Raw genomic sequence first — 54,671 nt, 5'->3', positions numbered from 1 at the left:
CTCACTATTACTATATATTGTTTTCTCGTCTAACCATTGTGGTTTATAGTCTGCAGCATTTGAGGAAATACATACGCTGGAAACCAATAAAAAATTATAAAATTTAATAAAACTAGTTCTCACTATATGTACCTTCAATAAAAATCAAAACTCAGACAAGTTGCTATTTTTATAATTTTTCATCTAATCCTAAAAACAAATATCATACCTAAGTTATTTATTTTGAATAAAATATGTTAGGTTTAAAAATGTAAGACTTACCATTCTTACATTTTTATTCAAAAAGAAAAACTAAATCAGTTTACCTGCTTAAAATATACTTTCTCCCCTTCGGAACATACTCCATAAAAAACCCCATAAGATTCATTCTTTACAGATGGATTATTCAAATAACTATTACAGTCTAACACTAAATCTTCAGTATTTTTCTTAAAAACTATTTTTTGCTTTTGATAATATGGAGCACCCGTATAATTATCAGCTAAATAATAGATTCCCGATTTAAAATTCTTTGATTCAGCCTGTTTAGTTGCATATCCATTTTTTATAAAATCAATCCCACCCAAGGCTAGGTTAACTTTATCAATATTTAAACTCAACTCACTACTACTATTTTTATCCGCTTTAGCTTCTGCCCATCCAACTTGAACATCTTCACTATAAACATTTTTATAATATAAGGTAAAATTACCATTATTATCTTTTATATAAAATTCATCATATGCAGGATCAAGTCTTTTAAAGAGATAATTATCCATCTTTTTTGTAGGTGTAAAATTCTTACACTTTCCTGACTTTTCACAGATTCGATATGAAAAATAAAGTTTTGTGTTGCTTGATTTAGGCTGATCCGCTTCAGTTGTACATGTATACATTAAACTAATTACAAATAAAAGGAATAATCTGTTTATCATTGCATAGTCTCTATATAGTTTTTCAAAAAATACATCAGTTTAAATAATGTCTAAAACTTCTAGATTTTAAACTCTATGGAAATAAAAAATTAAATGGATTCTATAGCTTCTAGAATTAATATTCTTTATATGAGAATTACAACAACAAGCTAACTAAAAATATTATAAAATAAAATTAATATAGACACTTTTAGTAATAAAAGTGTCTATATTATTTAAATTAAATTTTTATTTATCAGTTATATTTCTTTAATTTTCTCTATATTTATTTCTTAAATCCAACAAACCTTTACTATATATTTCTTCATTCTCAGTACATGAGGCTTGTAAGTTCATATCTAGGTAAGTATAACGATGTAACAATTTTTCTTCATTATTATGCCCTCCCAAAATATTAAAATGTGCGCCTTCATTTGAAAAACATTCAGTTATAATGTTAGGAATTCCGTCTCCAATCAAATCAACTCCTCTAATTTTATTATTTTTATATAGAATCTGTTCCTTACTTAATTCAAAACCATAACCACGAACCAACTCCTTACTTCTTTTATTAATATTATAAAAATAATTAGGCTCATCTGTAACAAAAGCTAATTCTGAAACACAATCACTACTATCTTTTTTCAGTATTGGGTTCACAACATCATATTTAAATTTTTCGTCCTCTTTATAAATAATTACAATATCTTTATTAAGAGGTTTTTCACTTACTATACAACCTTCATCAGAATCTAATAATAAATAAATCTTATTGTCTAACATTTTTTTTATATCTTTACTACCCTGTAATTTCTCTACTGAAGGTAATTTTTTTTGTGGCACCTCTACTTTATGTTGTTCAGTAGGTTTAATATGAGTAGTCTCACTTAAATGTTTATTATCACAAGCACTTAAGCCCAATCCCAATAAACACATACCAATTAATGTTTTGTAAATCACTTTTTACCTACCTGTATCTGACCAATGAGGTGCATCTTTACTACCATACCAAATTACACCATATTTTTTGCCTAATTGCGTTAATGTTGCCCAACTGGTAATTTTTATACTTTCATCATCAATAGTTACAACTTTTCCAACATAATTAGATATTCTCATATCTACTGCTTTTTTCCTATTATGGTTTGAAGAACCTGGTTTACCTACTGGATTCTTGCCTATACCATATTTTTGATACATTGCTTTTGCTGCTTTTATTGCTTCAGTTTTATTTCCTTTATGTGTCCAATCAATATTTACTCCAGGAAACGGAGGTACTTTATCTACAGCAATTTCTCCTCTTGCTATCGCTGTAGAATAATACATTAAATAACTTCTTTCAGATGGACGCCAAGTTGTATTAATTACGACACTGATACCAGCATTTTTCATACCATTAATAAATTTTGAAGCGCTGGTTTTGAAAGGTTCAGCTAAATCACTTAAACTATTACTTTGTAAAAATAAGTTACACCAATCCACTCCGCTAACTTTTAGTTGAGATGAATCTGACTTAGTAACATTAATAGATATTGGTTTCATATCTTTTTGTAATATTACTTGAGTCAATAGGTTAGTATTTTCAAATATTTTTATTGTTTGTCCGGCTTGGCCCTTATGTATTTTTGTACCTAGACCGTTAACACCGCTTATATGAGAGTTTTTATTTCCTTTATACTCAATTATATATTCACAATTACTAACTAATTGCTTAGTTATTTTGTCATAAGTTAAAATTTTAAACTCTATATCACTATTATCTATAACAATAGTTTTAGGATGCCCTTCTGTACTGGTTTTTACTTTTTCATCTCTCTTAGGAGTAGAGTCATGAGTTTCAACTGGCTTATCAATTGGTTGCTTATGTTTTGATGAAGGAGCAGGTTGTTTAGATGTAGGTATTTCTACAACTTTTGTACCTGTCTTTATATTTTTTGATGCTTGCTCAATTGCTGAGGAATCAACATCGATAACACGAAGCGATTTATTTTTATCAACTTTGATAGTTAATAAATTCCGTTCATCTCTTAATTTATAATTCAGTTCGAATCCTGGCATTGCACTAACAGTTATCTTTCCATTACCATCAGTCTTTTTTTGCTTTATCTGATTTCTATATTTTTGTATTAAATTCAAATTTGTTATAGGTTTTTTCGTATCTCTATGTCTGAACAGGATATTAAAAGTATGTAAATTAACCTTTATAGTCTTTTCTCCCATTCCCTCTTGTGCTGTAAAACGAATAATTTCTTGTTTTGAGTCCAACCCACTAATTAAAACTGTAATTTCCTCACCACTTAACGCTACTAAGTTATTTTCAATACCATTAGTACCTACACTATGCTTCTTTTCTGAATTTTTATATTTTAGAAAATAGGAAAAATTTGGTATTACCTTATTTTCACTATCTATGATCTTAATACTAAAATTAACGTTTTTTTGTTTAGTATTATTCTCACCCTTTTCTGCTTTTTTTTCATTATTTACTTCAGCTTTGGTGTCTTTTTTTACAGATTCTTGCTTTTGACTAGGTGATGTCTGTTGGTTATGTATGTCAGTTTGAGATTTTATTCCACTACGACCACTTGCAACCACCAAAACTGCAGAATGATTTTTACCATCAGCAATTAATAGTACTGGCTTTTGATTATTATCAACAATAGGTTCTCCATCAACGGTAATCCTTGCTCCCCAACCATCTTTCACAAGAAATGATCTAATTTTACCTTGATTATCAGTAACTAAATTACTTAACGCTGGCACTACTTTCGTTTTTTTGTACCCAATACTCACACTAGACTTAACAAGCACATTCGCACTTTTATCAACAAATTGGACATAGAAGCGAGATGTGCCCTTATATCTATACCAACGCATATCATCATTTTCTGTTCCTCTTATTTTTACTTCTTCTGTCAAAGGGCTTTTGGCAAAATCTGGAACTAGAGAAGTATATTTTTCTGGATTTTTTTTATGTAAAGCTGCTTGAGCTTTAGGACTATAATATAATACAACTCCATTTGTTATATCTTCTTCCTTTCCTTGATAAATTGGTGATATTGTATCAATAATATCTTGCGTATGATCAGATATATTACCAGAATGCATTTCTGTCACAGCTTTCTTAAAAGGTGGATTTTTATCACTAATAGCGTCAAAATTCTTTTTTAGAATATCACTGACATTTCTTGCATTAATCCACTCTGCAAAACCAATCCTATTTTTTATACAGTGTGCCACAACTTTCCAAGTGGTTGGACTGCATCCTCCAGCTTCTCCTGCCACAGTCCCAACAAACTTTATAAATTCTTCTGAATAACTCATTTACTGTTACTTCCACAAGGATTTTGGATTTTCTTTTTAAATAGAATTTTACCATAATCATTTGCAATTAAATTGAGATCTCCAATATTATCAAAATGAGACATCTCACTAAAATCACTGTAATAATTAAATTTTGATGGAAGAATATTGAATTTCTTTTCACTTAAGTCTATTAAAATTCTTTTATTATTAGTGAACATCTTTTTTGCATATATTTTCTTTTTACGACTATCACTTTCTATAATACATTTAGACTTAATATCAAAACTAATCAACTCCTCAGTATAGTCTTCCTCATGTTTTCCAATAAAGTAATGTCCTACACAAGGTGAACCACATGAACTTACTACATGAAAGATGTCTTCACCAACTTTTTCAATACTTGGTGATTTTATATCGTGTAATAAAATATTTTTTTTACCATTTGATGTTAGAACAACATTACAACTTGTCTCATATTCGTCAGTACATTGTGAAATAAGATTAAAATCTTCTTTTGCATAACTTTTCAGTGGAAATAAAACCAAAAAGAGGCAAACAATATTTTGTTTATTAAACATCAGTCAAACTCCTAATCATTATATGTATGTTCATGATCAATTCCGCATCCACAGCCATCAATCTCCTCACCATCTAGTGATTCAGCTTCCTCTCCAAGCATCAGCTCTTTAATTTCTGTTAAATAAGCTCCTGGGACTAAAGCGAGTTCTACATTATCAACAGAATCGCTGTAAACTCTCGCGCTACTTTCTTGCTCAAACTCATATACAGCTTCAATTTTCTTAGAATGATTAATTAATTTATACTTCATATTTTTTAATATTTTAGTATCAAATATTTGACTTAAATCAAATCTCATACTATACATCCCAGTTGCTGGCATTTTCGGCAACTCAGCATTTACTGTTGCCCCACTCGTAAACAAATGCTGCCCAGCTTTACTTTCAAACTTACCGCCTGTTGTTGAAAACACGCCATTGGCATTAATTTTAAGCTGTGACCCACCTGCTGTTAATACAATTTCTTTTGGACTCGTAAGCTCGATTTTTTCTTCAGTAGAAATCAGCTTAATGACCTTCTTGGCAATTGCTTCAATAGCATCGTCTTGTGCTTGTAGTTCGAGTTTTCCTTTTGCTGCATAAGCACGCAAACCTTTTTGCGCAGCGAACAAACTAATTTTATCTTGTGCATGCCCAATAATATTTTTCTGTGCACTCAAATTAATTGAACCGCTGGCACTTTCGGCAATATCTTGCGAAGCTTGCAAAATAATATTTTCAGGTGTCGTCAAAGCAATACCATTTGGTGATGCTAATAACATCAGGGCTTGTCTAAAGATTTTGCCTTGTTCTTGCTGTTTAGTATCAGAACTACTTTCTAAACCTTGGGTATAGCCTTCCATAAAGCCTTGTAAAGAACTCAATGCTTTAGAAGGTGATACTTCCAATTTACTGCCTTTACTAAAAGTGCCACATACACTCATCATGTCGAAGTCTTTAGTCTCAACATTGGCTAAGACCTTTCCAACCTCTTGAATGCTTTCAAATGGATTTTTATGAATACGATCTTTTATGCTGGCAAGCTTACCTTTAACGATGTCGGCACCATGCTCTTCAACGTTTTCGATGAACGCTTTTAAATTTTCTACCGCATCTTTGGCATCGCTAAAGAAAGCATTAAATTCATCTACAACGCCTTTTGCGTTTCCGCCTAGAGCACCAATATCTCGAATAAAGCCACCACAGTCTTTTAAAGCGTGGATAGGATCGTTATTAATCCCTTCTTTAAATAGATTTACCGTACTATCTAATGCTTGACCTGTGGTTTTTAGCTCAAGTGACTGGATGAATTTAGGTAAGCGATTAATCACATTCAAAGCATCAGTTTGTTGCTTGGCTGCAACTTCACTGAGCATTTTCATGCTTTCATAGCCTTGTGAAAGTAAAGATTGTGCTTGTGCAGCCTCTAAATGGTCTGCAATCGCTTGCTCTTGTGCATAGGTACTAATGAGCATGCCTTTACCTGCACGCACAGCTCCCCAAGCATCTGTTCTCAACTCAAAACCTTCACCTCGGCCTTGGCTCGTCTCTTGTTCTTTCGGATGGCTTAAATTACCCAAATTCAGCTGTGTTGCTGCATGACTACTTTGGAGTTGAGTACTAATTTGTCCGGTTGTGTCATCAAAGCGTAATTGGTTAAAGCCATTTCCATTGATTTCCTGACTGCGGATCCCGCTCAATTTTTTAGTCGCAGGAAGTTGCCCTTTTACATCGAATTTGGTGGGTGAGCGCTGCGCTTCATGGATGCGCCCAGTCACAAATGGACGGTCGATATTGCCATCAAAGAAGTCAATGACAACCACTTCACCAATACGCGGCAAGAAACGTGCACCATAGCCTTCTCCTGCCCAAGGAGTCAGTACATCCACCCAAGCCGAGTCGGTATCATTGTCATTGCTACCTGCACCACCATCATGGCCATGATCATCACTACGGGTAAATAGAAAACGTACTTTAATGCGCCCCCACTCATCGACATGAATGGTTTCTCCTTGTGGTCCCACGACTTTCGCTCTTTGCGGGTAGGCAATTGGTCGATGCTGCTCTGGATTATATTCAGGTGCAGTTTTGATTTGACGGCGTATTAGAGTCAGTTCATTACCTTGACGCTCTATATCATCGTAGCCGTGTTGATCCCAACGACTTTGGGTTAATAACTGGCTAACTTGCTGATGTAAATCTTTAGGTAAGTTATTTTGGTTATAGAAGTTTTTAGCAATAATCAGGAACTCTTGATCTGCCCCTTCATGCTGATCAATTTCAGGGTGTTCACGTAGATTAAACCAATAGCCGACTTGGCTATCGCGGACACTACTATAGGCTTTAAAGTATTTAGCCCGACTCGCATGCATGTCGGTGAAGTGCTGATTTAATTTTTCTAACTGACTACTACCCGAAGCGGTTGCCTGATCTTCCCCTTTTAAATCTTGCATCCAAGCAGGGCTTACGTGCCATGCTTGTTCAAGACTTAAAGTGGCTGAGTCGAAGTTATCCGAATGTGTATGCGTGGTAACAACCGAACCATTACCCTCTTCTTGTGCAAGGGCATCCGGTTGCCAGCGCTGCACATGTACCGCTGTTGGTTGCAAACTTCGCACTGCAACAAAACCAGTAATACTATCTTGATATTCGGTTGCGCTACTTCTGTGATAGCGAATATTACGACGCTCTAAAGCCTGATACTGGCTATTATCATCAATGAGTCTAAGTTTTTGAGCTTGTATTGGCGCAGTAAAATGCGGAACAAAAAGCTCTGACTCATCAATGAGCCAACTAATGCCTTCACTTCGCCATAAGCGCGTAAGAAAGTCATAGTCAGACTCATTGTGCTGCATGGTGAAAGGTCGAATATCATAGTTTTGACTCAACCCACCCAAGTCTAGACTTAAACTCGCAGCAAACAGTGGACTTTTTTCTTGCCACTCTTTAAATAGAACTTCGGTAATTTCTACGATACTTTTATTCATAAAAACACGACTATTACGGCGTTTGTGCCATAAATTTGTCGCGTCTTCTATAGTTAGCTTATAAAGCGTTAAAGCACCATCACTTTGTCCATAACTGGCTTCAGTCACAATACCTGTTGTTCGGAACAATTGGCCCGAATCTGTGACCTGATCAACAGCGACTTGAACGCCAATAAATTGCTTCAATGCAATTTGGGCATTGGTTGAAAGGCAGATCAACTCTGCCATTAGGCCACCATTCAGCTGATGTTGGCCTTCTATACGTTGTAAGAATATTTGGTTATTGAGTAGTTCATTAGAAAACTGTACATGGATAGCACGTTTCTGGGCATTTAGCCCTATTTTTTCCAAGACACTAAATATATTAAAAAGCATTTTTTTATAATCATAAGGATATATAAACGGCTGCACTTTATAAAAAACAGAACTATCTGTCTACAAAATTATGCGTTATTTTTATCAATTTTTCTTATATTCTCACTTATTCTAATGTGATTAAAAAAAGCCCAACTTAAGTTGAGCTTTTTTTAATCGTGTTAAACTCACTTTTTAGCAGTCTTAAATACTGGATAAAAACGGAATAACTGCCATAAACAGACCAGCAAAAGCAAAACGAAATAAACCAATGACCACATTGGTAAAGACTGGCCTAAAAAAGTCCAGTCAATTGCCGCACATTCACCTGAACCAGAAAGCACTTCTTGTAAAACTGCTTTCATCGGTAAAGCATCGATTAAATAATTTAAACCCGGTCCACAGCTTGGTACTTGGTCTGCTGGTAAATGCTGTATCCAAACATGACGGCCTGCCACGCCGACTGACCATAAAATTGCAATACCTGCTAAAAATGCATAGAAGCGTTTAATCGCATTGGAAACTGGGTTATGCAAAAATGCAATGAGCGCCACAAATCCCATTGCCATTAAGCCAACACGTTGAAAAATACAGAGCGGACATGGCTCTAACCCTTTTACATGTTCCAAATATAACGCAAAAGACATGCCGACAATGCTTGCCAGTACAAGCAGTCCACTCACCAAACGGTAACTTAATCGCATGTAAAACCTCGTTTTTATCTATATTGTTCAAGATACTGATCAAAGCTGATCTGACTATCTTGCTCAAGTTGTTCTTGCTGCTGTAAAGATTGTGCAGCCAATTGTTCAAAATATTGTAAAGTCTCTGCACTGATTTCATGCTTTTCATAACTTTCAGCATGCATCTGTGCCATATGACTGCCAAAGCTCCAGGTTCCACCATGCTTTAACGTGTCATCAATCACATGTGCAGATAATGTTTCATCTACTTCATCAATGCGTTCTTGCATTACGGTCAAAGCCGAGCTGTACAGATTTGTTGCATAGGTCTGATCAAGTAATTTGGCACAAGCCTGCATGTTCGAAATATGCTGACGTGCCCAGTCCTCAATATGGTAAGACCCGTTTAAATCAGTAATGGTTGCGTTTGGCGCTCGGCCACGGTTAACCACTTCTGTCTGGTTTTTCTCAATCAAATCTTGCTCAGGACATAGCAACTCAGGACTATCACTGAGTAAGCAATAAAGCGCCAGTGCCTCAAGGAAACCAGCCGTTGTTTCATTTACACCAATTGGTGAATATGGATTTACATCTACTGCACGAAGTTCAACATAACCCACTCCTCGATTTTGCAAGGCTTGAGATGGTGTTTCACCCGCATGCGGCACCTGTTTTGGACGCACGAGACTGTAATACTCATTCTCGATTTGTAAAACATGGTCATTAATTTGCAACGGTTCACCAGAGGCATCATTTAACCCTAAACGGCTAAATGGCGGGTAAGGAGAATGTACGGCTTTTTGTAAACCAGCCAGATAACCAGATAGGTTGTTGTAGTGAATGCCTAAACTTTTTTGTGCCGAGTTTTGGTAACCTAAACGTCCCATACGCAGGGCTGTAGCATACGGTAAATAGTATGACCCTTTGATTAAAGGCAACAAATGATGTTCATGTCCAGTCAAGAAACAACGACAAACCGAAGGACTCGCTCCGACTAAGAACATTACCAGTGGCGTTAAGCGAATAAAGTTACGGATAAGCCCAAAATAACGATGACTACGATAATCTTGCAGACTGAGTGCTTTTAATTTTTCGTCAGTTTCATGTGCCTGCAAGGCAGTAAAAAGCGAATCTGGAAAAGATAAATTATAGTGTACGCCCGAAATAGTCTGCATACGGCGACCATAACGAATACCCAATCCACGACGATAAAGTGTCTTGAAACGGCCAATATTAGAAGTACCGTATTGCGCTAGACGAATACGCTCCTCATTGTCATCTAGCATACATGGCATAGACAACGGCCAGAGTTTTTCACCATTTTCTAAATGACGGTGTACAACCGCATGAATATCGGTGAGCTCATGCAAGGCATCACCAATCGTTGGCTGTGGTGAAGTAATAAACTCCATTAACGCTTCTGAATAGTCAGTTGTAATTTTTGGATGTGTTAAAGCTGAACCTAATGCTTTTGGATGTAACTCTTGTGATAAGAACCCATTACTTTGCATACGTAGGCTTTCACGTTCTATTCCACGTAACATGCCTTGTAGTAGCGACGAATCCACCCAAGCAGGAATAACTGATTGAGATGGTGTAGTGGGTTGACTCATGCATTTGCTCGCTTATAAAAGATCACTATATACAAAATCGTGACATGATATGGATGTTGATATGATCACATCATTTCAGTTTGGCAATTTTTATCACAATCTTGTTATTTAAGACACGAAAGAATTGTGATTTTATTGAAGAATAATTGCTAAAGAGTTGTCAATATCATGAACGATCAAGACATTTTAAACTTCTGGTTTTCACCTGAACACCGTTCACTTTGGTTTGCAAAAAGTGATGAATTTGACACAAAAATTCGTGATCAATTTGCAGACATTCATCGTCAGGCAACTCGAGCAGAACTTTGGTCTTGGCGAAAAACGGCAGAAGGTCGTCTTGCAGAGATTATTGTGCTAGATCAGTTTTCTCGCAACATTTATCGTGATCAACCCGAATCTTTTGCTTACGACAGCCTCGCTTTAGCTTTGTCACAAGAAGCAATTAGTTTGCAACTCGATGCACAGCTTAACCCTGAACAGCGCTCGTTTTTATACATGCCGTTTATGCATAGTGAATCAAAGCTGATTCATGAATTTGCCTTAAAATTATTTCAACGCCTCAGCAATGAAATTAATTTAAGCTTTGAGAAAAAACATAAAGTGATTATTGATCGCTTTGGACGTTATCCTCACCGCAATGCCATCCTCGGACGTGTTTCAACACCAGAGGAAACCGAATTTTTATTAGAACCGAACAGCAGTTTTTAAGACCGCTTTATTTTTTAATGCTGAGTTATCCATTCTTCCATGCTCAGCTGGGAGTTCACCATGAAATATCTCTCTCTTTGTTTAGCTTTAGGCACTGCCTTAACTTTAAGTGCTTGTTCAACCCTACCGAGCAAACCCAAAACCTTCAATCAGCTTGGCCAGTTTTCAGCCTATCCGTTAAATGCACAAACGTTCAGAATCAGCTTCCAAGCTGACTCAAACATGAGCTATGGAACAGCTGAAGAAATTACCTTGGTGAAAGCAGCACAAACGACCGTACAAAAAGGCTTCCGCTTTTTTAAAGTGCAAAATGACCCAAGCAATCAAAGCCAAAAACCACCTCGTCAGGCCGTGGTTTACCCATCTGCGCCGAGTTTTTATCCGTATGGTTATGGTCGCCGTTATCCGGGCTTCTGGCATGATCCGTTCTATGATTTCCCACAAGTGGTCAATATCGACCCTGTTCAAGTGTCGTATACTATTGAATGTTATCGGGATCAAAAGCAGGCTCCGCAGGACGCTTTTGATGCAACGTTAATTCTCAAATCTATCGGACAAAAATATGGTTTAAGCCCGACAGGAGAATTGCTGCCACCGCCTGAGCCGCCAGTAAAACAAAAATGAATAGGATGACCGTATGAATATGGCAGAAGAAGTACACCATGCACCCAATCTGAAGCGCAGCAAATACTTTGCAACGCTGGCACTTATTATTGTGGTAGTGCTGTGGATTGGGTTATTGATTGCCAATCGCTTTCTGCCAGAGTACACCAACTTAATTCATATTTTAATGTTAGGCGCGGAAGCTGGCGTAGTGGGTGGACTCGCAGACTGGTATGCAATTACCGTTCTGTTTCGAAACCCATTTGGCAAGCTTCCTATCCCAAAATTTTTGCGGGATCATACCGAAATTATTCCACGCAATAAGGCTCGTATTGCAGAGTCAATGGGCCGATTTGTGCAGGAAAATTTTCTGTCACCTCAAGTAGTAGAACGAAGCTTAGAAAAAACTGACCTAAGCCTTGCCATTGGGCAATGGCTAGCCAGCCCACAAAACAACACACAAGTAGTGCAGCTCATTCAGCAAACTGTCCCGAAAATTTTTGAATTTGTTAGCCAAGAGCAAATTGCTAATTTTGTGCAAAACAACAGTGTGCAATGGGTGCGTAACACTCAAGTCAATAAACTCGCCAGTGAAATGCTACGCGCGGTCTTGGAAAATGATTTCCACCAAGATGTATTGCAACGTGGTCTCGATATTGCGCATGAGTGGGTCGTACAAAACCCGGATAAAACCCGTGAGTTAACCCGAAAAATGTTTAAAGCACTAGGTGTCTGGTCTCTTGCAAAAGGTGCAAGCTGGATTGGTATTGATGTTCAACAACGCACCATCGATTCACTGGTTGAAAAAGTAGAGTCGATGCTGGCCGACCACGAACACCCATGGCGACAGGAAATTGAAACAGTTGCTCATTCACTTATGCTCGAATTAGCAAATCCTGACAGTGTTGCCAGTCAACGTCTCAATAGCGGTAAGGATGCACTGCTAGATAGTCCACAAGTTTTAAATTTCATTAGTGGTGCTGTCACCATTTTATGTGATGCCATTAAAGCAGATCTAATGAAAGAAGACTCTGGCATTGCAATGAACCTGAGAGCTGCCATTCAGCAATTGGGTGAAAATCTTGTCCAAAATGTAAAAGTACGCGAAGTTCTCAACACAGAAATGACAGGACTTGCCATGAACTTTACGGATCAATATAGCCATAAAATCATACGCTATGTGAGTGAGCGCATTCATGAATGGGACTCACGTGAAATGATTGGAAAAATTGAAAATGAAGTCGGTGGCGACTTACACATGATTCGAGTAAATGGCGTTGTAGTTGGTGCATTTATCGGTTTAACTCTAGGTGTAATCCGCGCAGCGATTGAATCGATTTTATAACCTTAATAATTTCTTTAAGAGAACAACATGCTACAGCTTCAGTCAAAATTGCCCGCACAAGGGGTGACTATTTTTAGTACGATGACGGCAATGGCACAGCGCTTGGGTGCACTTAACCTTTCACAAGGTTTCCCAGACTTTCCAGCCCCTCCTGCTTTGCTCGAAGCCCTCTCACAGGCAACTTTGGCTGGGCATAATCAATATCCTCCTGGTGACGGCATTCTCGCATTACGTGAACAGCTTGCTTTACAATTTCAGCAGCGTGACCAACTTCAACTTGACCCTGTAACCCAGATCACGATTACACCTGGCGCAACCATAGCAATTTTCTGTGCCATACAAGCCTGTATCAACACAGGTGATGAAGTCATTATTTTTGACCCGAGTTATGACAGCTATGGGCCTTCTGTTCAGTTAGCAGGTGGTAAAGCTGTTCGCATTGCCCTGCAAGCACCTGACTTTAAGGTGAACTGGCAACAAGTTAAAGATTTGATTAATGACAAAACCCGTATGATTGTGGTGAATACTCCCCATAATCCAACAGGTACCATCTGGGAAAAACAAGACTGGTTAGAACTCATTGAACTAATTCAAGATAAAAATATTGTGGTTTTATCCGATGAGGTCTATGAACATTTGGTTTTTGATGGTCAGCAACACTTTAGTGCATTGCATTTTCCAGAGCTCAGAGAACGTAGTTTTGTGATTGGTTCTTTTGGTAAAACCTTCCATGTCACAGGCTGGAAAACGGGTTACTGCGTTGCTTCACCTGAATTAATGCGTTTATTCCGCCAGATTTATCAATATGCGAATTTCTGTGGCACGACCCCTTGTCAGATTGCGCTAGCGCAATATATGCAGCAACATCCAGAACATATTCAGGAACTTTCGCAGTTTTATCAAACTAAGCGAGATCGATTTAATCAGGCAATTCGCAATAGCCGTTTTTTACTTAAGCCATCTCAAGGTACTTATTTCCAAAACTTGGATTACAGTCAAATTAGACCCGACTTAAAAGATGTTGAAATGTGCCAGTTTCTTGCCGAGCAACATAAAATTGTGGCTATTCCTGTTTCGGTTTTCTACCAGCAAGCACCAGAGTCTTTACGCCTCATTCGTTTCTGCTTTGCTAAAAATGATGAAACATTGCAAAAAGCAGGAGAAATCTTGAATGAATGTTAATAAATTTAGAAACTTAGCCTAGCAAAACACTACAAGAAATCTTATCTAAATATGCTAAGTTGAATATCCGCCCCGCTCATCAAAGAGATGGGCGATGGAGAACACATGCCACCAAGACAGTCATTAATTCATCAGCAAAATCTATGGAAAACATTTTTTGTTTTCTTATTGCCGCTTATTGCAACCAATATTTTGCAAAATCTGTCTGGCACCATTAACACCATCTTTGTTGGACAAATGATGGGAGTCGATGCAATTGCCGCAGTTTCTGTATATTTCCCTATTTTATTCTTGCTCCTTGCTTTTATTATCGGAATTTCAACAGGCACCACAGTGTTAGTAGGGCAAGCATGGGGCGCACAGAATTTTGAAAAAGTACAAAGTGTAGTGGGTTCTACCCTGTTTATGACCATTATTGGCGGAATCATTACCGCGATTATTGGTGTATTTTTTGCCCACAATATTTTAGAGCTTTTAGGCACCGACCCAAAGGTCATGCATCTCTCTTTGCCTTATGTACAATGGATGTTAGCGGGTAGTCCGCTTCTATTTGTCTATATTATCTATACCTCAATTTTACGTGGTGTGGGTGACAGTACTACACCTTTACTGGCATTGGCATTAACCAGTGTAATTGGCGTAATTATTACCCCAATTTTGCTTAAAGGTTATTTTGGCTTTCCTGCTCTCGGCATTATTGCACCCGCTATAGCATCAATTATTAGTTATATTGCTATCCTAATTTTTCTTGCGATTTACCTAAACAAGAAAAAGCATCCGCTTCGACCGAACCGCCAGCTTTTGCAACATATCCGTCACAACCCAGAATTGAGCAAAATCATTTTACGTTTAGGTGTGCCAACAGGTATTCAAATGATTACGACTTCTATGGCGGGACTCGTGATTGTAGGTTTAGTTAACCGCTTTGGAGCGCATGCGACAGCTGCGTATGGTGCCGTAAACCAAGTACTCAACTATATTCAGTTCCCTGCTTTATCAATCTCAATTGCGGCTTCAATTTTTGCAGCACAAGCCATTGGTGCAGGTAAATCAGACCTACTTGCACGTGTTACACGCACGGCTTTAGGTATGAACTTTTTATTTACAGGTGCCCTAATTGCACTGGGCTATCTCTTTTCAAAATATTTGATGGCTTTATTTATTACCGACCCAACCGTGGTGGTATTAGGGCAGCAGCTTTTATTTATTGTACTTTGGGCAATTTTATTCTTTGGTGCAGGCGCTATTTTTGCATCAATTATGCGTGCCAGCGGAACCGTGACAGCCCCAATGTTACTTAATATCTCGGCTATTTTGTTTATTGAAATTCCATGTGCTTACTGGTTTAGCTCAATATGGGGACTTAAAGGAATCTGGTTTGCCTATGCCTTGGCATTTGTCAGCCTCTGTATTGTTCAAGGCTTGTATTACCAGTTTATTTGGAAGAAAAAGAAGATCAAAGTCCTGATTTAAAAAGCTTGAACCTTATAAAAAAAGCCATCAATTGATGGCTTTTTTTAATTTAAATCTTATTTCATCCATTTCGTCACAATGGTTGAAGCACGTTGGTATCCTGTCGGGAACAAACGTTGGAATGCATCCAGAATTTTTGCGTCACTACCAATCAATAACCGGCGTTTATTTTTCAAAACTGCGTCTAAGATTTGACGAGCCGCCTCTTCTGGTGGGGTACGCAGTAACTTGTCAAAGTTTTGAATTGATTTAGTCGGGTCCATACCTAAGCTGCTTAAGCTGTCACTCATTTTTGCAGCTTTCGCAATATTGGTACGAATACCGCCTGGGTGTACGCATAACGAGCTTACACCACATTTTTCAATATCTAGCTCTTGGCGTAACGATTCGGTAAAACCACGTACCGCAAATTTAGTCGCGTTATAGCCAGACTGGGTTGGCTGAGCTGTTAAACCAAATAAGCTGGAAATATTGATAATGTGACCATCTTGAGTTTGCTTAATAAACGGTAAAAATTCTTTGGTCCCGTAAACCACGCCCCAAAAGTTAATTCCAACAATCCACTCTAAATCTTCGTAGGTTGCGCCTTCTACAGTTGAACCTAAAGCAACCCCAGCATTGTTAAAAATGAGATTAACAGAGCCATGATCTTGCACGGTTTCCTGTGCCCACTGCTTTACTGCTTCGCGGTCAGAAACGTCTAACTTTTTGGTTGTTACAGTAATATTACTGTAGGGTTTTAATAGCTCAACAGTTTTCTCTAAACCCTTTTCATTAATGTCACTTAACGAAAGATGGCAGCCTTGTTTCGCCAAGAGAATTGCTAATTGTTGCCCAATGCCAGAACCTGCGCCCGTGATTGCAGCGACTTTGTTTTTAAAATTTTTCATTGTCCATCCTTTGTTTTTCGATTTGCACAATCGGTTCATTGCATGTGCACTTTAGACTCTTTTAATATAATTTTGACAATATTCATTGTCAATATAGTACACTGTAATTTCAGATAGATTGGCACAATTCTGCTGACCGCTTTATCATAGGCCTCATATTTGCCGAAAAACCGATAAATCAGGAAACCATTTATTTATGGCGACAAACGACTCAACCAGTAAAAAGAAAACAAAAACTGTGAGTAAAGAACGTCAGTTCAAAGGGTTATCTCTTTCCGAGCGTAAAGAAGCACGCCGTGAAAAACTCATTGAAGCGGGTATTGCGACTTATGGAACCCTTGGCTTTTTTTCAGTGACGGTAAAGGATGTCTGCCAAGAAGCAAAACTCACCGAACGCTATTTTTATGAATCTTTTAAAAAGAGTGAGGATTTATTCCAAACCATCTTTTTAAAAATGATTGAAGAGTTACAGCAAAACTTAATGCAAGCTGTGATTAAAGCTGCGCCAGATCCAGAAAAAATGGTCGATGCAGGCTTAAGAGCACTGCTGACGACTTTAAAAGAAGATCCTCGTTTAGCTCGTATCGTCTACGTTGATGCAGTTCTGGTTCAGGAATTACATAATCAAGCCACCATTCAAGAAACCCTTGCTCAGTTTGACCGTATGATCCAAGCGTTCGTTATGCTGACCATGCCGCAAATACAGCATAAGGAAAATGAGCTCTCTTTAATTGCAACAGGACTAAACGGATACGTCACACAAATTGCGATTCGATGGGTGATGGGTGGCTTTGAGCAGTCTCTCGAGCAAGTTTTGACAGCCTGCCGTATTGTTTTCTTGTCTTTATTGGCACAAGTTTCAAAATAATATTAAAGTTTTTTGACACTACTTTAAGTCCAAAAACGTAGCTGAAAGCAAATTGGTAACACCTTGAATGGCTTTAAGAAAATTTATGCCACCCTGTCATCATTCGGTCATGTGCTTGCCGTATTTTTGTCACAAATTATTGCTAAATTCGATTTTATAGACTTTTCTGCAATGAAATTGTCATAATTAATCTTTGTAATAAGCCTGTCATAACTACAAAACGGTTCACCGTTAAAATCTACAAGGTATTACGCTGTGAAAGATGACTATATTTTAATTGTCGATGATGAGCTTCCTATTCGTGAAATGATCCATACTTCTTTGGATATGGCAGGCTTTCAATGTTTACAGGCTGAAGATGCCAAACAGGCTCATCAAATTATCGTCGACCAACGTCCAGCACTTATCTTGCTTGATTGGATGTTACCTGGAGGCGTAAGTGGTGTGGATTTATGCCGCCGCTTAAAACGTGATGAAAATCTAGCAGAAATTCCAGTCATTATGCTCACCGCTCGCGGAGAAGAAGACCACAAAGTACAAGGTCTAGACGCTGGCGCAGACGACTATATGACTAAGCCATTTTCAACCCGTGAACTGGTTTCTCGTATTAAAGCTGTTTTACGCCGCGCAAATGCATTAAGCGGTGAAAAAACAATTGATGCCAATGGTTTAATTCTTGATCCTGTAAGCCAACGCGTGAGCTTTGGTAACAGCATTTTAGATATGGGACCAACTGAATATCGCTTACTTGCATTTTTTATGACCCATCCGGAACGTGCATATACACGTGCCCAGTTGCTCGATCAAGTATGGGGCGGTAATGTATACATTGAAGATCGTACCATCGATGTACATATCCGTCGTTTGCGTAAAGTGTTAGAACCTTTTGGTGTTGACCGATTTGTTCAAACCGTACGTGGTACAGGTTATCGTTTCTCTACACGTGCAGATTTAGCCGCAGGTTAACCAAAATTTATGTATGAACCCTACCCCGTTCCTGAACAGGTACGTGAACAAAAGCTTTCCCGTTACAGTAGTTTGTGGACGTTTGCTAAACAAGACTTACGACTTTTATTATTTTTCCTGATTATTGCAGGTTTAGTCGGTTTAGGGGTTGGGTATTTCTGGAGCTGTATTTTTATCGCCTTCGTGGTGTTTTTTGCACTCCAGTTGCGTTCTTTATATTTGGTGAATGACTGGATTGCCAATAATCCTTACGATGTTCCTCCCAACCTAAGTGGTATTTGGGGGGCATTATTATTTAATGTGTATCGTGCTCAGCGTCAGGAACGTATTGTTCAAGCCGAAATGGTGGGGCTGATTGACCGTGCTCAATCCTCTTTGGTTGCCCTTGCTGAAGCAGTAGTACTCATTGATGATCAACATCAAATTGAATGGTGGAACCCAGCCGCAGAGCGTTTATTGGGAATCAGTCCACTCGACCGTGGTCGCAATTTATTAACCATTTTGCGCCAGCCGACTTTTATTGAATATTTTAACAATATTGATCAAGCACCGGATGGGATAAAACTCCATTCGAGTCTTGATGATGACCGTTATGTGCAGGTCAAACTCACACGGTTCGGTGGAGAAAGTCGCTTACTCGTAGCTTACGACGTAACGCGTATGCACAACCTTGAGCAAATGCGTAAAGACTTCGTCGATAATATTTCACATGAGCTTCGTACACCGTTAACTGTACTCAGTGGCTATATCGAAACATTTACCGACCAAGAAGATATTAGCCCACGCTGGAAACGCGCATTTGATCAGATGCAGTCTCAAACTAAGCGTATGAATGCGTTGGTCAATGATTTACTGCTGTTATCAAATTTAGAAAATAATAAGAAAATTGCAAAAAATCAGATTATTGAAATGCCGAGTTTAATGAATCAACTGTTTGATGATGCTCAGGCCTACAATGCCGATTATGGACACACACTCAATTTACATATTGATAGCCACTGTGACCTGATTGGTTCAGACATGGAAATTGCCAGCGCGTTTAGTAATTTAATTACCAATGCTATTAAATACACACCCAAAGGTGGAACCATTACCATTGGCTGGCATGATGATGGTGAACATGCTTACTTTAGCGTGCAAGATACCGGTATCGGGATTAACCCGAAACATTTACCGCGTCTGACCGAACGCTTTTATCGCGTAGATAGTGACCGTAGTCGCCAAACAGGTGGAACGGGTTTAGGCCTTGCGATTGTAAAACATGTACTGATGCAGCACGGTGCTTATTTAGACGTGCAATCTAAAGAAAATGAAGGATCAACCTTTACCGCAGTTTTTCCAAAAGAAAGACTCTATAACATGACCTAAAGTTGCCTTCTCACATATAAAAAGCCGACTCTTAAATAGTCGGCTTTTTTGTCACATTTCAGCCTATTTATTTAAAATTAGAGCAATAAGATTTAGTCTGATTTTTCTCTATGACATTTAAAAAATTGGTGGAAAAAGTGTTGCTCTGGCGTAATGCATCGCGATGATCTCCACCATCAATTGTTTGATAAATGGTTGGTTTTTTTGATTTGCATAGCTGTTGGTAATAAGCGTATGTCCCTCTAGGGTCAACCAAATGATCTTTAGAACCCTGAACAATCATTAATGGTACAGTCGGTAGCATATTTTCAATAGACTGCTGTTTTAGATAAGCCAAAAGAGGTTTTAAATCTGCATCAGCTTTAAATATGCTAGAAGGAGATTTTTTCAAATCAGATTGAAGTTCAGATAAACAGCGGCTGCGTGCTTGCGTTAGCACAGTATTCATTTCGGCACTAACTAAATTTTCAGGGACAATGCTTGGTTCTGCTGCTTGCGCTCCTAATAACACAATCGGGAAGAAAGCTGCCACACTAGGTTCTGGGTTTGGATTAGTTTTTACATATTCTGCAATGCCTTCATATTGATAGCCCCCTGGCGCAAGCGCAATCGCTCCTTTTAAATCCAGTTCAGGCGCATCTTTTTGCCCATAAGCCGCCACGGCAATAGCAGCAGCTCCGCCTTGGCTATGGCCCATCACTAGCCATTGTTTATTAAAATCTTTTGGCTTAAGCAAATGTAATGCTCGTACGGCATCGACAACCGTATGCAGTTGACTCTTGGCATTCATATAGGGATGTGCACCTAATGTGCCTAAGCCCTGATAATCAGGTGCAACAACCGCATAGCCGCGTGCGAGCCAAGAATCTAAAGCTTTGGAAGCAACTTCTTGATAAGAATGAACAGGACCACCTACATAGTCACCAGAAGGTGCACAGGTGTCAGCAACTCCGGTCGTACCATGTGCCCAAGCCAGTATAGGCCAGCCGTTTTTTGGAGGCGTTCCTTTTGGTAATAAAATAAATGCTGAGGCAACGATAGGCTCGTCATTCACACCTCGACTACGATAAGTGATCAACAAACGCTGATCGGCATGAGGAAATAAACTCGTTACATCTTGCTGTTCTATAGACAATATTGAACCCGGTTTTTCACTCACTATTTGCTTACTCAAATCGGTAATTGGAGCAGCCATAGCAGAACCAGACGTCAAACAAATACTGCTAAATAAAATTTTAAAAAAGGAATTACTTTTTCTAATCAAGGGATTACTCCTCTATTATTTACATTGCATCTATTTAAATAATCAATTTATAAAATATAAATTACCATAAAATTATCTATAATTTATATTCAATCTAAAAACACATTAAAACAGATTTACTGAAATTTAATAAAACTATATTTTAAAAATATGTAATATAAATACAGTTGCAAAAATTAATCCCGTTTAAATAATAAAAAATATATGCTGATATTTTCCTAATTACTACAGCGATTAAAATGTCAAAACAATATAAATTTATACCGTACCTAATTTGCCTTATTTTCGGTTCTGTATCTATCCATAGCTTTGCAGACGTACAAGTGTATGGTCCTGGTGGTCCAGCACCCGCAATCAAAGAAGCCGCCAAACAATTCACCAATAAAACCGGCATAGCAGTCCATGTGACTTCTGGACCTACTTCTCAATGGTCGGAAAAAGCGAAACAAGATGCCGATGTTATCTATAGCGGTTCCGAAGCCATGATGTCTGATTTTGAAAATGCTTTTTCTGAGCAAATTATAAAAGACTCGGTAGAGCCTTTATATTTACGTCCCGCAGCTATTTTAGTGAGAAAGGGAAACCCTAAGAATATTAAAGGTTTTAAAGACCTCGCTAAACCCGGCGTTAAGGTTTTAGTTACGCATGGCGCAGGTCAAGTCGGTATGTGGGAAGATATTGCTGGCAGAACTGGAAATATTCAATTAACCAAATCTTTTCGAAAAAATATTGCCACCTATGCAGCCAACACAGGAATTGCCAAGAAAAACTGGGAAGAAAATAGCAGCTATGATGCTTGGTTAGTCTTTAATATTTGGGGAGTCAGTAACCCAGACATTGGACAAATTATACCGATTGAACCAGAGCTAGTTATTTATCGAGATACAGGTGTAGCCTTAACCAAGCATAGTTTAAAAAACACTGAAGCTAAACGTTTTGTGAATTTTCTATCGTCTCAACAAGGCAATGCTATTTTCAAAAAATATGGTTGGACTAAATAATGAAGAAGGGAGTCAGACTTCCTTTTTTGCTTTTTAAAAGTATTAACTCTGCCTAAGCTAAAATATATTCTTTGAGATTGAATATACGCCTACGGCATATAAAGTACCCAGTATTAAACAAAAGGCTGAGCTGATATACCAAAATAAATCACTATTCCCAACAAATTTTGATTTTAACCATGGAAAAGCAAAACCACGAATAAGAAACACGGCTGCAACAAGTGACAAAATAATTTCGGTAAAAGGTAATAACTGTAGTCCTTTTGCTGCAAAGAAGGCATACATAGAACATACTGTTAGAATAATCCCCACAGCTATAGCTGTAAAATTCGGATACCAATGCCCCCTTTCGACCATCTGAACAATACTTTTCCCAGCTCCTAAAAACCGAAAACCATTTGCTCCCCAAAACACACAAATAAAATGAAGTAACGCGGCCATGAAAGTCAAAGCCGAAGCAAAATATAAACTAATGATAGGAGCTGGGGACATTTTATTCTCTTAGTGAATCTTTATAATGAGTTAAAAATTAATTTACTGGTAAACATTATATTTAAAAATATAGTTAATTATAGGAATGTAAATAAAAAAGAGAGCAAATGCTCTCTTTTTAAATCTTATTTCTGGGTTAGATCGTATGGCCCATACGTTCGCCCATGACAACAACAGACTCGGCTTTAAAACGTTTTTCCCACTCGATTTTATCTTTTTCAAATAAAATAATTGCGGTAGAACCTAAATAAAAACGGCCAAGCTCAGCACCTTTCTCTAACTTCAACTGATGATGCTGTAATTCGATACGACCCGACGGTTTTACTTTACCTGTTGCTACAGTTTCAATACCTGCAACAATCATAGCGCCCACTAAAACAACAGCCATACGACCAAGTTCAGTATCAAACAAGCAAACCATACGCTCATTACGGGCAAATAAACCCGGTACATTTTCAGCAGTGACCTGGTTTACTGAAAATAACTCACCTGGTACATATAAAGTTTCAGTTAATGTACCTGAAAATGGCATATGAACACGGTGATAATCGCGTGGAGACAAATAAACCGTTGCAAACTCGCCTTCTTGGAAAGGTTGAGCAAGTTGTGGGTCACCAATTAATTTTTCTACAGAGAAGCTTTGGCCTTTTGCCTGAAAAACTTCGCCAGCAGTGATTTTACCAATTTGAGAAATTGCACCATCTGCTGGTGAAACAATACTGTCTGCATTTTCATCAACTAGACGTACGCCATCTTTCAATGCACGAGTAAAGAAATCATTAAAAGATTTATATTTGAGTGCATTGCCTTGTTCAGCAATTGATAAATCAATGCCGTATTTGGTTTTAAATGCATGAATAACCGCAGCTTTTAACACTGGATTTTCACTTGCAGCAACTTTACCCACCACACGGCTTAACTGATGCTGAGGAACAAGATTTTGTGCCTTAATAAATAATTCTTTTTTTAAGCGAGATGTAAAACTCAAGACGGCGATTCTCCAGTAATGATAGGACTATCGAGGCGATTGCCCCATTCACTCCACGCACCATCATAGGCTTTTGCTTCCCAACCCAAAAGTCTAGCCAAAATATAGGCCAAACCAGAACGGTGATGTGACTGGCAGTATACGACTACAGGTTGTTTTAAATCGAACCCAAGTTGTTCAAGACGCTGCCGCGTGCGTTCAAGCGGATGCAATTTTAGATGATTTTGACGATTAAGTGCAGTACTCCATTCAAAATGGAGTGCATTTGGAATGTGACCACCGCGTCGTGCTGCTAAACGGACACCACTGTACTCATCAATCGTTCTACAATCCCACAATTGAATGCTTTCTTGTTCAACCTGTTTGCGTAGTTCTTCATAGTTCACCCGGAACTGAGCAGCATGTGATAAATCAATCTGAATTAAGTTATCAACTCTAGGTAGTTCTTCAACCTCAGCTGTGGTGGGTAAACCTGCACCTAACCATGCATGAATGCCGCCATTAATTAAACTGGTGCGGGTAAACCCTAAGCAATGCAAATTCCAAATTAAACGCCCCGCCCATGCACCACCTTCATCGTCATAGACCACCACATGGTGATTTGGCGAAATATTCAATTTTTCAATGAGCGCTTGTAAACCTGCTTCATCTGGCAAAATACCAGTGGCTTCTTCATGCTGAGCCACCAACCATTTAGGTTGTAAGTGAATGGCATGTGGAATATGGAGTTGTTCATAAACCGAGGCGCGGCTCAAATCTACAATACGGATATATTCATTGCCTAAATAAGGCACTAACTCTTCTGCTTCTATTAATAAATTGAGTTTAAAATCAGGGAGTGTCATCGTCATGGTTACTTTTTATACCAGCTTAATTTTATCTTAGCATAAGCTTATATCTATCAAACTCTGATTTTCTGCTACCGTTTAGCAAAAAATCAGATATACACATTCTTAAGCGTTAAGTGCCTGCCAAGCTGTAAAACTACATTTTAATTAAACAGCTTCTTCAAACTCTTCAATTTGGAAAACCTGACGTAAATAAGCCAAGAACGTATCATTGTCGGTCATAGTTTTTCCTGGGCTATCCGAAATTTTGGCAACCGACTGACCATTACACTCAACCAGTTTCAACACAATATTGAGCGGTGTTTGCCCCATATCGTTGGTCAAATTGGTTCCAATACCAAAACTCACCTGAAAACGGTCTTTGAAGTATTGGTGCAATTCCCATGCTTTTGGCAAATTGAGACCATCACTAAAGGTCAACATTTTAGTTTTGGTATCAATTTTTAATTTACGGTAGTGCGCGTAGGCTTTATCGCCCCACTCATATGGGTCACCACTGTCATGACGTAAGCCATCAAACAGTTTTGCGAAATACAGGTCAAAATCTCTGAGGAAAGCGTCCATACCAACAACGTCGGTCAAAGCGATTCCCAAGTCTCCACGATATTCTTGAACCCATGTTTCTAAAGCAGCTTTTTGAAAGTCACGTAAGCGCACATCAAGGGCCTGAAACGCTTGTAGAAATTCATGCGCCATGGTTCCAATTGGCGTGATATTTAATTCTTTAGCAAGCAAAACATTACTCGTTCCACGGAACACATTTGGAACAGTTTTATGAAATGCAGCCACTACATGTTTTTGCCATTCGAAGCTGTAGCGGCGGCGTGTACCAAAATCAGAAACTAAAAATGGAGGGTCATTCGGCTGTTGCGATTTTTCATATTGCTGAATCAATTCAAGCTTGACTTTTAAACGGCGTTCACCTTCAGCCCAAACTTGATCTGTTTTAATCCGGCTAAAATATAATTCGTTTACAATAGCTAAGACAAAAATCTCGAACATCATGGCCTGAACCATTGGCCCTTCAATACGAATATCTAGTCGGCCTTCGGCATCAATACTGGCCTGAATAAAACGTCGTTTAAGCTGGAATAATTCTAGATAATCGACAAAGTCGCTTTTAATAAATCGTAGTTTTCTTAAATATTGTAGTTCGTCTTCTTTATATTTGAGATTACATAAATGGTCGAGCTGCTCGTTTAAATCATCCAAAATATCCACTAATGGATAAACAGTATCTTCTAAATTTCTGCAACGAAAATGGTAAACGCTATGTGTTTGCGGGAATTTATGCAAAACCACTTGTAGCATTGTAAATTTGTACAAGTCTGTATCAAGTAAAGAATGGATAATTGGAGACATAGTCAATGATTATTCGCTTGCTTCTTAGCATTAAAGCATATTTTTATAGATGAATTATGAGCTTTTATACCATTGTTGCAACTCCATGAAATTTCCTTTTAAAAATCATTTAAATTAATTTCTGCTAAACTGCATCAATTCAAATAATTGCAGAAACTCTCTCTAACAATGCGCGCTTTAATACAACGAGTTCTTGAAGCTAAAGTGGTTGTAGACGGTGAAACGACCGGTGAAATCCAGAATGGCTTATTGGTTTTTTTAGGAATTGGCCGAGACGATACTTTAGCCATAGGCCAGAAGCTTATCGATAAGATTTTAAAATATCGTATTTTTGATGATGAGCAAGGCAAGATGGGCTGGAACGTATCTCAGGCAAATGGCGGAATCCTGCTTGTTTCTCAGTTCACGCTCATGGCTCAAACCCAAAAAGGTTTACGTCCAGACTTTGGGCCAGCTATGCCACCTAGCGATGCAAAAGCACTCTATGAACAGTTAGTTGAATATACCCGTTCACAATTTGAAAATGTTCAAACAGGTATTTTTGCTGCTGACATGAAAGTACATCTCATTAATGATGGGCCAGTCACTTTCAATTTAGAAGTTGAAGCTTAAATATAAAAAAACTCCCAATCGGGAGTTTTTTATTAGATCTTAGCGACCAGTTTTTTCTTTAATAAAAGCACGTGCTTGGCGTACTTTATCTTTTACTGGTTTTGGTAGTCTTGGTGGAATGAGTTTAGCTGCTTGGTTAAACCAAACGAGCAAGCTGAAATCGCCTTCCATTTTAATGCTACCGTCTTGCATACCCGTCATAAATGCAGTTGGGTCACCTTTAAGTAAAGTTTTTACACCTTGTTCGCTATCTGCAAATTGCAAAATAAAGTCAGCTTTTTCAGGTGAGCCAGCGACTGTATCGATGTGACCATTGTTAATAATAATTTGGCGAGCAACACCTAAATCAGTACCAATTTGAATGCGGAATGCGCGGTCATGCACTAGCTCAATAAACTTAGGACTTGTACGTGCCAACTGTTTCATACGCAGTGCCAAACCTGCTACCAATAAATCTAACGGGTCTGTACTGACATCAACAAGTGGTAACTTGACTACAGGTATAGAAGAAAGTTTCATGAACATTCACGCCTATTGTATTTTTATGAAAACCTTGGGGCAAAACTCAGCAAGGGCTCCCCATTGCCTGTTTTGTGCATCGACTGATGATATTCTAATTGGCAACGCAATCTATATATGAAACGTCAACAGACCAGCCTATCGTAGCATAACTGGCTATTTTTTAATAAATGCTTTGTATAATAAAAATCATGTTTTCGTAAATAAAAAAGGCATGCTGTGCATACCTTTTTACCGTTAGATAACAATTTAATTATCGGCTAGAACATTGCTGCTGATCATCTTCATATACTGGCGTATGTTCTATATATTGGCGATTTGCCAAAGCCTTCTGTGCCTGTTTATCCTCACGTAATAAAACAAATGTGACCATTACCATCGCTAGACTTAGTGCAGTTAAATAACTATATGTGACTGGCATTTCAAAAGTGACTTGAACTCCAAAACGGACCACTTCCAATAGCCCCCAAAAAAACATCCCTGCAAGCATAAAACCAAGCCAACGACGGTAAGGAGAAAAGAAAACAGCAACAAGCGCGACAGCAATTAAGCTGAATCCGGCGATAGCGGCAAAATTCGCTGTTACCATAGAAACCTCCGTCTTAATGAAAACGTCTAAAAACATTCGGTCTGAACACCAGACCTCATTCCAAAAACAACTTTAATTCATGATTTGTGTTGAAGCTTAGAAAGCATTATGGATGTTTTTTTTTAGAAAAAAAGACCTGTTATTTGTCGATGCGACATACTTTGTCGCAACATTCTTTTGTCATTACATTTTTGTAAATTTGAAAAAGTTCTACGGCCTATATGGCATCAATTCTGGCGTGTCATTACAAAAAACTATGCTGTTTTTTTGCCTGAAAATAAGTTTTTTTCAGTTTTTTTTATTGCCTTTTTTCTGTGCACAATTCTGTCATAACTTGCTTGTTTTTATGACTATTCTGCATAAAAAAAGCGCTACTCTTGAGCAGCGCTTAATGATTGTTCAGTATTATTTAAGCACGGTTTAAATCTTTGTCATGCATACCGAGTAAATACAGCACACCATCTAAACCAACGCTTGAAATCGCTTGATTCGCATTTTGGCGAACAAGCGGTTTAGCACGATACGCTACGCCAAGTCCTGCAATCGCAAGCATGGGTAAATCATTTGCGCCATCACCGACAGCCATTGCCTGCTCTAATGAAATATCGAGTTTGTTGGCAAGCTCACGTAATAGTTCAGCTTTACGTGCGCCATCAACAATTACACCTTTTACTTCACCTGTCACAACGCCATCTTGTACGTCTAGAACGTTGGCATGAACTTCATCAATGCCTAGTTTGCCTTGTAAATATTCAGCAAAATATTGGAAACCGCCTGATAAAATTGCAGTTTTATATCCAAGTGCTTTTAACGTTGAAATGAGGCGTTCTGCACCTTCGGTAATGGTTAAACGCTCAGCAATTTTAGGTAAAACAGCAGCATCAAGCCCTTTTAATAATGCAACACGGGCACGGAAGCTTTGCTGGAAATCAAGTTCACCTTGCATTGCTCTTTCAGTAATTTCAGCAACTTGTGCGCCTACCCCTGCTTCAATCGCCAATTCATCAATCACTTCTTGCTCAATTAAGGTTGAGTCCATATCGAAGCACACTAAACGGCGGTTACGTCGATATGCGTTGTCTTCTTGAACAGCGACATCAATATTTAATTCGCTTGAAAGAAGTAAACAAGCAGCACGCATTGCTTGTGCATCTAGAGTTGGACCACTGCTTAAACCAAACTGTACGCAAGCACGACGAGGCAATGTACTATCTTTTTCAAGGTCTACACGGCCAGATAAACGCGTTATCGTTTCGATGTTAAAGCCTTGTGTAGACACAATTTGTGTAACTGCTTGTAAATGTGCAGCAGTCAGTTCTGGCGCCAAAGCCGTGACGATATAACGGGTTCGTCCACCTTCGCTTACCCATTGATCGTATTCTGCGCCCGAGATTGGTTTAAAGCGCACTGTTAAGCCAATATCATGTGCTAAAATCAAAATCTCTTTCATTGCCAACGCTGTCGCAGTTTCATTATCTGAAGCGACCACGATGCCCAATGTCAGTTGATTATGAATAACGGCCTGACCTACATCCAGTATTTGCAATGAATGTACGGATAGTACTTGCATTAATCGGGTAAACTGGTTTGGTTGGTCCGGTCCTAAAAAGGATATAAGAATGATTTCTCGCATGAATTGACTCTAGTCTGAGTGACAACTATTGTAAGAATCATAATCGAATTTCAATATAATTGCCTTGGAAGTTTAACTTGATTGCGCCTAGACAAGGGCTATTTGCTAGCCTACTGATCATTAGTTTTGCATTGCATACCTTTTTATTGGTGATTGCAACGACACACCAGCTCAATGAAAACCGTGCGAGTCAAGGTCAGCTCATGACCAGTCAACTCGTAGCAGACAGCTTATCTGAGCTTGAGCCTGCCAATACGGTATCTTTGGCGCTTATTGCCAATCGCTATGCGACCAATCCAAGTGTGGCATCTATCCGTATTCTTGATGCCAATAAACAAGTCTTGGCAACAAGCGGCATGTCAAAAACTCGCGAAGGTGAAATTTTTGTTCGTGATGCTCTTCAAAACGAGAAGAAAGTCGGTTCTATTGAAATTACGCTTATTCAACCAAGTATTGGGGAAATTCTTCGTACCCAATGGCTTGCGATTTTAGCTTCACTGTTTTTACATGTTTTATTATGGCTTGCTTACCGTGCCATCGCTCGTCCAACCCGTAGCGAATACTTAGCCCGTATTAACGAAGAAAATCGTTTAAAACATGAAATTCAAGAGTTAACTCAAGCTCTCGCGCTTGAAAAACAAAATACAGTAACCTTGGTGGCACAAGCTCAGCAGCAAGCTAAAGCGAAACCACTGGTTCGCCCACAACCAGAAAAAAGCACAGAAGCTACAGACCAAGATACCTTGGCACTTAATATTCAGTTTTATGACCCTAAACAGTTATTAAGTAGCGTTAACCAGTCTGTTTCTGTTCCTTATTTTAAACTTTGTCAGCTCTTCTTAAATAAAAGTATCGAGCTATGCACAAAGCATTATCATTTAAAGGCGACTGATATTGAGGTGGTAGATGAGTTTCATGCAGAAGGCGCAACACTCGCAATCTCAACTTCACATCCGCACGCTGTAGAATGCTTACTTATGGTAGGTACAGTTTTCCAATTACTGTCAGACGTTTTATATAAACGTTACCGTGAAGATAAACGTTTTGCGCTGCAAACCCGAAGTGCCGTATGTCATGCCGTAGAAGCAATGCAAATTGATGCGAAAGAAGCTGCCCAGCGTTTAGCACAACATCTACATGCAAAAGAGTCTGCGCTTTATCTTGAAAATGATCAGCTTAAAGCTATTCAAGACAGCTATCAGCTTGTTGCAATGCCAAACCCAAGTAATATCATGACTCGTCATGCATTTATGATTAATGGCATGAACGCTGAATGTGCAGAGCTTGCACAAAATATTAGAACTGAAATTTTGATGGGTAAAAAATCAATCCCACAAAATGATAGTCCAAGTAGTGCAGCTTCTTAAAAAGTCATTGTGCGCATTTAAACCTAGCCTTTTGGCTAGGTTTTTTTTATTTAAATTCATGGTATTTAGTTTAAATAATTTTATTTTCTTATGATTTATTCAGATAAATAAATCCAGATCTATTATGTTGGGTGGTAAATTTGGATAAATCAGAATCATAGGCAAAATTCTATAAACAGCGTAAACTATGCGAAATTTATTCAATAGAAATTGTCTTACGACAAAAAAAGGTGAAAGCGAATGCCGCTGAGTCGTGTTGAAGATCTTGTCGCCGATATTCGTGCAGGCAAAATGGTTATCTTGATGGATGACGAAGATCGCGAAAATGAAGGTGATCTTGTCATCGCAGCAACGCATGTTCGTCCTGAAGATATTAACTTCATGATTACCCATGCACGTGGTCTAGTGTGCCTGACGTTAAGCCGTGAACGCTGTAAGCAGTTAAATCTTCCACTCATGGTTGACCAGAACGGCGCTCAGCATAGCACTAACTTTACGTTATCTATTGAAGCAGCCGAAGGTATTACCACGGGTATTTCGGCAGCAGAGCGTGCACATACCATTCAAGCTGCTGTTGCAGCGCATGCTAAACCAAGCGATATCGTACAACCGGGTCATATTTTCCCACTCATGGCACAACCAGGTGGTGTATTACACCGCGCAGGTCATACCGAAGCGGGTTGTGATTTGGCACGTTTAGCAGGTCTTGAACCAGCTTCTGTCATTTGTGAAATCATCAATGAAGATGGCACAATGGCACGTCGTGCAGATTTAGAAATTTTTGCTGAGAAGCATGGCCTAAAAATTGGTACAATTGCCGACTTAATTCACTACCGCATGACGAATGAGCAGACTGTAGAACGTTTGGATCAAAAAACGATTCAAACAGAATACGGTTCATTTGAGCTCTATCGCTATCGTGAGATTGGTAACCCGGACATTCATTTGGCTTTGGTTAAAGGCGAGCCTAAAGAAGGTGTTACAACGGTACGTGTACATGGTTTCAGCCCAATTCGTGATTTGCTTAAGCTGAATAAGGCTGACGGCGAACCTGCTTGGAATCTTGACCGCGCACTACAGACGATTGCAGCGAGTGATCGCGGTGTTTTAGTCTGGATCGGACAAGATCATTTGCAAGACTTGGGACCAGCGTTGGATGATTTAAACAAGCCAAAACCGGTGAAATCCAATGCAGCACTTTCACATCAATATCAAACGATTGGTGTAGGTGCTCAAATTTTGCGTGATTTAGGTGTTGAAAAAATGAAGCTTCTTAGCTCACCATTACGTTTCAATGCTTTATCTGGCTTTAATTTAGAAGTAGTGGAATATGTCACTGCTGATCAAATCACAACGAAATAATCGAGGTTGCTATGGCAATTCGCCGTATTGAAGGTTTATTACATCTCGCAAGCGAAGGTCGTTATGCGATTTTAGTGGGTCGTTTCAACAGCTTTGTTGTTGAACACTTATTGGAAGGCGCGATCGACACATTAAAACGTCACGGCGTAAATGAAGATAACATTACTGTTATTCACGCTCCTGGCGCATGGGAACTCCCGATCGTTGCTAAAAAATTAGCTACATCAAACCAGTTTGATGCCATCATTGCCCTTGGTGCAGTGATTCGTGGCAGCACGCCTCACTTTGACTTTGTTGCTGGTGAATGTGCAAAAGGTTTAGGTGTAGTTGCGTTAGAAAGCAGCTTGCCTGTTATCAATGGTGTATTAACTACTGACAGCATCGAGCAAGCAATCGAACGCTCAGGTACAAAAGCAGGAAACAAAGGTAGCGAAGCTGCTTTAACTGCAATTGAAATGGTTAATTTATTAAAGGCAATTTAAAGCATGTCTCAAACACTGCAAGCCGCTTACGCAGCAAAACGCAAAGCACGTCGTTTTGCTGTACAAGGTATTTACGAGTGGCAAATGAGTCACAACCCTGTACATGAAATTGAAGCACGTACCCGTGCTGAAAATGCAATGCACAAGGTAGACTTAAGCTATTATCACGAACTACTTACTCAAGTTATCGCTCAGCACGAAGAGCTTGATGCGTTACTTATTCCGGTACTTGACCGTGAAATTGACGCGCTTGATGGTGTAGAGCTCGCGACTTTACGTTTAGGTGCTTACGAGTTACGTGATCATTTAGAAATTCCATACCGTGTGGTACTTGATGAAGCTATCGAACTCGCTAAGCATTTTGGCGGAGCAGACAGTCATAAATACATCAATGGTGTATTAGACCGCCTAAGTTCGACACTGCGTAGCGCAGAAAAACAACAAGCAAACTAATAGGCTTGGTGTTCTATGGCTGAGTTTTCAATTATTGACCAGTACTTTAATCGGCAGTCAAACTCCGATGTCGCGCTTGGTATTGGTGATGACTCAGCCTTAATTACTCCCCCTCCAAATCAACAACTGGTGATCTGTGCAGATACACTTGTTGCTGGACGTCATTTCCCTCTTGAAACCTCACCTCATGCAATTGGCTGGAAAAGTGTTGCTGTAAATCTTTCAGATATTGCTGCAATGGGTGCCAAACCGCACAGTATTTTACTAGCAATCAGCTTGCCTGAAGTTGACCATAAGTGGCTTGAAGGGTTTAGTCAGGGAATCTATGACTGTTGTAATCAATTTGGTGTTGCCTTAATTGGTGGAGATACCACCCAAGGCCCACATCTCACGATTACCGTTACCGCAATGGGCTGGATAGAAACCGGAAAAGCCGTGTTACGTTCAGGCGCAAAAGTCGGTGATTATGTGTGTGTGAGCGGTCAGGTAGGCGATGCAGCCTACGGTTTACAGCACTTAGGCCATCCGCTGCAACAACGACTCGACTATCCGACACCACGCTGTCAGCTTGGACAAGAGCTAAAAGGCCTTGCCTCTAGCATGATTGATGTGTCAGATGGCTTAGCTCAAGATTTAGGACATATTTTAAAAGCATCCAAGGTTGGAGCTCGACTCATCTTGGAAAAATTACCTGTTGACCCTGTATTGCAACAACTAGAAGAACAACAACGTTGGCAGTATGCGCTTGCAGGTGGTGATGACTACGAATTATGTTTTACAATAACACCGCAAAATTATGAAAAACTTTTGCAAAAACAACTGGACGTTAAGATTACAATGATTGGACAGATCGTTGAACAAACAAAACTAACTTTTGAGCATTTGGGTTCAGATTACCCATTGCAAATTCATGGATACCAACACTTTGCATAAACCGCCGATTCATTTTAAGAACATGTCTTGGTTCAACCGCTGCATCGTTTTCTGTGGGGTTGGTTTTGGATCTGGTCTCGCTCCTAAAGCACCCGGTACTTTTGGCTCTGCTTTTGCCTTACTTTTCATTCCTATCTGGTTATCTCTCGGATTTCACTTAAGTTTAATCGCTATTCTTATCATGTCCTTGGTGGGAATTTATATTTGTGGTCAAACGGCAAAAGTCCTTGATGTTCATGATGATGGACGAATTGTTTGGGATGAATTTGCAGGACAATCAATTACTCTTCTGCCTTTAATATTTTTTAATATAATGTCGTTACAATGGGCACTAATTGGTTTTTGCTTATTCCGCCTGTTTGATGTTTGGAAACCTTGGCCAATCCGTGTTGCCGACCAGAAAGTTGCTGGCGGTTTCGGAATTATGCTGGATGACATCATTGCAGGGCTTTGGGCGGCACTTTGTATCATCATATTTATTACTTTCTGGGGCGTAACGCCATTTAAGTAGGTTTACTCATGTCAACTACCGTCATTATCCTTGCTGCAGGCAAAGGAACGCGAATGCGTTCACAACTACCTAAAGTACTACAGCCTTTAGCTGGTCGCCCGCTACTAGGACATGTTATTAAGACAGCAAAACAACTATTAGCAGAAAATATCATTACCATTTATGGACATGGCGGCGATCACGTAAAACAGACGTTTGCACAAGAAAACATTCAATGGGTTGAGCAAGCAGAACAATTAGGTACAGGTCATGCGGTACAAATGACTTTACCGGTACTTCCTAAAGACGGTATTTCATTAATTTTATACGGTGATGTTCCTTTAGTCCGTCAAACAACGCTAGAGCAACTTGTTGAAGTATCAAGTAAAACCGGTATTGGCATGATTACTTTACATGTCGATAACCCAACAGGTTATGGCCGTATTGTTCGCCAAGACGGAAAAATTCAAGCGATTGTTGAACATAAAGATGCAACTGATGCGCAGCGCCAAATTCAAGAAATCAACACAGGTATTTACTGTGTAAGCAATGCAAAACTTCATGAATGGTTGCCTAAGCTTTCTAATGAAAACGCGCAAGGCGAATACTATTTAACTGACATCGTTGCGATGGCGGTTGCAGATGGCTTAGAAATTGCCTCTATTCAGCCAGAACTAGCTTTTGAAGTTGAAGGGGTGAATGACCGCTTACAACTTGCAGCACTTGAGCGTGATTTTCAGAAACAGCAAGCAAAAGAACTTATGCAACAAGGCGTAACTTTTGCAGACCCTGCCCGTTTCGATTTACGCGGTTCTGTAAAAGTTGGACACGATGTTCGTATTGACGTAAATGTCATTATTGAAGGTGACTGTGAACTCGGTGACTTTGTAGAAATCGGTGCGGGTTGTATTTTGAAAAATACAAAAATTGCCGCAGGAACCAAAGTTCAAGCTTATAGCGTTTTTGATGGTGCGATTGTTGGTGAGAACACCCAAATTGGTCCATTTGCACGCTTACGCCCAGGCGCTAAATTGGCGAACGAAGTCCACATTGGTAACTTTGTTGAAGTCAAAAATACAACCATTGGTCTTGGCAGTAAAGCCAATCATTTCACCTACTTAGGTGATGCCGAGATCGGTGCTGACTCAAATATTGGGGCAGGTACAATTACCTGCAATTATGATGGTGCAAATAAACACAAAACCACTATTGGCGATGCAGTCTTTATCGGTTCTAATAGCTCGCTGGTTGCGCCTGTGACTATTGGAAATGGAGCAACAGTCGGTGCGGGTTCTGTGATTACGAAAGATGTAGCTGAACAAAGTCTCTCCTTTGAACGTGCTCAACAAATTTCTAAGGCAAATTATCAACGTCCCCAAAAGGTTAAAAAATAAGAGGATTGAATTATGTGTGGTATCGTCGGAGGCGTTGCAGAGCGTTGTGTAACCGAGATTTTAATCGAAGGTTTAAAACGTCTTGAATATCGCGGTTATGATTCAGCGGGCGTTGCTGTACTGAATAATGAAGAAGTTTTACGTGAGCGTCGTGTAGGTAAGGTGATTAATCTTGCCGATGCTGTTGCTGAACACCAGCTCACTGGGGTAGTTGGTATTGCTCATACACGTTGGGCAACACATGGTAAACCAACTGAAAATAATGCTCACCCACATATGTCGGGTAAAGTGGCCGTCGTTCACAACGGTATTATCGAAAACTATCAAGAGCTTAAAGATGACCTTCAAGCTTTAGGATATGTATTTACTTCTCAAACAGATACAGAAGTTGTCGCTCACTTAGTTGCAGAAGCACTAAAAAGCACTGACAGCTTACTTGAAGCAGTAGAATCAGTTGTTCCTCAGCTTAAAGGTGCATACGCACTGGGTATTATCCATAGCGATTACCCAGATGAGTTAATCACTGTACGTGAAGGTTCACCACTGGTAATTGGTGTAGGTATTGGTGAAAACTTTATTAGTTCAGACCAACTTGCATTGTTACCTGTAACTAACCGTTTTATGTATTTAGAAGAAGGTGATATTGCTCGCCTGACTCGTACTTCAATTGAAGTATTTGCAAACGGTCAACCTGTTGAACGTCCAGTGAAAGAGCTTGACGCAACAGTAAGCAATGCTTCAAAAGGTGAATACAAACACTACATGCTCAAAGAAATTTATGAGCAACCAGAAGCAATCAAACAAACGATTTCTCAAGCACTTGATGGTAACAGCTTACGCGAAGATTTCTTGCAAGATGCTGAGGCAGATTTCAGCAAAATTCAAAGCGTACAGATTATTGCGTGTGGTACAAGCTACCACTCAGGCATGATCGCGAAGTATTGGTTTGAACAACTGATTGGTGTGCCTTGCCAAGTTGAAATCGCAAGTGAATTCCGTTATCGCACACCCGTGATTGTTGAAAATACGCTTTATATCTGTATTTCTCAATCAGGTGAAACAGCCGATACTTTAGCTGCATTACGTGAAACTCAAAAACGTGCGAAAGCAAACAATATCGATATTCAAACTTTGACTATCTGTAACGTTGCTACGTCTTCAATGGTTCGTGAAACTGATCACCACTTATTGACCCTTGCTGGGCCTGAAATTGGTGTTGCATCAACGAAAGCATTCACGACTCAGCTTGCTGCGCTTATGCTACTCGTTCTAAAAATTGGACAAGTAAAACAGCGTATTAGCAACGTCATGATTGAAGAGATTGCTCGTGAATTGTGGCACAGCCCGAAAGTCATTCTTGATACGCTTAAGCAAGATTCTGAAATTTTACGTTTATCAGAATTGTTCGTTGAAAAACAACACTGCTTATTCTTAGGTCGTGGCACACACTATCCAATCGCTTTGGAAGGTGCATTAAAGCTTAAAGAAATTTCATATATTCACGCAGAAGGTTACGCGGCTGGTGAGTTAAAGCACGGCCCATTGGCACTTGTTGATACTGAAATGCCAATCGTGATTCTTGCGCCAAACGACGAAATGCTTGATAAGCTTAAGTCGAATATGGAAGAAGTTCAGGCGCGTGGCGGTGAATTATTCGTTTTTGCTGATGAAAATAGCGGCGTAGTCGAAAAAGATCGTCAACACGTTGTACAAATTCCAGCAGTAAACGAATGGCTTGCTCCAATCATTTACAGCGTACCAGTTCAGTTGTTGTCTTATCACGTTGCTGTATTACGTGGTACAGACGTTGACCAGCCACGTAACTTGGCTAAGTCAGTAACTGTAGAGTAATAATCAGACACGCTATCTATATGCGTGTTTGAACAATAAAGTTGTAAACCGGATAAACCCAGCCATGCTGATTAAAAAGCAGGCTGGGTTTTTCTATGAGTGAGGAATCAATTTTTATTTCACGCAGTAGACATTTTAAATAATCTTTCTGCTCCTCGGTTTGAGCTTGCTATAGCTTCCATAGCCCAAGCTCGCATTTGTTTCTCGTAATCATTGAGAGCATTTGTAATTTCACCATTTTCTGAAGCTATTTTGGCAAACATACTGCCTAAAAGACTCGCATCTTTAAGTGCTGTATTGGCTCCTACTCCTCCTGCGGGGCTCATTGCATGTATAGCGTCTCCTAGCAATGTTACAGGACCTGTTTTCCATACAACTTCTGGACGGCCATTTCGTATCGGTAGCATAGCGATGGCCGACAAGTCTGTTTGACGTATGATCTGCTGAAGGGTGAGATGCCAGTCTTCTGTGACATCAAACATGACTTTGTGAAGAACTGCCTGTAGTTCTTGCTGTGAAACCATTGAGTGACCAATGCCAAAGCGTGATTTTGGGCCAATAAGCGCCCAGTATAAATAGTCATCTATGGGAGTAAGTGAACATTGAGGCTCAATACGTGCGGCAATATCTGGCAACGGAGCTTTAAAGCATATGTCATCAAAAATGGCGGTAAATCCATTTGCAAAAATAACCCTCATACCGTTGTCCAGTGTATGGTCATCGAGTTTTTTTAGTTGTGTTTTCCCGTAAATACAAATTGAGCCTGTATCTAAAGGTAGTGCATCAGGAGCTAATTGTGATCGAACAGCCGAATTTACTCCATCGGCACCCACTAGCGCATCTGAAGAAATTGGACTTCTATTATCAAAATAAACCTCGACACGACCATCCTGTTTCAAAACATAGTGATCGAATGCGTGATTGAAGTGGATGCGGTCTTCAATGCCCGTCATAAGGATCTCTCTTAAAGTTTGGCGATTAACTCTAAGATCTTCATCTTTAATGGGGTTTTCTTCGTCTGTATTTGATCGCCAGCTCTCCGGTATACGTTCCTCTAGAGTTCGTTCAAGTTGCGGCGTTAAAAATTGCCCAGCCGATGCAGCAATAGATGCTGTCTCGCGGAACAAGGTATAGAGTGATTCGGGAAGACTAGCAGCTAGAGCACGTTGACCATCAGCATCAATACGTATCCGATACCCTTGGGTTCTGCTATTTGGCGCAGGATCCCGTTCAAAAACATCGAATGCAATATGAGCCCGTTTAAGCATTTGAGCTAAGCATAATCCACCAATCCCAGCGCCAATAATCGATATATGTAATTGTTTCATATATGTTATTCCTGTTGTTTCTATCAGGATAAATAAATCTTGGTGCTAAAAAGTATTGCATAGAGGAATTTGGCAGTGATAACGTAATTTGGCCAATAAATACAGAAATCTGGCCAATATGAATGATAGTACGGAAGTAGATATTGATTACAGTGAATGGTCCGAGGGGCCTTCATTGATAGCAATTCGCGGTGAAGATGAACCGAATAATCAATATCGATTAGGCACGCGGGAATATGATTGGCACCACCATGTCCGTGGTCAATTATTGTGTGTTGATACGGGATTTATAGAAGTAAAAACATCTCATGGGTCATGGCTTTTGCCGCCATCAAGAGCAAGTTGGATACCTCCAGGCATATCGCATAAAGTTAAAGTGAGCGGCGCTCTGAGTGGTTGGACTCTGTTCATGACCCCGATATTGTGTTCAGATTTGCCACAGAATCCTTGTGTGATTGGAATCAGTGAGTTATTACGGGCTTTGGCAAAGAGAGCTTCTGAGTGGAATAAGTTGGGTGATTTGGCACTCGATCAAAAAAATATAATTGCAGTCATTCAAGATGAAATTCGTCTTTCTCCCCATGAAGCACTACATCTACCCATGCCTCAAGATCCTCGTTTAGAGCGAGTGCTCAGAACGATGCTTGCAGAACCTGATTGTCAACGTAGCCTTGATGAGTGGGCCTCGTACGGCGCAATGTCTTCTCGAACATTGCGACGACTCATTCTTGCAGAAACTGGTCTCAGTTTTGCGCAGTGGCGTCAACAGGCTCAATTAATGCATAGTCTGGAATTACTAGCGCGAGGTACTTCAGTTGCAGAAGTTTCCGAAGTGTTGGGCTATACATCACCAAGTAGTTTTATTGCTATGTTTCGAAAAGCACTAGGTGACCCTCCAGCACGTTACTTTTCAAAACGCAGACTCCCCTAGGCCCCCATGTCACAACGGACTTTTACTTTTGCGCTGATTTAAAGTTTGAGAGATCATTGCGACACAGAGATAAAGGAGCTAAGCGAACTTAGCCCATTTCAGTTTTATCGCAGCGTTGAATACTGCTAAACAAGTTAGGGGCAAAGTCCTGTGGGAGAACAGGACTTTGCAAACTGGTGCGTTTTAAACGTTGTACGGTTTGAGGTGAACAAATTCTTTTAAATTCCTGCTAAGCATTGGCATCATCATTTGTAATACTATAAGCACCGACCACAAGGTTTAAAACTAATATAAATTTAAATAAAAAAAATATTATTCGATTAAATATTAAAATAATTTTTAAATAATAACTAACCCTCCCACAAATATAGGAAAAATAAAATAATTAAAATTTTAGAATAGAAACAATTTATAAATTTTAAAAAAACAGGTCGCAAAAAAACCCATATTTTAAATAAATAAAATAATTAAATAAGAGAGAAAATAAGTTTGAATAATGGCATGGCCAACTCCTTAAAAATGGAGTTCTACCACCAAATCACCGCGAACTAATTTAGGGTGGTAGAACGAAAGAGGGTTGACAGACTGGTCTAGCGATCAGCACGCGCGTACGCGTCCCCCTTCCGCCCTACCATAGAGAAAAAGGGGGCACAAAGGTTCCACAAGGGAAATACTGAGGAAGTATAACCCATACGCTAGACTCGGTCTGTCAAAACCGGCTGGCAATGTAGGCCAGCAACGAGATAATAATCGGTGATTTTAATTACGTCAATTTATTTTAATGGAAAAGTTTAAATATAATAATTTAATTAATGTTTAAATAATATTATCCTTATTTTATATTTATAGCTTTTAATTAAATTTAAAATATAAACATGAGTTATATATATTTAGTTAATAAAATAGATTAATCGTTAATTTTAATTTAATAGTTTATATAAATACGTCTAAGATAAAGACGATTTAGCTATAAAAATAACTTATAGAACGCCCTACTCCATAAGTTGATAAGCGAACACTTCTAGCATCTTTTCTAGAACTTATTTCTCTATAGCTTTATTGAATTTATAAAGTTCTAAAGTATAGTCTCTAGTCTTTATTAAGATACTCTAATAAATACAAATAAATCAACGTGTTATATACAAAAACCAACAAAAACACTTGGCTTTTTACATGAAAAATCATGATATAAATCACGCTTCGAAATTTGCCTAATAACTATAAATTTCGACTATTACAAAACTTTCTAATTATAAGGAGCTACTTATCATGGCTAATGGATTTCCAGGTGGAAACTTTAGAATCGTTAACAAAGAAACAGGTGCATGTATCGCAAGCGCATACGGTGGGCAAACCCATGGCTTACAAGATGCTGTAACTGCACGTGGTGAGACAGGTGTTTTACCTTATTCTCATACAAATGACCGTGAATTTACGGTACATGACAAGGTTAAAAACATAGACGAAGAGCTTTGGTATTTTAATAGTTATTCAGGCTATCGCGGCACAGAGAATAAGCTATACAACAAAGTTAAAGATATCCGTTCTAATTGGGTGCTCGGTGCTCGTGTTAATACAGAAGTAATTGGCTTTAAACTGAATGACAAAAACCTAGAAAACTTTCTTAGTCTTTTACCAAAGCAAGATGAAGAAACACTTGCCCACTTAAAAACCAATAATAATCTTGATATTGTTCGTTTATTACAGACATTTATTGATATTAACGGTGAGGAAACGATTAAATCGGAGCTTGTAGGTAAACTCGATGAGACTAAGCTAAATGATTTTTTAAAGCCAGTCCTCGCTCATACGTCAATTCGTAGCATTGAGAAACAGTTCTATGAATATGCTCGCTCTCCGTTTCTAGGTTTAGATATTCCTGAACTTAAAGATTTGCCAGTGAATCCTTTCACTCAGCAGAATGAACAACTCTATAAAATCATTTTTGCTTCTGTGCAATTAGATATCTTGGATCAAAAAGATTGGCAATCAGATTCAGTGTTCCGATTGTATTTGCATCATTACGATATCGATGAACTTCTAAAAAAACTTAAAAAAGAGCAGCTTGAGCAACTACGAATGAAGGCATGGACAGAGCTTCAACATGTTGAAGATCCTCAAAAAGAAGCAGTAAAAATTATTCTAGAGCTTAGAAAAACTCTAGATTTACATAATGATGAAAAAAATATGAATACTGCCAAGAAGATTTTACAGACAGCTTTAAAGTCAAATGAGTCTTTTGAACAACTGCAAACCGCATTAAAAAGTATAAATTATAGAGAGACTGAAGCAGTTCATTGGCATAGTGGCGATATTTTCTTGCAAGGCGCGGGTCGCGATTACCAAACTAGTTGGGCATTTGAAGATGGTTATATCTTTGTAGAAGGCCAACCAGATGCAGTACTGACACATCTCTGGGGTTCATATGCAACTATCAGTCAGCGATCTGATAGCCCAAACCAACGCTGGGAACTTAAAAGAGCTTAATTTAAGCGCTTAGACAGCGACTCTAAAAGCTGAATAAGTTTATTTTTAATCATCCAAAGAATTTCAAATTATTCTTTGGATGATTTTTAGTTTCATAGAAATAAATCTGATTATAAAATTGAAATACTTATCAATTTCTTATACTTTAAATTGTTTAAAATTCATTCAAAAATAGTAACAATAAGATAGGTAAAAACATGATTTCTTTAGAGCTTTTCATTACATTTTTAATTACTACAATTATTTTTGCTTATATTCCGGGTCCGGCAATGCTGTATACCGCTGCACAGACGCTTTCTCGCGGTAGAAAATCTGGTCTAATGGCAGCATTTGGAATTTTTTTAGGAGGCTGTTTTCATATCATAGCGGCGTCTTTAGGTCTAACAACCATCTTTCAAATTATTCCAAAACTCTATGATCTTATTAAAATTTTAGGGGCGCTGTATTTAGTTTGGTTAGGCATTAAATTAATTAGATCGACCTCATCCCCGACTCTTCATCAAAATATTGAAAATGGTCAGTTATCTTTAAAGCAGAGCATTTTGGTCGAAGTTTTAAACCCTAAAACCGCTATTTTTTATATCGCCTTTTTACCTCAATTTATTAATACCTCATTCGATTTCCCAGTTTGGTCTCAGTTCATTATTTTAGGACTGATTGTGAATCTGATCTTTGTGTCTGCTGATGTGGTTTGTGTGTTTTTAGCCAATTATATTAGCCAAAAATTAACTAAAACGAAGAAGCCCCAAAAATCTATGTCAGTGATGGGTGGACTCATTTTTATGGGGCTAGGCGTTTTTCTTGGCTTTAAAAATCAGTAGTTTCTACAGGTAAATGCTTACCTAACAAAGAAAAACTAACATTCGCAACTTCCAACGGGTCTGAACTGGTCCAAATAATATGATTTCCCTCATTTGGACTTTCAGAATTTAAATGATATTGGTTGAGCTGCCGTATTAATTGTGCTGTTACAGCTTCCGAAGGCTCAATAATTTGAATATCACGGCCTACAATTTCCTGAATCGTATCTAAAACAAATGGATAGTGTGTGCATCCTAAAATAATCGTATCGACTTTTTGTTCGACCAACGGCGCCAAAATATTTTTTAAATAATCTTTAACTTCCGCGGTATGTGCTTTGCCCGTTTCAATTTTTTCAGCCAAGCCAATACACGGCACTAAAGACACTTTAATATCTTGCGCATACGTTTCAATTAAACTTTTTAAGTTTTTGCCCCTTACCGTGGTGGCAGTTGCCAAAACAGCAATATGCTTGCTTTGTGTGATTGCCACAGCGGGTTTTACCGCGGGTTCTATCGCAATAAGCGGCACATTAATTTGCGCTCTAATCGTTTCAACTGCTACAGCCGTCATGGTGTTACAAGCAATCACGATCGCTTTGCATTTGCCATGAGTCACTAGGTTTGAAATTAAATGCGTGGTTCGTGAAACAATCCAGTCACTTTCCCTATCTCCATAAGGGACATATTTCGAGTCTGCAAAATAGATAATGTCTTCATTCGGAAGAGCCTGCCGAATATGCTTAAAGAGAGACAACCCGCCTAAACCAGAGTCAATCATTCCAATCGGGTTGTTATTGTTATTCATGGTTGGTCCTGTATTTCATGTATTTAGAAAAATTCTTTCATGGTTGCCAAGTCTGTGAGCACGACTTTGGGCTGAATGGTTTTTAATTTTTCAGCCGATGTATAACCCCAACCTACCGCAGCAAAATCAATACCTGCTTCATGTGCAGCTTCGCCATCCGTGGTTTGGTCGCCGACATAAATTGCTTGGTTTTTACTTACATCCAGAATGTTGAGAACACGCTTAATTCGCTTCGCTTTGCCAAATATAGACGAGCCACCATCAATATGGCTAAAAAGCTCACAGAGTTCTTTACCCAGTACATTTTGACAGTTTTCTTTAGAGTTTGAAGTAATAATTGCGAGTGTATACCCCTGCTTATGCAGTTCAATTAAGTGGTCCCGCATACCTTCAAACAGATGAATTTCTTCATCTCTTTCTTTCATTAGCCGAATAAAATCTTTCGCAATCCAAGGCAGTTTCCACCTAGAAACATTCATTTCTTTCATAATTTCTCTAGGCGTAAGTTGTTTGTAGTACTCGACTTCGTGAAGGCTTACCGATTTAAACTTATACTTTGCGGAAAGTTGATTTAAAACGCTTAGAAAAAAATGAAAGGAGTCGACTAAGGTGCCATCTAAATCAAAAATAATAGCCTGATATTCTTTTAGGTTTTTTTCCATTTCTAGTTTCGAAAATATATTTTTTATTATTATATTCTGTTTTCTATTGGTTTTTAAATCAGGCCCAACGAGGACCTGACCTAAGTTTCGAATTTTGTTTTAAGCTGCCGCTTTTTGTTCCTTAATCCAATTTTTAATACGTGCATCGAGTATATTTAAAGGCAATGTTCCTGCATTTAAGATCATGTCATGGAACGCTTTGATATCAAAACGGTCCCCAAGCTCATGTTTCGCGAGCTCCCGTAGCTCTAAAATTTTCAGTTGGCCCATCTTGTAAGCTAATGCTTGAGCAGGAATAGCAATATAGCGGTCTGCCTCTGCCTGAATATCAGGTTCATCTAAAGCTGAGTGTTCTCGCATGAAATCAATCATTTGCTGACGGGTCCACTTTTTATAATGTACGCCAGTGTCCACCACTAGACGACAAGCGCGGAACAACTCGCTCGATAGTCTTCCATAGTCTGAAAGCGGGTCTTTATAGAAACCAACATCTTTACCCAATTGCTCGGCATAAAGTGCCCATCCTTCTATATAGGCAGTATGGTTGGGTTGCTTACGGAACATCGGCAAATTTGGCAGGTTTTGGGCAATATCAATCTGCATATGATGGCCGGGAATTGCCTCATGGTAAGCAGTCGCTTCCATTGATATTTTGGAACGTTCAGAGAAGTCGCCAGTATTTACATATACTTGTCCGGGGCGTGAACCATCAGGCGTGCCTTGGTGATACTCCGCACCTGCCGCTTCTTTTTCTCGATATTGCTCTACAGGTAAAACTTCGACTTTATTTTTTGGCAATAAACCAAATAGCTTCGGCAACTCCGGTTGCATTTGGGCAATATATCCACGATAAATCTCTAAAATTTCTTCACGAGATTTTGGGAAAACCGCAGGATTTGTTTTTAAAGATTGTTGGAAACTTTTTAAGTCATTGAAACCTTGTGCTTTGGCAATTTTCAGCATTTCCGCCTCTATACGAGCAACTTCTCTTAACCCGAGCTGATGAATAGTTTCAGGACTTTCCGAGGTGGTTGTATTGTTTTCTACATAAAAACGATAGAGCTCGTCACCGTTTGGCAAGCTCCAGATACCCTCGTGTTGTCGTCCATAAGGTAAGTAATCTTTCTGAATAAACGTGCCGAGTTTTTGATAAGCAGGCCGTACATTCTGATCTATGGCCTGTAGTATTTCACGGCTTAAACGCTCTTGTTCAGCTTTCGAAATGTTTTTTGGAAATTGCTTTAATGGAGAAGCAAACACACTGTCTTTCCCTGCTGGCGTTGCAATGCTATCAATCTGCTTTGCCACTTTTTCAAGTAAATATTTCGGTGGCATTAAACCATCTTTTTGTCCTTGTTTCGCTAACTGAATCCCTTGATCAAGAATAAGAGGAATTTGTTTTAAACGAGCAATATAGTCTTGATATTGCTTAGTATTATCAAAAGGAATCGAACTAATAAATCCCGGAAATTGTAAATGTAGTCCCCACATTTGATTGAAAGGCATCTCATAGAGTTTCAAATCATAACTTTTAAGTGTCTCTTTCAACTGATAAATCATTAAATCTTTATTTAATTGATCGGTTGCTGAAAATCCTGTGCTATCAATCGCTTCAAAACGTTTTAAAAAATTTTGAGTAGTTTTTTTATCTTTCTCAATCTGATTTTTTGAAAATTCGGTCCATCGATTGTTATAGCGTAAATCGCCTAAAGTCGTTGCAGTTTCAGGATTATTTTTTAAAGTATATTCCCACTGTTCTTGTAAAAGCTGGTTTAAAGCTTTCACCCGAACAGAGACATCACTGTTTTGTTTAGCTTGTGATTTTTCGGTGGTATTTGTATTTATTTCGGGGCTTGCAGCATCAGAAGAATGAGACATCCAAAATAAAACACTGATACAAGCATAATGTAAGGTTCTGTTTTTCATTTAATTATCCAAACATATTTAACGAAGTTTAAAATATAGACAAAACAAATTACGTGCCAAGCAGCCTATAAAATGGTGTAAAAATCGAGTATTTTTTTAACTCAATGATTTTATAAATTAATTTTCTTTTTAATTAAATTATTTATAGTTGCTATCTATATTCCGAATCTGACTTTAATTTACCAGAAAGTCAAAAAAAGCGCACATGAGCGATCTCAGTGCACTTTTTCATTTCTACATTAAAAATTGTTTCTCAAGAAAACAAATATTGATAAACAATATACGCAGCCAGTTTTGCTGTTCTGTTGTCTAAATCAAATTTTGGATTGCACTCAGCAATATCTAAAAGTTTGATTTTCCCAGTCTCTTGAATATGCTTAAAAATTGCTTCAAAAGTGGCTAAATCAATTCCTTTGACAGCTGGCGCACTGACTCCCGGTGCAACCGCAGCCGCAAAGACATCTAAATCAATCGTAACGTACAAACAGTCTACTTTTTCAATAAAAGCATCAACCGCCGCGAGCACGTTTGGTAGGTTAAAAATATTAACCTCATGATCGCGTAAATATGAACAATTTAAAGCATCGGCTGTATCAAACAAAACTTTAGTATTGGCATGGTTGGCGACCCCAATACATAAGTAATTAAATTGTTTTTGATGCTGTTCTGAAAGTCGAGCCGCTTGTAAAAAAGGTGTTCCAGACGTGGCATGCTCTGCTTCACGCAAATCAAAATGGGCATCGAAATTAATAATGCCTATTTTTTTATCTGGCGCGTGGGCTTGTACATATTGGAATAGACCGCTAAAGCTACCAAATGCAACTTCATGTCCACCGCCCAATACAATCGGCTTTAAACCATTTTGCAAACTATTTGCGACTTGTTCAGCTAACTCGGCTTGTGCTTGCTCTAAATTCTCATATTCGCAGGTCACTGTACCCAAATCGACAATACTGACTGGGCGATGAACCGGTAAGTTAGCCAGTTGTGTGCGAATCGCATCTGGCGCATCGGCAGCACCAACTCGGCCTTTATTACGTTTAACGCCTTCATCAGAGCTAAAGCCAATCAGGGCAAATTCAGCATGTTGGGTCTTGTTCACAATATGGTGAATACGTTGGTGTGCTTCACCCTCGCCATCATGTCGGCCTTGCCATTTAAATGTGTGATTCATGTGACACCGTTTAAAAAATAACTTCTTGTCCATGCTGAACGACTCGCTTAGGCAAATCTCCGCCCAGCCAGTAAACAATTTCAGATGGATGCTCAATATCCCAAGCGACAAAGTCAGCGACTTTACCCTGCTCCAAACTACCGTGCGTTTGCTCTAAACCGAGTGCTTGTGCCGCATGAATGGTGACACCCGCCAATGCTTGCTCAGGCGTTAAACGGAATAACGTACTGCCCATATTCAGCATTAAACGTACAGAAAGTGCTGGAGATGTACCCGGATTTAAATCACTCGATAGCGCAATACGTACGCCATGTTTAATCAGACTTTCAATCGGTGGATATTGTGTTTCACGCAATAAATAAAAGGCGCCCGGTAGTAACACAGCAACCGTACCCGACTCTGCCATCGCTTTGACATCATCTTCGGTCATGTACTCTAAATGGTCAGCCGACAAAGCATGATAACGTGCTGCCAAGCTTGAACCGCCTAGCGATGAAAGCTGCTCTGCATGAAGCTTAACGGGTAGACCCAATGATTGTGCCGTTTTAAAAACACGCTCAACCTGAGCTGGTGAAAAGGCTAAATGCTCACAGAATGCATCTACTGCATCGACCAAACCTTCAGCATGTAGTTTAGGCAGCATTTCTGTACAGATATGCTCAATATAAGCATCGCTTTGATCTTTGTATTCTGGCGGTAAAGCATGAGCAGCCAAACAGGTGCTTTTCACCGTCATTGGTAAAGCTTCACCAATTTGACGGATCACGCGCAGCATTTTGCGCTCGTTTTCGTAGTTGAGTCCGTAACCAGACTTAATTTCAATGGTGGTTACACCGTCTTGCTGCATGCAACGAATACGCTTAAGGGCTGATTTCAGTAATTGTTCTTCGCTGGCTTCACGCGTTGCGCGTACTGTACTTGCAATACCGCCACCGCTTGCTGCAATTTCAGCATAACTTACGCCTTGTAAGCGCTTTTCAAACTCAACGCTACGGTTGCCACCAAAAACACTATGCGTATGACAGTCGATGAAACCTGGGGTCACCCAAGCGCCATTTAAGTCAACTGTTTCGGAATAAGTGTCGGCAGGAAGTTGTTGTTGTTTTCCAATCCAATGGATGAGATGCTCTTCGGTAACAATTGCAGCATCTTCGATATAAGAATATTGCCCATTTTGCATGGTCGCAATATGGCAGTTTTGCCAAAGTTTTTTCATTAGCCTATCCTCGAAACTGCCCAACAGTTAAACCATTGGGCAGTTGATTTGTTAGCTTTCCATTTCTATGTTTTGCTGGACAGGCTCACTTTCCTTTCCCAAGCTTTGCTCCGGCTTTACCCAAATGCGATACGCAATGGTTAATAGAGCAAGCCATGCCGCACCTACATAAATTGCAGGACGCGAGTCTGGGAAGTAGCCCATCATCACTAAAATGAACACCATAAACCCGATTGCAAAAGCAGGTGCATATGGCCAGCCGAATACAGGGAAATCCAGTGCCTTAATTTCAGCAGTAGATAATTTACGGCGCATCGCTACTTGCGAAAGCAAGATCATGAGCCATACCCAAACGGTTGCAAACGTTGCAATTGATGCAATGATGACAAATACATTTTCAGGAATTAGGTAGTTCAGTACGACGCCAATTAACAGCACGCCAGCCATAACCACAACAGTCATCCAAGGCACACCATTACGTGATAGCTTTTGGAAAATGCGAGGTGCTTGACCACGATTTGCCATACCGTACAACATACGGCCTGCACCAAATACATCACTGTTAATTGCTGAAATTGCAGCGGTTACCACCACAACGTTTAGAATATTTGCAGCAGATTTAATGCCTAAGTTTTCAAAAATTTGTACAAACGGACTGCCTTGGCTACCAATCTGGTTCCATGGGAAAATCGACATAAGTACAAAAATAGTCAGTACATAGAACAGTAAAATACGGACTGGAACGGCATTAATTGCTTTTGGTAAGGTGGTTTTCGGGTCTTGTGACTCACCTGCGGTTAAACCAATAATCTCGATACCACCAAAGGCAAACACGACTACAGACAAACAACCAATCAAACCTGCAATACCATGCGGCATGAAACCATCATAAATCCATAGGTTTTGAAGCCCCGGTACAACATTGCTGTGATCAACATGGAAGCCATAAAACATAAGGCCTAAACCACCGACAATCATGGCAACAATGGCACTGACTTTAACAATTGAAAGCCAAAATTCGAGTTCACCAAAGACTTTTACATGAATAAGGTTAATTGCGCCTAGGAACATAATGAGAGACAAAATCCAGATCCACCGTGGTACATCGGGATACCAGAACCCCATATAAATACCAAACGCAGTGACATCGGCAATTGCAACAATCACCATCTCAAACACGTAAGTCCACCCAGTCGTAAAACCTGCCAACGGACCAATGTACTGAGATGCATAGTGGCTGAATGAGCCAGAGACAGGGTTATGGACAGCCATTTCACCCAGTGCGCGCATAACGATATAAATTGCAATCCCTGCAACGATATACGCAAGTAATACTGAAGGCCCTGCCATTTTGATGGCAGTCGCCGAACCATAGAAAAGCCCAGTTCCAATTGCTGAGCCCAATGCCAAGAAACGAATATGGCGGGTGTTCAAACCCCGCTGTAGTGTGGAGTTTTGTGACATTTTAATCTCCAATCCTTGAGGAAATTTAGTTGGATTCGGCCACTCCATGTGACCGTTTTATCAATCACACTTCAGATAAACTAGGGAGCAGTTTTGGAATGAGTAACTTATTTAGGCAACCACTCGCAAGCAATTCGCTAGCTTGTTCGATATCCGGAGCAAAGAAACGATCTTCGCTGTAGTAAGGAACTTGATCGCGCAAGATTTTACGAGCTTGTTCAAGTTTAGGCGAGCTTTTTAAACCTTCACGGAAGTCTAAACCCTGACAAGCGCCTAACCATTCAACAGCTAAAATGCCACGAACGTTGTCAGCCATGTACCAAAGACGCTTACCGGCATTCGGAGCCATCGATACGTGGTCTTCCTGATTGGCAGAAGTTGGTAAGCTATCAACGCTTGCAGGATGTGCAAGTGCTTTATTATCACTCGCAAGTGCAGCAGCTGTCACTTGTGCAATCATAAAGCCTGAGTTAACACCGCCATTTGCAACCAAGAATGGTGGAAGTTGTGACATGTGGCGGTCCATCATCATCGAAATACGACGTTCTGACAGTGAGCCAATTTCAGCGATCGCCAATGCTAAATTATCTGCCGCCATTGCAACAGGTTCTGCATGGAAGTTACCACCAGAAATTACGTCACCTTGTTCAGCAAATACGAGTGGGTTATCCGATACAGCATTTGCTTCAATTTCTAATACTTCAGCAGCCTGACGGATTTGTGTTAAACATGCACCCATCACCTGTGGTTGGCAACGTAAAGAGTACGGGTCTTGAACTTTGCTACAGTCTTCATGTGAATGTGCAATTTCACTTGAGTCTGTTAATAGGTCACGATAAGCCGCAGCTACATCAATTTGACCACGTTGGCCACGTACTTCGTGAATACGCGCATCGAATGGTGCACGTGAACCCAACATTGCTTCAACGCTTAAGCCACCACAAACCGTTGCAGCAGCAAATAAATCTTCAGCTTCAAACAAGCCACGTAACGCATAAGCCGTTGAAACTTGTGTACCGTTTAAAAGTGCTAAACCTTCTTTAGCCGCTAAAGAAATTGGTTCTAAACCTGCAACTTTTAAAGCTTCAACTGCTGGTAACCATTCACCTTTATAACGTGCCTTACCTTCACCCAGTAACACTAAAGACATATGTGCAAGTGGTGCCAAGTCACCTGAAGCACCTACTGAACCTTTCAGTGGAATGTGTGGGTAAACTTCGGCATTAATTAAAGCCAACAAAGCATCAATTACTTTACGACGAATACCAGAGAAACCACGCGCCAAGCTATTTGCTTTTAACAGAATAATTAAACGAACCATTGCATCATCAAGTGCTTCACCTACACCTGCTGCATGCGAAAGAACCAATGAACGTTGTAACTTTTCTAAATCTTCAGGAGCGATTTTGGTTGACGCGAGTAAGCCAAAGCCCGTGTTAATACCGTAAGCTGTACGCCCTTCATTTACAATTTTCTCAACGCAAGCCACACTTGCATCAATTGCAGATGAAGCACTTTCATCCAATTTAACTTTGATCGGGTTGAGGTACGCTTGACGTAAATCGGCTAAGGTCAGTTTTCCCGGTTGGATAAGTAATTCCATGTTGGCTTCCTAATTTTTTGCACTATATTCTGCTGAGACGGTGCTTTTCACAATTGCAAAAAGCACCGCTAGTTCTTCCATGTATTTTTATTGCGTGATCATTGGCAAGTGTAAGCCTTGCTCTTTCGCACAGTTAATCGCAATTTCATAACCGGCATCGGCATGACGCATAACACCTGTTGCAGGGTCATTGGTCAGTACGCGAGCAATACGTGCAGCCGCTTCATCTGTACCATCACACACAATCACAACGCCTGAGTGTTGAGAGAAGCCCATACCTACACCACCACCGTGATGTAAAGACACCCAAGTTGCGCCGCCCGCTGTATTTAACAACGCGTTTAATAAAGGCCAGTCTGATACTGCGTCTGAGCCGTCTTGCATTGCTTCAGTTTCACGGTTTGGACTTGCAACCGATCCTGAGTCTAAATGGTCACGACCAATCACAACTGGTGCAGACAATTCACCGCTACGAACCATTTCGTTAAATGCCAAACCAAGTTTTGCACGTAAGCCTAAACCTACCCAGCAAATACGCGCTGGTAAACCTTGGAAGCTAATGCGTTCACGAGCCATGTCTAACCAGTGATGTAAATGTTCATCATCAGGAATTAACTCTTTAACTTTGGCATCTGTTTTATAAATGTCTTCTGGGTCACCAGAAAGTGCAGCCCAACGGAATGGACCAATACCACGACAGAACAATGGACGGATATAAGCAGGTACGAAGCCTGGGAAATCAAAAGCGTTTGCTACACCTTCATCTTTCGCCATTTGACGGATGTTGTTGCCATAGTCAAATGTTGGAACACCCATTTTTTGGAAATCAAGCATTGCTTGTACGTGTTTTGCCATCGACTGTTTTGCAGCTTTTACCACAGCTTCCGGTTCAGTTTTCGCACGTTCACGGTATTCATCCCAAGTCCAACCTACTGGTAAGTAGCCATTAAGTGGATCGTGTGCACTTGTTTGGTCAGTCACCATGTCTGGACGTACACCACGACGAACAAGCTCAGGTAAAATTTCAGCAGCGTTACCATGAAGCGCAATTGAAATTGCTTTACCTTCTTTTGTATAGCGGTCAATACGCGCTAAAGCGTCGTCTAAATCAGTTGCTTGTTCGTCTACATAACGGGTACGTAAACGGAAATCGATACTTGCTTGTTGGCATTCGATGTTTAAAGAACATGCACCTGCAAGGGTTGCAGCTAGAGGCTGAGCACCACCCATACCACCTAAACCAGCAGTAAGCACCCAACGACCTTTTAAATCACCGTTGTAGTGTTGGCGGCCTGCTTCAACGAAAGTTTCATATGTACCTTGTACAATGCCTTGGCTACCAATGTAGATCCATGAACCTGCTGTCATTTGACCGTACATTGCGAGTGCTTTTGCATCTAACTCGTTGAAGTGTTCCCAGTTTGCCCAGTGTGGTACAAGGTTTGAGTTTGCAATTAAAACGCGTGGTGCATCTTTATGAGTTTTAAACACACCAACTGGTTTGCCTGATTGAACCAATAAAGTTTCGTCAGTTTCAAGATTTTTTAGCGTATCTACAATTTTGTCGAAACATTCCCAGTTTCGTGCTGCACGACCAATACCGCCGTATACAACTAACTCTTTCGGGTTTTCTGCAACGTCCGGATCAAGGTTATTCATCAACATACGTAATGGGGCTTCAGTTAACCAACTCTTAGCCGTTAATTCAGTGCCGCGTGGTGCACGAATTTCTACATCACGAAATTTTGTTGTCGTTGTTGTCACAGTCGGACTCCTTCCTTTGAGCTTACATCAGCAGAACATCACTTGTCTCTGCATTTGTATAGTAATGTATTAACTTGTATATACATCCATATACTACACAAATATTTTTCGGCGTGAAGAGGGTGACTCATATTTTTTTAAAAAAAATGAATAAGCTTATGAATTAAATTAATTTATTTTTATATTAGGCATAAAAAAAGCACATATCCTCTAACAAGACATGTGCTTTTTAAGTCGTAAATGATGTCTTTTTATCGTTGAATTAACTCAATGACATAGCAGCTTTTGAGTTGTTTTTTGGGAAAATTGACTAATGTCACGCCAGTATTTTTCTCAATTTTTAGCGTCTCGTGAACAGCAAGCTGAACGGAATGATCATCAACATTTACTTGTGTTTCATCCCCCTGATTAAAAATGAAAATCAGGTCAGCCGAGCTAATAAATGCCTGCTCCGCTGCATCATTCAACCACTGAAAACGGGCATGAAACTTTGCAGGATCATAAATTAAATTTAAATCTCGAATTGCACCGTCGACCAGTTCACTTTGAACCTGACTCTCACCATGAAAAGCAAAAATATCACCTTGGTTCAGCGTTTTGGCAGGAAGGTTATCGACATGCAGTACCATGCCCTGTCCATCAAGTACGCTAATAATGCGCTGCTTATTGGGAAATAGCGAAAATGGCCCGGAAGTAGTCACATCAGCCATGGAAATGCGCCATTCAAAGTCGGCTTCACCTTGGCTTCGAGCAATTTCTAAAGTGAAACCCGCACCGTTTTTCCAAAGCATTTTTGTATATTGATCGGCCCTGATCAATTCAATCATGGGTTAAATTTCCCTTCGAGATAATAGCGGCTGCCCGGGTAAATCAAACGTGCACTTGAAATCAACTGTTTGTTTGACCATGTGCGGCGACGGATCAATAAACACGGCTCAGCTTTGGTGATCTTTAACCATTTACACTCTTGAGGAGATGCTAAAACTGCCTCGACAATGTGCTCACCTTCTGAGACAGGTGCTTTCGCCATGAGGTAAGCATTTGGGGTAATGGTTTTAAAATCTTGTTGTAG

General features: G+C 39.5%; 48 protein-coding genes and 2 pseudogenes (1 of these 50 only partly in view). 21 read left to right on the top strand and 29 right to left on the bottom strand.

Annotation, left to right across the window (positions count from 1 at the left end; translation table 11 throughout):
- The 8 genes and pseudogenes from ACG59Z_RS15745 to gshA all read right to left on the bottom strand — a co-directional run.
- Positions 1-123, bottom strand: a pseudogene (locus ACG59Z_RS15745) (DUF1311 domain-containing protein); the annotation flags it as partial.
- A gap of 173 nt (positions 124-296) precedes the next feature.
- Positions 297-914, bottom strand: a complete 618-nt coding sequence (locus tag ACG59Z_RS15740; RefSeq protein WP_400200209.1) for a hypothetical protein — start codon at positions 912-914, stop codon at positions 297-299.
- Between the two features lie 249 nt (positions 915-1,163).
- A complete protein-coding gene (locus ACG59Z_RS15735) occupies positions 1,164-1,853 on the bottom strand; it encodes a hypothetical protein (RefSeq protein ID WP_400200207.1) in 690 nt (229 codons plus the stop codon).
- A gap of 3 nt (positions 1,854-1,856) precedes the next feature.
- Complete coding sequence (locus ACG59Z_RS15730) at positions 1,857-4,217, bottom strand: hypothetical protein (RefSeq protein WP_400200206.1); 2,361 nt, start codon at positions 4,215-4,217, stop codon at positions 1,857-1,859.
- The gene (locus ACG59Z_RS15725) at positions 4,214-4,777 is read right to left on the bottom strand and encodes a hypothetical protein (RefSeq protein WP_400200204.1); all 564 of its coding nucleotides are present in this window, start codon (positions 4,775-4,777) and stop codon (positions 4,214-4,216) included. The genes ACG59Z_RS15730 and ACG59Z_RS15725 overlap by 4 nt, the downstream gene beginning before the upstream one ends.
- Positions 4,778-4,788: 11 nt before the next feature.
- Positions 4,789-8,118, bottom strand: coding sequence for a type VI secretion system Vgr family protein (locus ACG59Z_RS15720; protein WP_400200202.1), 3,330 nt, complete (start codon positions 8,116-8,118; stop codon positions 4,789-4,791).
- 167 nt (positions 8,119-8,285) lie between these two features.
- Positions 8,286-8,801: a disulfide bond formation protein B gene (locus ACG59Z_RS15715; protein ID WP_001240033.1), complete on the bottom strand. Its 516-nt coding sequence runs from the start codon at positions 8,799-8,801 to the stop codon at positions 8,286-8,288.
- Positions 8,802-8,815: 14 nt separating this feature from the next.
- Positions 8,816-10,393, bottom strand: coding sequence for a glutamate--cysteine ligase (gshA, locus tag ACG59Z_RS15710; RefSeq protein ID WP_000082286.1), 1,578 nt, complete (start codon positions 10,391-10,393; stop codon positions 8,816-8,818).
- Between the two features lie 168 nt (positions 10,394-10,561).
- On the opposite strand from gshA, the gene ACG59Z_RS15705 reads away from it, so the two are divergent.
- The 5 genes from ACG59Z_RS15705 (at position 10,562) to ACG59Z_RS15685 (ending at position 15,704) form a co-directional block, all read left to right on the top strand.
- Positions 10,562-11,101, top strand: coding sequence for a DUF924 family protein (locus ACG59Z_RS15705; protein WP_400200199.1), 540 nt, complete (start codon positions 10,562-10,564; stop codon positions 11,099-11,101).
- 60 nt (positions 11,102-11,161) lie between these two features.
- Positions 11,162-11,725: a CC0125/CC1285 family lipoprotein gene (locus tag ACG59Z_RS15700; RefSeq protein ID WP_151761708.1), complete on the top strand. Its 564-nt coding sequence runs from the start codon at positions 11,162-11,164 to the stop codon at positions 11,723-11,725.
- Between the two features lie 13 nt (positions 11,726-11,738).
- Positions 11,739-13,049, top strand: coding sequence for a DUF445 domain-containing protein (locus ACG59Z_RS15695; protein WP_400200197.1), 1,311 nt, complete (start codon positions 11,739-11,741; stop codon positions 13,047-13,049).
- 27 nt (positions 13,050-13,076) lie between these two features.
- On the top strand, positions 13,077-14,231 hold the full coding sequence (locus tag ACG59Z_RS15690; protein WP_400200196.1) for a pyridoxal phosphate-dependent aminotransferase: 1,155 nt from the start codon (positions 13,077-13,079) through the stop codon (positions 14,229-14,231).
- A gap of 105 nt (positions 14,232-14,336) precedes the next feature.
- The gene (locus ACG59Z_RS15685; protein ID WP_368568256.1) at positions 14,337-15,704 is read left to right on the top strand and encodes an MATE family efflux transporter; all 1,368 of its coding nucleotides are present in this window, start codon (positions 14,337-14,339) and stop codon (positions 15,702-15,704) included.
- Between the two features lie 56 nt (positions 15,705-15,760).
- Here the strand turns inward: ACG59Z_RS15685 and ACG59Z_RS15680 are convergent, their stop codons facing one another.
- Positions 15,761-16,594: an SDR family NAD(P)-dependent oxidoreductase gene (locus tag ACG59Z_RS15680; RefSeq protein ID WP_272237860.1), complete on the bottom strand. Its 834-nt coding sequence runs from the start codon at positions 16,592-16,594 to the stop codon at positions 15,761-15,763.
- Positions 16,595-16,790: 196 nt separating this feature from the next.
- On the opposite strand from ACG59Z_RS15680, the gene ACG59Z_RS15675 reads away from it, so the two are divergent.
- From ACG59Z_RS15675 to phoR, 3 genes are all read left to right on the top strand, one after another.
- Positions 16,791-17,462, top strand: coding sequence for a TetR/AcrR family transcriptional regulator (locus ACG59Z_RS15675; RefSeq protein ID WP_198071896.1), 672 nt, complete (start codon positions 16,791-16,793; stop codon positions 17,460-17,462).
- A 255-nt stretch (positions 17,463-17,717) separates the two neighbouring features.
- On the top strand, positions 17,718-18,428 hold the full coding sequence (gene phoB / locus ACG59Z_RS15670) for a phosphate regulon transcriptional regulator PhoB (RefSeq protein WP_000650776.1): 711 nt from the start codon (positions 17,718-17,720) through the stop codon (positions 18,426-18,428).
- Between the two features lie 9 nt (positions 18,429-18,437).
- Positions 18,438-19,796: a phosphate regulon sensor histidine kinase PhoR gene (phoR, locus tag ACG59Z_RS15665; RefSeq protein WP_263614859.1), complete on the top strand. Its 1,359-nt coding sequence runs from the start codon at positions 18,438-18,440 to the stop codon at positions 19,794-19,796.
- Positions 19,797-19,863: 67 nt separating this feature from the next.
- On the opposite strand, the gene ACG59Z_RS15660 is transcribed toward phoR, so the two are convergent.
- The gene (locus ACG59Z_RS15660; RefSeq protein WP_400200190.1) at positions 19,864-21,060 is read right to left on the bottom strand and encodes an alpha/beta fold hydrolase; all 1,197 of its coding nucleotides are present in this window, start codon (positions 21,058-21,060) and stop codon (positions 19,864-19,866) included.
- Between the two features lie 239 nt (positions 21,061-21,299).
- Between ACG59Z_RS15660 and ACG59Z_RS15655 the strand changes: the two genes are divergently transcribed.
- On the top strand, positions 21,300-22,061 hold the full coding sequence (locus tag ACG59Z_RS15655) for an AcfC family putative adhesin (RefSeq protein ID WP_400200188.1): 762 nt from the start codon (positions 21,300-21,302) through the stop codon (positions 22,059-22,061).
- Positions 22,062-22,118: 57 nt separating this feature from the next.
- Here ACG59Z_RS15655 and ACG59Z_RS15650 read toward each other — a convergent pair whose 3' ends face one another.
- From ACG59Z_RS15650 to pncB, 4 genes are all read right to left on the bottom strand, one after another.
- Complete coding sequence (locus tag ACG59Z_RS15650; RefSeq protein WP_400200186.1) at positions 22,119-22,553, bottom strand: hypothetical protein; 435 nt, start codon at positions 22,551-22,553, stop codon at positions 22,119-22,121.
- A 136-nt stretch (positions 22,554-22,689) separates the two neighbouring features.
- On the bottom strand, positions 22,690-23,541 hold the full coding sequence (asd, locus tag ACG59Z_RS15645; RefSeq protein ID WP_343568972.1) for an archaetidylserine decarboxylase: 852 nt from the start codon (positions 23,539-23,541) through the stop codon (positions 22,690-22,692).
- Positions 23,538-24,386 (bottom strand): sulfurtransferase, encoded by an 849-nt coding sequence (locus ACG59Z_RS15640; protein WP_400200214.1) that lies wholly within the window; start codon positions 24,384-24,386, stop codon positions 23,538-23,540. The genes asd and ACG59Z_RS15640 overlap by 4 nt, the downstream gene beginning before the upstream one ends.
- Positions 24,387-24,536: 150 nt before the next feature.
- Positions 24,537-25,751: a nicotinate phosphoribosyltransferase gene (gene pncB, locus ACG59Z_RS15635; RefSeq protein WP_400200183.1), complete on the bottom strand. Its 1,215-nt coding sequence runs from the start codon at positions 25,749-25,751 to the stop codon at positions 24,537-24,539.
- 168 nt (positions 25,752-25,919) lie between these two features.
- Between pncB and dtd the strand changes: the two genes are divergently transcribed.
- Complete coding sequence (gene dtd / locus ACG59Z_RS15630) at positions 25,920-26,363, top strand: D-aminoacyl-tRNA deacylase (protein ID WP_400200181.1); 444 nt, start codon at positions 25,920-25,922, stop codon at positions 26,361-26,363.
- Positions 26,364-26,402: 39 nt separating this feature from the next.
- Here dtd and ACG59Z_RS15625 read toward each other — a convergent pair whose 3' ends face one another.
- The 3 genes from ACG59Z_RS15625 to serB all read right to left on the bottom strand — a co-directional run bounded on the left by ACG59Z_RS15625 (position 26,403) and on the right by serB (position 29,104).
- Positions 26,403-26,882: an SCP-2 sterol transfer family protein gene (locus ACG59Z_RS15625; protein WP_263614865.1), complete on the bottom strand. Its 480-nt coding sequence runs from the start codon at positions 26,880-26,882 to the stop codon at positions 26,403-26,405.
- Positions 26,883-27,135: 253 nt separating this feature from the next.
- Positions 27,136-27,471, bottom strand: a complete 336-nt coding sequence (aciT, locus tag ACG59Z_RS15620; protein ID WP_004704819.1) for a ciprofloxacin tolerance protein AciT — start codon at positions 27,469-27,471, stop codon at positions 27,136-27,138.
- A gap of 409 nt (positions 27,472-27,880) precedes the next feature.
- Entirely contained in the window at positions 27,881-29,104 is a 1,224-nt protein-coding gene (gene serB / locus ACG59Z_RS15615; RefSeq protein ID WP_200027011.1) for a phosphoserine phosphatase SerB, read from the bottom strand.
- A gap of 59 nt (positions 29,105-29,163) precedes the next feature.
- Here serB and ACG59Z_RS15610 point away from each other — a divergent pair, with 59 nt between their 5' ends.
- The 8 genes from ACG59Z_RS15610 to glmS all read left to right on the top strand — a co-directional run bounded on the left by ACG59Z_RS15610 (position 29,164) and on the right by glmS (position 37,436).
- The gene (locus tag ACG59Z_RS15610; RefSeq protein ID WP_263614866.1) at positions 29,164-30,471 is read left to right on the top strand and encodes a hypothetical protein; all 1,308 of its coding nucleotides are present in this window, start codon (positions 29,164-29,166) and stop codon (positions 30,469-30,471) included.
- Between the two features lie 240 nt (positions 30,472-30,711).
- Positions 30,712-31,833 (top strand): bifunctional 3,4-dihydroxy-2-butanone-4-phosphate synthase/GTP cyclohydrolase II, encoded by a 1,122-nt coding sequence (gene ribBA / locus ACG59Z_RS15605; protein WP_200027009.1) that lies wholly within the window; start codon positions 30,712-30,714, stop codon positions 31,831-31,833.
- An 11-nt stretch (positions 31,834-31,844) separates the two neighbouring features.
- Positions 31,845-32,315, top strand: coding sequence for a 6,7-dimethyl-8-ribityllumazine synthase (gene ribE, locus ACG59Z_RS15600; RefSeq protein ID WP_001007829.1), 471 nt, complete (start codon positions 31,845-31,847; stop codon positions 32,313-32,315).
- A gap of 3 nt (positions 32,316-32,318) precedes the next feature.
- Positions 32,319-32,768 carry a transcription antitermination factor NusB gene (gene nusB, locus ACG59Z_RS15595; RefSeq protein ID WP_108679740.1) on the top strand — a complete coding sequence of 150 codons (450 nt, stop codon included), beginning with the start codon at positions 32,319-32,321 and terminating at the stop codon, positions 32,766-32,768.
- Between the two features lie 15 nt (positions 32,769-32,783).
- The gene (thiL, locus tag ACG59Z_RS15590) at positions 32,784-33,701 is read left to right on the top strand and encodes a thiamine-phosphate kinase (protein WP_400200177.1); all 918 of its coding nucleotides are present in this window, start codon (positions 32,784-32,786) and stop codon (positions 33,699-33,701) included.
- Positions 33,679-34,212: a phosphatidylglycerophosphatase A gene (locus ACG59Z_RS15585; protein WP_400200175.1), complete on the top strand. Its 534-nt coding sequence runs from the start codon at positions 33,679-33,681 to the stop codon at positions 34,210-34,212. The genes thiL and ACG59Z_RS15585 overlap by 23 nt, the downstream gene beginning before the upstream one ends.
- 8 nt (positions 34,213-34,220) lie before the next feature.
- Entirely contained in the window at positions 34,221-35,585 is a 1,365-nt protein-coding gene (gene glmU, locus ACG59Z_RS15580) for a bifunctional UDP-N-acetylglucosamine diphosphorylase/glucosamine-1-phosphate N-acetyltransferase GlmU (protein WP_400200174.1), read from the top strand.
- A gap of 12 nt (positions 35,586-35,597) precedes the next feature.
- The gene (gene glmS, locus ACG59Z_RS15575) at positions 35,598-37,436 is read left to right on the top strand and encodes a glutamine--fructose-6-phosphate transaminase (isomerizing) (protein ID WP_199999757.1); all 1,839 of its coding nucleotides are present in this window, start codon (positions 35,598-35,600) and stop codon (positions 37,434-37,436) included.
- A 119-nt stretch (positions 37,437-37,555) separates the two neighbouring features.
- On the opposite strand, the gene ACG59Z_RS15570 is transcribed toward glmS, so the two are convergent.
- Positions 37,556-38,764, bottom strand: a complete 1,209-nt coding sequence (locus ACG59Z_RS15570; RefSeq protein ID WP_400200171.1) for an FAD-dependent oxidoreductase — start codon at positions 38,762-38,764, stop codon at positions 37,556-37,558.
- Between the two features lie 118 nt (positions 38,765-38,882).
- On the opposite strand from ACG59Z_RS15570, the gene ACG59Z_RS15565 reads away from it, so the two are divergent.
- Positions 38,883-39,695: an AraC family transcriptional regulator gene (locus tag ACG59Z_RS15565; protein WP_400200170.1), complete on the top strand. Its 813-nt coding sequence runs from the start codon at positions 38,883-38,885 to the stop codon at positions 39,693-39,695.
- Positions 39,696-39,773: 78 nt separating this feature from the next.
- Here ACG59Z_RS15565 and ACG59Z_RS15560 read toward each other — a convergent pair.
- Positions 39,774-40,008: pseudogene (locus ACG59Z_RS15560) on the bottom strand (hypothetical protein).
- A 956-nt stretch (positions 40,009-40,964) separates the two neighbouring features.
- Between ACG59Z_RS15560 and ACG59Z_RS15555 the strand changes: the two are divergent.
- Positions 40,965-42,182: a hypothetical protein gene (locus tag ACG59Z_RS15555; protein WP_400200168.1), complete on the top strand. Its 1,218-nt coding sequence runs from the start codon at positions 40,965-40,967 to the stop codon at positions 42,180-42,182.
- A 197-nt stretch (positions 42,183-42,379) separates the two neighbouring features.
- Positions 42,380-43,003, top strand: a complete 624-nt coding sequence (locus tag ACG59Z_RS15550) for a LysE family translocator (protein WP_400200166.1) — start codon at positions 42,380-42,382, stop codon at positions 43,001-43,003.
- On the opposite strand, the gene murI is transcribed toward ACG59Z_RS15550, so the two are convergent.
- The 10 genes from murI to hutC all read right to left on the bottom strand — a co-directional run.
- Positions 42,990-43,790, bottom strand: coding sequence for a glutamate racemase (murI, locus tag ACG59Z_RS15545; RefSeq protein ID WP_400200164.1), 801 nt, complete (start codon positions 43,788-43,790; stop codon positions 42,990-42,992). The two genes, ACG59Z_RS15550 and murI, sit on opposite strands and share 14 nt — an antisense overlap.
- A 23-nt stretch (positions 43,791-43,813) precedes the next feature.
- Positions 43,814-44,452, bottom strand: a complete 639-nt coding sequence (locus ACG59Z_RS15540) for an HAD family hydrolase (protein ID WP_396463199.1) — start codon at positions 44,450-44,452, stop codon at positions 43,814-43,816.
- Between the two features lie 99 nt (positions 44,453-44,551).
- Positions 44,552-46,378 carry a DUF885 domain-containing protein gene (locus tag ACG59Z_RS15535; RefSeq protein WP_400200162.1) on the bottom strand — a complete coding sequence of 609 codons (1,827 nt, stop codon included), beginning with the start codon at positions 46,376-46,378 and terminating at the stop codon, positions 44,552-44,554.
- 253 nt (positions 46,379-46,631) lie between these two features.
- Positions 46,632-47,552, bottom strand: coding sequence for a formimidoylglutamase (hutG, locus tag ACG59Z_RS15530; protein ID WP_400200160.1), 921 nt, complete (start codon positions 47,550-47,552; stop codon positions 46,632-46,634).
- 10 nt (positions 47,553-47,562) lie between these two features.
- Positions 47,563-48,768 carry an imidazolonepropionase gene (hutI, locus tag ACG59Z_RS15525; RefSeq protein ID WP_400200158.1) on the bottom strand — a complete coding sequence of 402 codons (1,206 nt, stop codon included), beginning with the start codon at positions 48,766-48,768 and terminating at the stop codon, positions 47,563-47,565.
- 51 nt (positions 48,769-48,819) lie between these two features.
- Positions 48,820-50,232: an amino acid permease gene (locus ACG59Z_RS15520; protein WP_304456660.1), complete on the bottom strand. Its 1,413-nt coding sequence runs from the start codon at positions 50,230-50,232 to the stop codon at positions 48,820-48,822.
- A gap of 64 nt (positions 50,233-50,296) precedes the next feature.
- Positions 50,297-51,835, bottom strand: coding sequence for a histidine ammonia-lyase (gene hutH / locus ACG59Z_RS15515; protein WP_004704779.1), 1,539 nt, complete (start codon positions 51,833-51,835; stop codon positions 50,297-50,299).
- An 87-nt stretch (positions 51,836-51,922) separates the two neighbouring features.
- Positions 51,923-53,599, bottom strand: a complete 1,677-nt coding sequence (gene hutU, locus ACG59Z_RS15510; protein ID WP_002054061.1) for a urocanate hydratase — start codon at positions 53,597-53,599, stop codon at positions 51,923-51,925.
- Positions 53,600-53,850: 251 nt separating this feature from the next.
- Positions 53,851-54,426: a HutD family protein gene (locus ACG59Z_RS15505; protein ID WP_400200155.1), complete on the bottom strand. Its 576-nt coding sequence runs from the start codon at positions 54,424-54,426 to the stop codon at positions 53,851-53,853.
- Positions 54,423-54,671 carry the 3' end of a histidine utilization repressor gene (hutC, locus tag ACG59Z_RS15500; protein WP_005300446.1) on the bottom strand. 504 nt of this gene lie beyond the right edge of the window, so 249 of the gene's 753 nt are visible here — the last part of the coding sequence; the start codon falls outside the window, past its right edge; the stop codon is at positions 54,423-54,425. Before hutC ends, ACG59Z_RS15505 begins: the two co-directional genes overlap by 4 nt.

The sequence above is a fragment of the Acinetobacter sp. ABJ_C1_1 genome (assembly GCF_044684115.1).
Lineage (GTDB): Bacteria > Pseudomonadota > Gammaproteobacteria > Pseudomonadales > Moraxellaceae > Acinetobacter > Acinetobacter nosocomialis_A.
The sequence above is the reverse complement of the archived record's forward strand: the minus strand, read 5'-3'. Positions and strand labels throughout refer to the sequence as shown.

Coding starts and splice junctions, on each gene's coding strand:
- ACG59Z_RS15740 (WP_400200209.1), bottom strand. CDS start 914: ATGATAAACAGATTATTCCTTTTATTTGTAATTAGTTTAATGTATACA.
- ACG59Z_RS15730 (WP_400200206.1), bottom strand. CDS start 4,217: ATGAGTTATTCAGAAGAATTTATAAAGTTTGTTGGGACTGTGGCAGGA.
- ACG59Z_RS15725 (WP_400200204.1), bottom strand. CDS start 4,777: ATGTTTAATAAACAAAATATTGTTTGCCTCTTTTTGGTTTTATTTCCA.
- ACG59Z_RS15720 (WP_400200202.1), bottom strand. CDS start 8,118: ATGCTTTTTAATATATTTAGTGTCTTGGAAAAAATAGGGCTAAATGCC.
- ACG59Z_RS15715 (WP_001240033.1), bottom strand. CDS start 8,801: ATGCGATTAAGTTACCGTTTGGTGAGTGGACTGCTTGTACTGGCAAGC.
- gshA (WP_000082286.1), bottom strand. CDS start 10,393: ATGAGTCAACCCACTACACCATCTCAATCAGTTATTCCTGCTTGGGTG.
- ACG59Z_RS15705 (WP_400200199.1), top strand. CDS start 10,562: ATGAACGATCAAGACATTTTAAACTTCTGGTTTTCACCTGAACACCGT.
- ACG59Z_RS15700 (WP_151761708.1), top strand. CDS start 11,162: ATGAAATATCTCTCTCTTTGTTTAGCTTTAGGCACTGCCTTAACTTTA.
- ACG59Z_RS15695 (WP_400200197.1), top strand. CDS start 11,739: ATGAATATGGCAGAAGAAGTACACCATGCACCCAATCTGAAGCGCAGC.
- ACG59Z_RS15690 (WP_400200196.1), top strand. CDS start 13,077: ATGCTACAGCTTCAGTCAAAATTGCCCGCACAAGGGGTGACTATTTTT.
- ACG59Z_RS15685 (WP_368568256.1), top strand. CDS start 14,337: ATGCCACCAAGACAGTCATTAATTCATCAGCAAAATCTATGGAAAACA.
- ACG59Z_RS15680 (WP_272237860.1), bottom strand. CDS start 16,594: ATGAAAAATTTTAAAAACAAAGTCGCTGCAATCACGGGCGCAGGTTCT.
- ACG59Z_RS15675 (WP_198071896.1), top strand. CDS start 16,791: ATGGCGACAAACGACTCAACCAGTAAAAAGAAAACAAAAACTGTGAGT.
- phoR (WP_263614859.1), top strand. CDS start 18,438: ATGTATGAACCCTACCCCGTTCCTGAACAGGTACGTGAACAAAAGCTT.
- ACG59Z_RS15655 (WP_400200188.1), top strand. CDS start 21,300: ATGTCAAAACAATATAAATTTATACCGTACCTAATTTGCCTTATTTTC.
- ACG59Z_RS15650 (WP_400200186.1), bottom strand. CDS start 22,553: ATGTCCCCAGCTCCTATCATTAGTTTATATTTTGCTTCGGCTTTGACT.
- ACG59Z_RS15640 (WP_400200214.1), bottom strand. CDS start 24,386: ATGACACTCCCTGATTTTAAACTCAATTTATTAATAGAAGCAGAAGAG.
- pncB (WP_400200183.1), bottom strand. CDS start 25,751: ATGTCTCCAATTATCCATTCTTTACTTGATACAGACTTGTACAAATTT.
- dtd (WP_400200181.1), top strand. CDS start 25,920: ATGCGCGCTTTAATACAACGAGTTCTTGAAGCTAAAGTGGTTGTAGAC.
- ACG59Z_RS15625 (WP_263614865.1), bottom strand. CDS start 26,882: ATGAAACTTTCTTCTATACCTGTAGTCAAGTTACCACTTGTTGATGTC.
- aciT (WP_004704819.1), bottom strand. CDS start 27,471: ATGGTAACAGCGAATTTTGCCGCTATCGCCGGATTCAGCTTAATTGCT.
- serB (WP_200027011.1), bottom strand. CDS start 29,104: ATGCGAGAAATCATTCTTATATCCTTTTTAGGACCGGACCAACCAAAC.
- ribBA (WP_200027009.1), top strand. CDS start 30,712: ATGCCGCTGAGTCGTGTTGAAGATCTTGTCGCCGATATTCGTGCAGGC.
- ribE (WP_001007829.1), top strand. CDS start 31,845: ATGGCAATTCGCCGTATTGAAGGTTTATTACATCTCGCAAGCGAAGGT.
- nusB (WP_108679740.1), top strand. CDS start 32,319: ATGTCTCAAACACTGCAAGCCGCTTACGCAGCAAAACGCAAAGCACGT.
- thiL (WP_400200177.1), top strand. CDS start 32,784: ATGGCTGAGTTTTCAATTATTGACCAGTACTTTAATCGGCAGTCAAAC.
- ACG59Z_RS15585 (WP_400200175.1), top strand. CDS start 33,679: ATGGATACCAACACTTTGCATAAACCGCCGATTCATTTTAAGAACATG.
- glmU (WP_400200174.1), top strand. CDS start 34,221: ATGTCAACTACCGTCATTATCCTTGCTGCAGGCAAAGGAACGCGAATG.
- glmS (WP_199999757.1), top strand. CDS start 35,598: ATGTGTGGTATCGTCGGAGGCGTTGCAGAGCGTTGTGTAACCGAGATT.
- ACG59Z_RS15570 (WP_400200171.1), bottom strand. CDS start 38,764: ATGAAACAATTACATATATCGATTATTGGCGCTGGGATTGGTGGATTA.
- ACG59Z_RS15565 (WP_400200170.1), top strand. CDS start 38,883: ATGAATGATAGTACGGAAGTAGATATTGATTACAGTGAATGGTCCGAG.
- ACG59Z_RS15555 (WP_400200168.1), top strand. CDS start 40,965: ATGGCTAATGGATTTCCAGGTGGAAACTTTAGAATCGTTAACAAAGAA.
- ACG59Z_RS15550 (WP_400200166.1), top strand. CDS start 42,380: ATGATTTCTTTAGAGCTTTTCATTACATTTTTAATTACTACAATTATT.
- murI (WP_400200164.1), bottom strand. CDS start 43,790: ATGAATAACAATAACAACCCGATTGGAATGATTGACTCTGGTTTAGGC.
- ACG59Z_RS15540 (WP_396463199.1), bottom strand. CDS start 44,452: ATGGAAAAAAACCTAAAAGAATATCAGGCTATTATTTTTGATTTAGAT.
- ACG59Z_RS15535 (WP_400200162.1), bottom strand. CDS start 46,378: ATGAAAAACAGAACCTTACATTATGCTTGTATCAGTGTTTTATTTTGG.
- hutG (WP_400200160.1), bottom strand. CDS start 47,552: ATGAATCACACATTTAAATGGCAAGGCCGACATGATGGCGAGGGTGAA.
- hutI (WP_400200158.1), bottom strand. CDS start 48,768: ATGAAAAAACTTTGGCAAAACTGCCATATTGCGACCATGCAAAATGGG.
- ACG59Z_RS15520 (WP_304456660.1), bottom strand. CDS start 50,232: ATGTCACAAAACTCCACACTACAGCGGGGTTTGAACACCCGCCATATT.
- hutH (WP_004704779.1), bottom strand. CDS start 51,835: ATGGAATTACTTATCCAACCGGGAAAACTGACCTTAGCCGATTTACGT.
- ACG59Z_RS15505 (WP_400200155.1), bottom strand. CDS start 54,426: ATGATTGAATTGATCAGGGCCGATCAATATACAAAAATGCTTTGGAAA.